Origin of the sequence: Jatrophihabitans sp., from assembly GCF_036000465.1 — a bacterium.
In the GTDB taxonomy this organism is placed as follows: Bacteria; Actinomycetota; Actinomycetes; order Mycobacteriales; family Jatrophihabitantaceae; genus Jatrophihabitans.
The window spans coordinates 1-47,453 of the sequence record NZ_DASYFV010000020.1; the positions used below are offsets into that span (position 1 = coordinate 1).

Annotated in this window: 46 protein-coding genes; 30 read left to right on the forward strand and 16 right to left on the reverse strand. The window is 71.1% G+C overall.

Going from position 1 to position 47,453, the window contains the following annotated elements; all coding sequences use genetic code 11:
- Nucleotides 1-29: 29 nt before the first annotated feature.
- A complete protein-coding gene (locus VGN18_RS07985; protein WP_327539140.1) occupies nt 30-770 on the forward strand; it encodes a hypothetical protein in 741 nt (246 codons plus the stop codon).
- Nucleotides 771-929: 159 nt separating this feature from the next.
- Here VGN18_RS07985 and VGN18_RS07990 read toward each other — a convergent pair whose 3' ends face one another.
- From VGN18_RS07990 to VGN18_RS08005, 4 genes are all read right to left on the reverse strand, one after another.
- Nucleotides 930-3,182 carry a metallophosphoesterase family protein gene (locus VGN18_RS07990; protein ID WP_327539141.1) on the reverse strand — a complete coding sequence of 751 codons (2,253 nt, stop codon included), beginning with the start codon at nt 3,180-3,182 and terminating at the stop codon, nt 930-932.
- Between the two features lie 119 nt (nt 3,183-3,301).
- Nucleotides 3,302-3,691, reverse strand: a complete 390-nt coding sequence (locus VGN18_RS07995; RefSeq protein WP_327539142.1) for a DUF1003 domain-containing protein — start codon at nt 3,689-3,691, stop codon at nt 3,302-3,304.
- Nucleotides 3,688-5,208: a HAMP domain-containing sensor histidine kinase gene (locus VGN18_RS08000; protein ID WP_327539143.1), complete on the reverse strand. Its 1,521-nt coding sequence runs from the start codon at nt 5,206-5,208 to the stop codon at nt 3,688-3,690. The genes VGN18_RS07995 and VGN18_RS08000 overlap by 4 nt, the downstream gene beginning before the upstream one ends.
- Before the next feature lie 100 nt (nt 5,209-5,308).
- A complete protein-coding gene (locus tag VGN18_RS08005; protein ID WP_327539144.1) occupies nt 5,309-6,034 on the reverse strand; it encodes a response regulator transcription factor in 726 nt (241 codons plus the stop codon).
- Between the two features lie 133 nt (nt 6,035-6,167).
- On the opposite strand from VGN18_RS08005, the gene VGN18_RS08010 reads away from it, so the two are divergent.
- The 4 genes from VGN18_RS08010 to VGN18_RS08025 are packed head-to-tail and all read left to right on the forward strand — an operon-like array spanning nt 6,168 to nt 9,468.
- Complete coding sequence (locus VGN18_RS08010) at nt 6,168-7,553, forward strand: ferredoxin reductase family protein (protein WP_327539145.1); 1,386 nt, start codon at nt 6,168-6,170, stop codon at nt 7,551-7,553.
- A gap of 8 nt (nt 7,554-7,561) precedes the next feature.
- On the forward strand, nt 7,562-8,053 hold the full coding sequence (locus tag VGN18_RS08015; RefSeq protein WP_327539146.1) for an FMN-binding protein: 492 nt from the start codon (nt 7,562-7,564) through the stop codon (nt 8,051-8,053).
- Nucleotides 8,054-8,102: 49 nt separating this feature from the next.
- Nucleotides 8,103-8,813 (forward strand): FAD:protein FMN transferase, encoded by a 711-nt coding sequence (locus VGN18_RS08020; RefSeq protein ID WP_327539147.1) that lies wholly within the window; start codon nt 8,103-8,105, stop codon nt 8,811-8,813.
- A 7-nt stretch (nt 8,814-8,820) separates the two neighbouring features.
- Nucleotides 8,821-9,468 carry a nitroreductase family protein gene (locus tag VGN18_RS08025; protein WP_327539148.1) on the forward strand — a complete coding sequence of 216 codons (648 nt, stop codon included), beginning with the start codon at nt 8,821-8,823 and terminating at the stop codon, nt 9,466-9,468.
- Here VGN18_RS08025 and VGN18_RS08030 read toward each other — a convergent pair whose 3' ends face one another.
- Nucleotides 9,469-10,953: an MFS transporter gene (locus VGN18_RS08030; RefSeq protein WP_327539149.1), complete on the reverse strand. Its 1,485-nt coding sequence runs from the start codon at nt 10,951-10,953 to the stop codon at nt 9,469-9,471.
- Nucleotides 10,954-11,044: 91 nt separating this feature from the next.
- On the opposite strand from VGN18_RS08030, the gene VGN18_RS08035 reads away from it, so the two are divergent.
- Nucleotides 11,045-12,007 (forward strand): YafY family protein, encoded by a 963-nt coding sequence (locus tag VGN18_RS08035; RefSeq protein WP_327539150.1) that lies wholly within the window; start codon nt 11,045-11,047, stop codon nt 12,005-12,007.
- A 163-nt stretch (nt 12,008-12,170) separates the two neighbouring features.
- Nucleotides 12,171-12,563 carry a hypothetical protein gene (locus VGN18_RS08040; RefSeq protein ID WP_327539151.1) on the forward strand — a complete coding sequence of 131 codons (393 nt, stop codon included), beginning with the start codon at nt 12,171-12,173 and terminating at the stop codon, nt 12,561-12,563.
- Between the two features lie 4 nt (nt 12,564-12,567).
- Here VGN18_RS08040 and VGN18_RS08045 read toward each other — a convergent pair whose 3' ends face one another.
- Together VGN18_RS08045 and VGN18_RS08050 are read right to left on the reverse strand one after the other, a co-directional pair.
- Nucleotides 12,568-13,359: an ABC transporter permease subunit gene (locus VGN18_RS08045; RefSeq protein ID WP_327539152.1), complete on the reverse strand. Its 792-nt coding sequence runs from the start codon at nt 13,357-13,359 to the stop codon at nt 12,568-12,570.
- A gap of 1 nt (nt 13,360) precedes the next feature.
- Complete coding sequence (locus VGN18_RS08050; protein ID WP_327539153.1) at nt 13,361-14,284, reverse strand: ABC transporter ATP-binding protein; 924 nt, start codon at nt 14,282-14,284, stop codon at nt 13,361-13,363.
- A gap of 189 nt (nt 14,285-14,473) precedes the next feature.
- Here VGN18_RS08050 and VGN18_RS08055 point away from each other — a divergent pair, with 189 nt between their 5' ends.
- The 6 genes from VGN18_RS08055 (at nt 14,474) to VGN18_RS08080 (ending at nt 20,985) form a co-directional block, all read left to right on the forward strand.
- Nucleotides 14,474-15,781: a hemolysin family protein gene (locus VGN18_RS08055; RefSeq protein ID WP_327539154.1), complete on the forward strand. Its 1,308-nt coding sequence runs from the start codon at nt 14,474-14,476 to the stop codon at nt 15,779-15,781.
- Complete coding sequence (locus VGN18_RS08060) at nt 15,778-16,794, forward strand: hemolysin family protein (RefSeq protein WP_327539155.1); 1,017 nt, start codon at nt 15,778-15,780, stop codon at nt 16,792-16,794. Before VGN18_RS08055 ends, VGN18_RS08060 begins: the two co-directional genes overlap by 4 nt.
- Complete coding sequence (locus tag VGN18_RS08065) at nt 16,791-17,966, forward strand: PucR family transcriptional regulator (RefSeq protein ID WP_327539156.1); 1,176 nt, start codon at nt 16,791-16,793, stop codon at nt 17,964-17,966. Before VGN18_RS08060 ends, VGN18_RS08065 begins: the two co-directional genes overlap by 4 nt.
- A gap of 175 nt (nt 17,967-18,141) precedes the next feature.
- Nucleotides 18,142-19,128 carry a TerC family protein gene (locus VGN18_RS08070; RefSeq protein WP_327539157.1) on the forward strand — a complete coding sequence of 329 codons (987 nt, stop codon included), beginning with the start codon at nt 18,142-18,144 and terminating at the stop codon, nt 19,126-19,128.
- A 25-nt stretch (nt 19,129-19,153) separates the two neighbouring features.
- Nucleotides 19,154-19,729 carry a TerD family protein gene (locus tag VGN18_RS08075; RefSeq protein WP_327539158.1) on the forward strand — a complete coding sequence of 192 codons (576 nt, stop codon included), beginning with the start codon at nt 19,154-19,156 and terminating at the stop codon, nt 19,727-19,729.
- 101 nt (nt 19,730-19,830) lie between these two features.
- Nucleotides 19,831-20,985: a HoxN/HupN/NixA family nickel/cobalt transporter gene (locus VGN18_RS08080; RefSeq protein ID WP_327539159.1), complete on the forward strand. Its 1,155-nt coding sequence runs from the start codon at nt 19,831-19,833 to the stop codon at nt 20,983-20,985.
- A gap of 77 nt (nt 20,986-21,062) precedes the next feature.
- Here VGN18_RS08080 and phaZ read toward each other — a convergent pair whose 3' ends face one another.
- The 6 genes from phaZ to VGN18_RS08110 all read right to left on the reverse strand — a co-directional run bounded on the left by phaZ (nt 21,063) and on the right by VGN18_RS08110 (nt 27,493).
- A complete protein-coding gene (phaZ, locus tag VGN18_RS08085; RefSeq protein ID WP_327539160.1) occupies nt 21,063-21,878 on the reverse strand; it encodes a poly(3-hydroxyalkanoate) depolymerase in 816 nt (271 codons plus the stop codon).
- On the reverse strand, nt 21,875-23,359 hold the full coding sequence (locus VGN18_RS08090) for a long-chain fatty acid--CoA ligase (RefSeq protein ID WP_327539161.1): 1,485 nt from the start codon (nt 23,357-23,359) through the stop codon (nt 21,875-21,877). The genes phaZ and VGN18_RS08090 overlap by 4 nt, the downstream gene beginning before the upstream one ends.
- A 43-nt stretch (nt 23,360-23,402) precedes the next feature.
- Entirely contained in the window at nt 23,403-25,130 is a 1,728-nt protein-coding gene (locus VGN18_RS08095; RefSeq protein ID WP_327539162.1) for a PHA/PHB synthase family protein, read from the reverse strand.
- 42 nt (nt 25,131-25,172) lie between these two features.
- A complete protein-coding gene (locus VGN18_RS08100; protein WP_327539163.1) occupies nt 25,173-25,862 on the reverse strand; it encodes a hypothetical protein in 690 nt (229 codons plus the stop codon).
- The gene (locus VGN18_RS08105) at nt 25,862-26,491 is read right to left on the reverse strand and encodes an ABC transporter ATP-binding protein (RefSeq protein ID WP_327539164.1); all 630 of its coding nucleotides are present in this window, start codon (nt 26,489-26,491) and stop codon (nt 25,862-25,864) included. Before VGN18_RS08105 ends, VGN18_RS08100 begins: the two co-directional genes overlap by 1 nt.
- Before the next feature lie 84 nt (nt 26,492-26,575).
- Nucleotides 26,576-27,493, reverse strand: a complete 918-nt coding sequence (locus VGN18_RS08110; protein WP_327539165.1) for an aminoglycoside phosphotransferase family protein — start codon at nt 27,491-27,493, stop codon at nt 26,576-26,578.
- A 75-nt stretch (nt 27,494-27,568) separates the two neighbouring features.
- Here VGN18_RS08110 and VGN18_RS08115 point away from each other — a divergent pair, with 75 nt between their 5' ends.
- The gene (locus VGN18_RS08115) at nt 27,569-28,030 is read left to right on the forward strand and encodes a VOC family protein (protein ID WP_327539166.1); all 462 of its coding nucleotides are present in this window, start codon (nt 27,569-27,571) and stop codon (nt 28,028-28,030) included.
- Nucleotides 28,031-28,036: 6 nt separating this feature from the next.
- On the opposite strand, the gene VGN18_RS08120 is transcribed toward VGN18_RS08115, so the two are convergent.
- Nucleotides 28,037-28,723, reverse strand: a complete 687-nt coding sequence (locus VGN18_RS08120) for a trimeric intracellular cation channel family protein (protein WP_327539167.1) — start codon at nt 28,721-28,723, stop codon at nt 28,037-28,039.
- A 157-nt stretch (nt 28,724-28,880) separates the two neighbouring features.
- On the opposite strand from VGN18_RS08120, the gene VGN18_RS08125 reads away from it, so the two are divergent.
- Genes VGN18_RS08125 through VGN18_RS08135 form a run of 3 tightly spaced genes read left to right on the forward strand, consistent with a single transcriptional unit; the run spans nt 28,881 to nt 32,169 of the window.
- Nucleotides 28,881-29,729, forward strand: a complete 849-nt coding sequence (locus VGN18_RS08125) for a nitrilase-related carbon-nitrogen hydrolase (protein ID WP_327539168.1) — start codon at nt 28,881-28,883, stop codon at nt 29,727-29,729.
- A complete protein-coding gene (gene hydA, locus VGN18_RS08130; protein WP_327539169.1) occupies nt 29,726-31,135 on the forward strand; it encodes a dihydropyrimidinase in 1,410 nt (469 codons plus the stop codon). The genes VGN18_RS08125 and hydA overlap by 4 nt, the downstream gene beginning before the upstream one ends.
- Before the next feature lie 2 nt (nt 31,136-31,137).
- Entirely contained in the window at nt 31,138-32,169 is a 1,032-nt protein-coding gene (locus VGN18_RS08135) for a TIGR03842 family LLM class F420-dependent oxidoreductase (protein ID WP_327539170.1), read from the forward strand.
- Between the two features lie 6 nt (nt 32,170-32,175).
- On the opposite strand, the gene VGN18_RS08140 is transcribed toward VGN18_RS08135, so the two are convergent.
- On the reverse strand, nt 32,176-32,859 hold the full coding sequence (locus VGN18_RS08140; RefSeq protein WP_327539171.1) for a lysophospholipid acyltransferase family protein: 684 nt from the start codon (nt 32,857-32,859) through the stop codon (nt 32,176-32,178).
- Between the two features lie 262 nt (nt 32,860-33,121).
- Between VGN18_RS08140 and VGN18_RS08145 the strand changes: the two genes are divergently transcribed.
- The 11 genes from VGN18_RS08145 to VGN18_RS08195 all read left to right on the forward strand — a co-directional run bounded on the left by VGN18_RS08145 (nt 33,122) and on the right by VGN18_RS08195 (nt 46,250).
- Nucleotides 33,122-34,645 (forward strand): DEAD/DEAH box helicase, encoded by a 1,524-nt coding sequence (locus tag VGN18_RS08145; RefSeq protein ID WP_327539172.1) that lies wholly within the window; start codon nt 33,122-33,124, stop codon nt 34,643-34,645.
- A 34-nt stretch (nt 34,646-34,679) separates the two neighbouring features.
- Nucleotides 34,680-36,548 (forward strand): translational GTPase TypA, encoded by a 1,869-nt coding sequence (typA, locus tag VGN18_RS08150; protein WP_327539173.1) that lies wholly within the window; start codon nt 34,680-34,682, stop codon nt 36,546-36,548.
- Nucleotides 36,549-36,572: 24 nt separating this feature from the next.
- Nucleotides 36,573-37,736, forward strand: coding sequence for a pyridoxal phosphate-dependent aminotransferase (locus tag VGN18_RS08155; RefSeq protein WP_327539174.1), 1,164 nt, complete (start codon nt 36,573-36,575; stop codon nt 37,734-37,736).
- A complete protein-coding gene (locus tag VGN18_RS08160) occupies nt 37,733-38,488 on the forward strand; it encodes a nitrilase-related carbon-nitrogen hydrolase (RefSeq protein WP_327539175.1) in 756 nt (251 codons plus the stop codon). Before VGN18_RS08155 ends, VGN18_RS08160 begins: the two co-directional genes overlap by 4 nt.
- Nucleotides 38,489-38,661: 173 nt before the next feature.
- A complete protein-coding gene (locus tag VGN18_RS08165; RefSeq protein ID WP_327539176.1) occupies nt 38,662-39,666 on the forward strand; it encodes an ABC transporter permease in 1,005 nt (334 codons plus the stop codon).
- A 111-nt stretch (nt 39,667-39,777) separates the two neighbouring features.
- Nucleotides 39,778-41,529 carry an ABC transporter substrate-binding protein gene (locus VGN18_RS08170; RefSeq protein ID WP_327539177.1) on the forward strand — a complete coding sequence of 584 codons (1,752 nt, stop codon included), beginning with the start codon at nt 39,778-39,780 and terminating at the stop codon, nt 41,527-41,529.
- Between the two features lie 120 nt (nt 41,530-41,649).
- The gene (locus VGN18_RS08175) at nt 41,650-42,660 is read left to right on the forward strand and encodes an ABC transporter permease (protein ID WP_327539178.1); all 1,011 of its coding nucleotides are present in this window, start codon (nt 41,650-41,652) and stop codon (nt 42,658-42,660) included.
- Between the two features lie 21 nt (nt 42,661-42,681).
- Complete coding sequence (locus VGN18_RS08180) at nt 42,682-43,746, forward strand: ABC transporter ATP-binding protein (protein WP_327539179.1); 1,065 nt, start codon at nt 42,682-42,684, stop codon at nt 43,744-43,746.
- Nucleotides 43,743-44,900, forward strand: coding sequence for an oligopeptide/dipeptide ABC transporter ATP-binding protein (locus VGN18_RS08185; protein WP_327539180.1), 1,158 nt, complete (start codon nt 43,743-43,745; stop codon nt 44,898-44,900). Before VGN18_RS08180 ends, VGN18_RS08185 begins: the two co-directional genes overlap by 4 nt.
- 37 nt (nt 44,901-44,937) lie before the next feature.
- Nucleotides 44,938-45,831, forward strand: coding sequence for an N-acetyl-1-D-myo-inositol-2-amino-2-deoxy-alpha-D-glucopyranoside deacetylase (mshB, locus tag VGN18_RS08190; RefSeq protein ID WP_327539181.1), 894 nt, complete (start codon nt 44,938-44,940; stop codon nt 45,829-45,831).
- Nucleotides 45,828-46,250, forward strand: a complete 423-nt coding sequence (locus VGN18_RS08195) for a hypothetical protein (RefSeq protein ID WP_327539182.1) — start codon at nt 45,828-45,830, stop codon at nt 46,248-46,250. Before mshB ends, VGN18_RS08195 begins: the two co-directional genes overlap by 4 nt.
- On the opposite strand, the gene VGN18_RS08200 is transcribed toward VGN18_RS08195, so the two are convergent.
- Entirely contained in the window at nt 46,240-46,782 is a 543-nt protein-coding gene (locus tag VGN18_RS08200) for a DUF1269 domain-containing protein (protein ID WP_327539183.1), read from the reverse strand. The two genes, VGN18_RS08195 and VGN18_RS08200, sit on opposite strands and share 11 nt — an antisense overlap.
- A gap of 100 nt (nt 46,783-46,882) precedes the next feature.
- On the opposite strand from VGN18_RS08200, the gene VGN18_RS08205 reads away from it, so the two are divergent.
- Nucleotides 46,883-47,176 carry a hypothetical protein gene (locus VGN18_RS08205; RefSeq protein ID WP_327539184.1) on the forward strand — a complete coding sequence of 98 codons (294 nt, stop codon included), beginning with the start codon at nt 46,883-46,885 and terminating at the stop codon, nt 47,174-47,176.
- A 71-nt stretch (nt 47,177-47,247) separates the two neighbouring features.
- Nucleotides 47,248-47,453: hypothetical protein (locus VGN18_RS08210; RefSeq protein WP_327539185.1), on the forward strand; the 206-nt coding region annotated here is incomplete at its 3' end.

Genomic DNA, 47,453 nt, shown 5'->3' on the forward strand with positions numbered 1-47,453 from the left:
GACGCCGCCCGGCGTGTCAGACTCGCCGCATGCACGAACCTCCGCGCGGTGACGGCCGAAACCGCGGTGAGCCCGGCGTGCCGTTCGTGCGACGCTGGGAGGAAGAGGTCCTCCCGGCCTGGCTGGTGCCGACGAGCGGGGAGAACCGGCTCCCGGTCGCCGCGGCCATCATCGTCGCGGCCGTGCTGCAACTGCTCCTCCCGCAGAAGTTCACGCTGGTGCATCCGCAGTGGCTGTTGCCCGCGGCCGAAGCCGCGCTCCTGGTGACGCTGACGATCATCAATCCGGTGCGGCTCACCCGGCACACCCCGGCGGGGCGGTATCTGAGCCTGCTCCTCGTCGCCGTCATATCGCTGGACAACGGCGCGAGCGCGGTCCTGCTCGACACCAGGTTGATCGGCGGCACGGCCGGCAGCCAGGCCGCTCCCCTACTGGCCTCGGCGGCAGCGATCTACCTGACCAACCTCATCGCTTTCGGTATCTGGTACTGGGAGCTCGACCGTGGCGGCCCCTTCGCGCGCGCCGCCGCCCACAGCCCGTACCCCGACTTCCTCTTCCCGCAGATGACCCAGCACCACCTGGCCCGCAAGGACTGGGAACCCCTGTTCGCCGACTACCTCTACGTCAGCTTCACCAACGCCACGGCGTTCTCACCCACGGACACGCTGCCACTGACCCGCTGGGCCAAACTGCTCATGGCCCTCCAGAGCGCCATCGCGCTGTCCACCACGGCCCTCGTGATCGCGCGGGCGGTCAACATCCTGAAGTAACGACGGGCCGCAGCCGACCTGACAAGCAACCGGTCCCGCACGCGCCGGCCCCGCACCGGCACCACCATCCGGTCACCCCCTGCGCACCGACGAGCACTCGGCCCTCCCGGGCATCGACGGCCAAGCCGGAACCGCCGAGCCTCGAACCGAGCACCGTGGTCAGCCGGTCGCGGCGCGGAACGCGGCGACGCCCGCGGTCCAGTACATGGCGCCGGCGAACCGTCCCGTGATCGAGACCGGCCCGGCGATGCCGGGGACGAGGTAGCCGCCGAGCACGCTCGTCGTCGAGCCGGCGACGCTCGTCTGCTGCCCCGACGCGGTGACGCCGACCGTGGTCATCGTCATCGCCTGTGCGCTGGCGTGTCCCGCGATCAGGCCGACCATGAGTTCGCCGGAGGTCGCCGGGGTCACCGGACCGGATGCCGGCGCGGTGCCGGTGTTCGCCGCGCCGGAGACGGCGTCCAGTGGGCCGGCGGTCGCGACGCCGGAGAAGTCCATGACGTCGAGGGCGACCACCGCGGCCGAGGCCGTGTGCGTGACGATTGTGCTGGCCGACCTCGCGTTCGCGGCGAACCAGATCTCTCCGTCGGAGTTGTGGCCGGACACGGCCCACGTGCCGGCCCGGGTCCAGACGTTGCCGGCCGAGTCGGTGACGGAGGTGATGCGGTTACTGGTGCCCGTGTAGACGCCGGCCAGTGCCACCAGCAGGTGGCCGGCCGCGCTGGCCGCGGGCAGCCGGGCGGTGAGGGCCGTGGCCGCGGCCGTCTCGGTGGCGCCCGCCGACTGCACGAGCAGCGGACGGGTCGGTGTCCCGGATGTCACCACCAGTGTCAGCGCGGCGGTGTGCGTGATGGACGGGCCGGTGCCGGTGACGGTCAGGGTCACGGTGCCGGTCGGGGTGGCGGCGATGGTGGTGATCGTCATCGTGGCGGTGCTGCCGGTGGTGATGGTGGTCGGGTTGAACGTGACGGTGGTGCCGGCGGGTTGGCCGCTCGCGGTGAGGGTGATGTCCTGGGCGGAGCCGCCGGTGAGGGTGGTGCTGATCGTCGAGGTCGTGGTCTGCCCCGGCTGCACCGAGACCGTCGACGGATTCGCGTTCACCGCGAAGTTGTCGGCCGGCGGCGGCGGCGTGACGCTCAGGGTGACCGCAGTGGTGTGCGTGATGGACGGGCCGGTGCCGGTGACCGTGAGGGTCTGGGTGCCGGTCGGGGTGGTGGCGGAGGTGGTGATCGTCATCGTGGAGGTGCTGCCGGTGGTGATGGTGGTCGGGTTGAACGAGACGGTGGTGCCGGCGGGTAGGCCGCTCGCGCTGAGGGTGATGTCCTGGGCGGAGCCGCCGGTGAGGGTGGTGCTGATCGTCGAGGTCGTGGTCTGCCCCGGCTGCACCGAGACCGTCGACGGATTCGCGCTCACCGCGAAGTCGTCGGCCGGCGGCGGCGCGGACGCGTGACAGCTGCGGGTACCGGTGTCGGTCCAGGTCTTGCCCGCCTCGGGGACGAACCGCCAGTCGTAGCTGCTCGAGTGCAGGCTCAACGCCAGCACGCCGAACGTCGAGTTCTGGCTCGCCGCGCTGTTCGCGTGCCGCGTGCCCAGCCCGGTGAAGAAGGCGCCACCGGTCCCGACGACGAACTGCGTGATGCCGTTGGCCGTATCGAGACGGGAGGCGTTGTCCTGCGGCAGGAACCGTTCGTAGTCGTGGCTGTGCCCGCTCAGCAGGACGTCGGCGTGCGCGTCCAGCAGGTCCTGGTAGAGGGCGGTCATGACCGTGTTGTCGCCGTCGTGGCCGCTCGAGTAGCGCGCGTGGTGATCGACGGCGAGCAGGCAGCGGCCGGCATGGCTTGCGAGGTCGGCGCGCAACCAGACGTCCTGCGCCCCGCCCGAAGCGCACCCGCCGACGATCTTGGTGCAGTTCGAGTTGAGCGCAACGACGTGCCAGGCGCCGATGTCATAGCTGTAGTAGCCCTTCGTCGGGTCACCGGCCGCGGCACCGAAGTACCCGTAATACCCCTTCGCGCCGGAGTAGCCGTAGTCGTGGTTACCGGCCTCCGGGTGGATCAGCCCCTTGACCCGGCCCCACGTCGAGTTGAAGACCGTGGCGAAACCGGTCGGTGACGGGTCGCTCTGCATGTTGTCGCCCAGGGTCAGGACGTCGCTGTACCCGCCGTCGACGAGCAGGTTCGACGTGTACTTCTGCCGGCAGGCCGTCGCGGTCCCGTTGCCGCCGTTGTAGTTCGCGTCCCCGGCGCCGCAGGCGATGTCGCCCGCGGCGGCGATCACCGGATCGGTGCCCGCGGCCGCGGCCGGCGGGGCCGGCTCACCCCCGCCGAGCGGTGACGCGACCGCGCTGCCGACGGCCGGAACCACCAGGACGAACCCGCTGAAGAGCGCAACAAGAAGTTGACGACGGAACATGGCGATGACCCTTCCCCCCGTGCCGAGAAACACCGGCGAGGTCGAGTTTCAGCGCAAGATCCGGTAAGGGGTAGGAGCGAACGTCCCAGGGTGATCAGCCCGGACGGCACGGTCGCCGATCAGCCGGCGTTCTCGATCACCCGGCGGTGCAGCTCGGTCGTCAGGGCGTGGATCTCGCGGGTCAGCTGGGTGTTGGTCTTGAGCTCGGTCTCCTGCTCGACGAAGTCGTGGTTCGCCTTCTCCTGCTGGAACGTCGCGGCCCGGTTCTGCCCGATCATCACGAACGTCGAGAGGAAGATCGCCTCCAGCGAGACGACGAGGGTGAGCGTCGGCCACGGGCTCTTCTCGACGAACAGCATCCAGCCGGCGAAGACGACGATGTGCAGGTAGACGAAGGTCATCGACCCGGCGAACTTGGTGATCGCGTCGGCGGTCTTGAGCTGGAGGTCCTCCGCGCGGCGCCGGCGCAGCCGGGTCACGACCGGATGTTCGACGGCGGCTGCAGTCATCGGGGGAACTCCTCGTCCTCGGCGGAATCGGCGTCCGTGGTGTCGGTGTCGTCGTCGAGATCTTCCTCCGAAGATCGGCTCGCGCCCAGGGTGACGGTGAACCGCGTGTCGCCCGGCCGGCTGGTGACCGTGATGGTGCCGCCGTGCGCCCGCACGATCGCGTCGACGATGGCGAGCCCCAGACCGCTGCTGCCGGTGCTGGCCGAGCGCGCCTGATCGGCCCGCACGAAGCGTTCGAAGATGCCGGGCAGCACGGGGGCGGGCACGCCCGGGCCGTCGTCGGCCACCTCGATGCGGGCCTGGCCCGTGTCGGTGCGCTGCAGCGAGACGAGCACCGTCGTGCCGTCGGGCGTGTGCGTGCGCGCGTTGGCCAGCAGGTTGGCCAGTACCTGGTGCAGCGCGTGCTCGTCGCCGTCGACGGCGATCGGCTCGCGGGGGAGGTCGAGCTGCCAGCGGTGCTGCGGCCCGGCGACCCGCGCGTCACTCGTGGCGTCGAGCACGAGCCGGGTGAGGTCGACCTCGTCGTGCGCGAGCGGGCGGCCGGTGTCGAGCCGCGCGAGCAGCAGCAGGTCGTCGACGAGGTGGCCCATCCGTTCGGACTCCGCGCCGATGCGGGTCAGCGAGCGCTCGACCTCGGGCGTCAACGGCCCGCCGGTGCGGCGCGCCAGCTCGGCGTGGCTGCGCACGACGGCGACGGGCGTGCGCAGCTCGTGGCTGGCGTCGGCGATGAAGCGGCGCAGCCGCTCCTCGCTCGCCTGCCGCTGGTGCAGCGACGACTCGACGTGTTCGAGCATGTGGTTGAACGCCGTCGACAGCGTGCCGACCTCGGTGTGCGGGTCGCCCTCGGGGGCCCGTTCGGGCAGCGACACCGTGCCGCTCGACAGCGGCAGGTCCGATACCCGCGACGCCGTCTCGGCGACCCGGTTCAGCGGGCGCAGCGCGAGCCGCACGAAGAACGCGCCGCTGATGCCGGCGAGGGCGAGCGCGCCAGCGAACACGACCGCCTCGATGCCGACCAGCCGGCCGATCGTCTCGTCGACCGGATGCTCGGGCAGCCCGGTGATGAGCAGGTCCTGGTCCTGGCCGCGGTTGACGATGATGCGGTACTCACCGAGGTGCTCGAGTCTGATCGTCCGCGGATGGCTGCTGGCCGTCAGCGTGGCCAGCTGGGCCCGCGCCCTCGACCCCGGTGCCGTGCTGCGGTCGTCGGGGTCGCGGCCGACGACCGCTGCCGCGGTCACCGTGCCGTTCAGCACCCGGGCGCCGAGCGTGCCGGTCGCCTGGCCGGCGACGTCGCTGAACCGGTTGTTGTCGGCGTCGCCGTCGGGGTGCTCGAGGCTGAGCGAGAAACGGTCGCCCGCGGCGGCGAGCTGCTGGTCGAGCCGCTCGATCAGGAAGCCGCGCAAGGCGATGCTGGTGACGAGCGCGACCAGCACGAACGCCACGACGAGCAGCGCCAGCAGCAGCGCGACCAGCTGGGTGCGGAGCCGCGGGGTCTGAAATCTGCGCTCGCTCATGCGGCCTCCTCGGGGCCGCTCATTGCGTTCGGGCCCGTCGTCGCCGCATCTCTCGCCTGGCGGCTCGAACGATCCTCATTGTTCGCACCGCTTGCGTCGCTCACGCCACCGGCTTGAGCACGTAACCCACTCCGCGCACGGTGTGGATCATCGGCTCGCGGCCGCGATCGATCTTCTTGCGCAGGTAGCTGATGTAGAGCTCGACGACGTGGGCGCGCCCGCCGAAGTCGTAGCTCCACACCCGGTCGAGGATCTGCGCCTTCGACAGCACCCGGCGCGGGTTGAGCATCAGGTAGCGCAGCAGCTCGAACTCGGTGGCGGTGAGGTCGATGGGGTCGCCGCCGCGGAACACCTCGCGGGCGTCCTCGTCGAGGGTCAGGTCGCCGACGACGATGGCCGAACCGGCGTCGGCCGAGCCGACGCCCGCGCGGCGCACGAGCCCGCGCAGCCGGGCGAGCACCTCTTCCATACTGAACGGTTTGGTGACGTAGTCGTCGCCGCCGGCGGTGATGCCGGCGATGCGGTCCTCGACGGCGTCGCGGGCGGTCAGGAAGAGAACGCAGACGCCGGGGTTCGTCGCGCGCAGCGAGCGCAGCACCTCGAGGCCGTTGGTGTCGGGCAAACCGATGTCGAGGATCACCGCATCGGGTCGGAACTCCTCGGCGATGCGCCGGGCCGAGGCGCCGTCGTGCGCGCTGCGGGCCGACCAGCCCTCGTAGCTGAGCATCGTCGTCAGCACGTCGGCGAGGTCGCGCTCGTCGTCGACGACGAGCGCGCGCAGCGGGGTGCCGTCGGGCCGGTGCAGGGGTGGTGCTTGCTGGGTCACCCGCCCAGCATGACGACTGCCCGCTGACGGTTCCCTCTGCGCCACCTCTGAGAACCGTCTGAATTGCCTCATCCCGGGCCGCGAACCGGGCGATCCATAGCGATTAGAGAGCGGCGGGCGAGAAGGTGCAGGCATGGTCGCGCCCTCGTCCGCCCGCCTCGCCCCGAGCGAGACGTCCGGCGCGCCGCGGATGACGATCTCGGCCGACCGGACGGCGTCGGGCCTCGCGCTCGCGGTGATCGGTGTCGGCGGCCTCGCGGTGATCGGGCTGTGGTGGTCGGACACCGTGTTCATCGACGGATTCGGCAGCTGGTTGACCAACGCCGGTCGCATCACCGGGCTGCTCGCCGGCTACGTGATCGTCGTGCTGCTCGCGCTGATGGCGCGCGTGCCCGCGCTCGAACACACCATCGGCACCGACCGGCTCGCCCGCTGGCACGCGATGGGCGGCCGGTACACGGTCAGCCTGGCCGTGGCCCACACGCTGCTGATCATCTGGGGCTACGCCGTCACCGCGAACACCGGCCTGGTGCACGAGACCTCGTCGCTGCTGCTCACCTACCCCGACGTGCTGATGGCCACCGTTGCGCTGCTGCTCCTCGTCGCGGTCGGCGTCGTCTCGGCCCGGGCGGCCCGGCGGCGGCTGAGCTACGAGACGTGGCACTTCATCCACCTCTACACCTACCTCGCCGTCGCGCTGATGTTCGCGCACCAGTTCTCGACCGGCGCCGACTTCATCACCAACCGGCCGGCCCGCGTGCTGTGGTCGGCGATGTACGTGGCGGTCGGGGCGGCGCTCGTCTGGTACCGGCTCGTCGTGCCGATCAACGGCGCGTTCCGGCACCGGCTGCATGTCGTAGAGGTGCGCCCCGAGAGTCGCGATGTCGTGTCGGTCTACGTGTCGGGCCGCTACGTCGACGAGTTGCACGCGCAGCCGGGGCAGTTCTTCCGCTGGCGCTTCCTGACCCGCGATCTCTGGTGGGCGGCCAACCCGTACTCGCTGTCGGCCGCGCCGCGACCCGGGCTGCTGCGATTCACGGTGAAGATCGCCGGCCGGCACAGCGCGGCGCTGCGGCAGCTGCAGCCGGGCACCGCCGTCCTCGCCGAGGGGCCGTACGGGTCGTTCACCGCGGCCCGGCGGCGGCGTCGCAACGTGCTGCTGATCGGCGCCGGGGTCGGCATCACGCCGATGCGGGCACTGCTCGAGTCGATGCCGGGGGACCCCGGCGACATCACTCTGGTCTATCGCGCCAGCTCGCCCGACGACCTGGTGCTGCGCAACGAGATCGACCAGATCGCCGCCGCCCGCGGCGCGCGGGTGCATTACGCCGTCGGCTCGCGCCGGCGCGGCCGGCCGGATCCGCTCGCGGTCGGTCGGCTGCAACGCCTGGTCCCGGGGCTCAGCCACCACGACGTGTTCATCTGCGGGCCGGACGACCTCGCCGCCCGGCTGCGCAAGGGACTGCGCGAGGCCGGCGTCCCGGCCTGGAACATCCACCACGAATCCTTCACGTTCTAGGGCCGATCATGAAACGCGTCCTCGTCACCATCACCGGCACCGTGTTCGGCGTCGTCGCGCTGCTCAGCTTCAAGACGCAGGGCCATCCGCGGGCGTTCGCGGGCGCGCTGCCGAGTGCCGCCGCGCCAACCTCGCCCGCCGGCGCGCCGGCCACGACCTCGGGCGGGGGCGGCAGCACCCCGCCCGACCCCAGGTCGTCGTCGGCCGCGGCGACGGGTGCGAAGAAGCGCTACGTCGGTTCGGCCATCGAGACGCCGTACGGCGTCGTGCAGGTCGCGGTGACGACGAAGGGGTCGCGCATCGCGAACGTGTCCTTCGTCCAGCTGACCGCGTTCGACGGCCGCTCGCAGGAGATCAACTCCCAGGCCGCACCGATCCTGCTGCAGGAGACCGTCGCGGCGCAGAGCGCCCAGATCGACACCGTCTCGGGCGCGACCTACACGACCGACGGCTATCTGCAGTCCCTGCAGAGCGCGTTGGACCAGGCCGGCATCAAGTAGCTCCGTGACGTCGGCAACTGGCATTCCGCTACGCATCGTGGAGCCGTGCATGGGCACGGTGTTCTCCTTCGATCTCCGTGCCCCGGGCGTCGAACGGGCCGCCCTCGACGACGCAATCGCCTGGCTGCACCGCATGGACGCGATGTTCTCGACGTATCGCACCGACAGCGTCATCAGCCGGCTCGGTCGGGGCGAGCTCGAGCTCGCCGACTGCCCGCCCGAAGTGAGCGAGGTGCTCGACGCGTGCGCCGCCCTGACGGCCGCCACCGACGGCTACTTCGACGCCCACGCCGGCGGCCGCCTCGACCCCTCGGGCTACGTCAAGGGCTGGGCGATCGAGCGGGTGTCCGACCGGCTCGCCGCCGCGGGGTCGGCCAACCACTGCGTGAACGGTGGCGGCGACGTGCAGTGCCGCGGAACCGCGGCGCCGGGCCGCGACTGGCAGGTCGGCATCGCGCACTCGCTGCGTCCGGGCGAGCTCGTCGCGACCGTCGCCGGGCGCACGCTGGCCGTCGCGACGTCGGGCTCGGCCGAGCGCGGCGCCCATGTGCTCGACCCGCACACCGGACGCTCGCCCGCCGCGCTCGCGAGCGTGACCGTCGTCGGTACCCGGCTGGCCGAGGTCGACGCCCTGGCGACCGCGCTCTTCGCCATGGGCGAGCGGGCCGAGCGGTTCGCGACCGATCGGGGCCTGCGGGCGCTGGTCGTGCACGCCGACGGCCGCAGCACCACGATCGGGGCGCCGGCCGCGCTGGCATAGTCGAGGCATGCCGACCCTCCCCCTCTCGCCCGACGAGCTGCTGACCACCACCCGCACCGTGCGCAAGCGCCTGGACCTCACCCGTCCGGTGCCGATGGAGCTCGTCCGCGAGTCGATCGAGGTCGCCCTGCAGGCGCCGTCGGGCTCGAACCGGCAGGGCTGGCACTGGCTGGTGATCACCGATGTGGAGCGCCGCCGCCGCATCGGCGAGATCTACGGTGAGGTGACCCGCCGCTACCTCGCGTCGAAGGCGTCGGCCGCGAGCCTGTTCCCCGACGACCCGCAGCGCGCCTCGGTGCAGGTGCGGGTGGGCGACAGCGCGGCCTGGCTCGGCGAGCACATGGGCGACGTGCCCGTGCTCGTCATCCCGTGCATCGAGTCGACGCCCGAGCTGCCGACCGGTAACCAGGCCGGCCTGTGGGGGTCGCTGCTGCCGGCCGCGTGGAGCTATGCCCTCGCCGCCCGCGCCCGCGGGCTCGGGACGGCGTGGACGACGTTGCACCTGGCCCGGGAGGCCGAGGTCGCCGAGCTCCTCGACCTCCCGCCGCACGTCCACCAGGGTGCGCTGCTGCCGACGGCGTACTTCACCGGTGAGACGTTCAAGCCCGCCTCGCGCCAGCCGCTGGACGAGGTGCTGCACGTCGACGGCTGGTGATCACGCCCCGGTCCGGGCCCGGCGGGGCAGCAACCAGCCGAGGGCGAAGGAGATCCCGAGCATCACCAGCGTGGCCCACAGCGTGGCCTCGACCGCGCCGAGGTGACGCCCGGCCGCCAGGGCCGCTCGCGGACCGCCGTGTTCGAGCGCGAGGCGGCTGAAGAACAGCGTGGCCAGCACAGCGACGCCGAGCGACGAGCCGAGCTGCTGCAGCGATTCGAGCACGGCCGACGCGGAACCGACCTCGTGGTCCTCGATCTCGCCGGTGATGATGCTGAACAGCGGCACGAAGATCATGCCCATCCCGGTGCCGACGACCGCCAACCCGGGCAGCAGCGCACCGGCCCCCGGCATCGCGCCGGAGTGCGCGAGCGAGACGAGCAGGACCTCTACGCCCACGGCCATGATCGACAGGCCGACGTGCAGGATCGGGCGCCCGACGGCCGTCGCCGCCCACGCCCCGACGCCGGAGCCGACGACCGCACCCACCGACATCGCGACCAGGTAGAGCGCGGCGTGCATCGCGGTGAAGCCGAGCCCGACCTGCAGGAACAGTCCGAGCGTCAGGGAGAAGCCGGTGATCGCACCGAAGAACGACAGCGTGAACGCCACGCCCGACACGTACGACCGCTTGGCCAGCACGCTGAACTCGACGAGCGGGGTGGTTCCCCGGCGGGTGCGGCGCCGCTGCTGGGCGACGAACACCGCGAGCAGCGGGACGGCGGCGGCCATGGCCGCGAACAGCCAGACCGGCCAGCCCAGGCTGCGGCCGTCGACGAGCGGGAACACGAGCAGGAAGCTGGCCGCGCCGATCAGCCCGGTGCCGACGAGGTCGAGCCGGATGCTGGGCTTCGACACCCCGGCGGGCAGCACGCGGTGCCCGACCGCGAGGGCGAAGAGGCCGAACGGCACGTTGATCAGGAACAGCGAGCGCCAGTCGGCGCCGAACGGGTCGAGCTGGATGAGGGAGCCGGCGACGATCGGACCAGCCACTGTCGACAGCCCGATGATCGGGCCGAAGGCGGCGAACGCCTTGCCGATCTGGTCGGGCGGGAAGAGGTCGCGGATGAGCCCGAAGGTCTGCGGGGTCAGCAGCGCCGCCGACAGCCCCTGCACGACACGGGCGGCGATGAGGGATCCCGGCGACCACGCGGAGGCGCACGCGACCGAGGCGACCAGGAACCCGGTGAGCCCGAGCAGCAACATCGTGCGCCGGCCGTAGCGGTCACCGAGCCGCCCGCCGGTGAGCAGTCCGACGGCGATGGCCAGCGTGTACGACGCCGCGATCCACTCGATCGCCGAGGCCGAGGCGCCGAGATCACGCTGGATGGACGGCGCCGCGACGTTGAGGATCGTGGAGTCGAGGATGTTCAGGATCATGGCGGTGATCACGACGGCGAAGCCGGTCCAGCGGCGGCGCACGACGGCGCTCGCCTCCGACGCGGCGAGGTCGGGTGGGGCGGTTCGATCGACGGTGGCGGTCACGGCGGGCTCCCTGGTTCGCTTCGGATGTCGCGGCCGACGCTAGGCGGGCAATAGGAACGTTCCGTTCCGCATTCGGGCCTAGTCTCGAACCATGACCGAGACGTCCGGACGGCTGCTCCGGCTGCTGTCGCTGCTGCAGACCCCGCGCGAGTGGCCCGGCCCCGAGCTGGCCCGCCGCCTCGAGGTGAGCACCCGCACGGTGCGCAACGACGTCGAGCGCCTGCGCGGCCTGGGGTACCCGGTCGAGGCCACCCGCGGCGCGATCGGCGGCTACCGCCTCTCGGCCGGCACGGCCATGCCACCGCTGCTGCTCGACGACGAGGAGGCCGTCGCCGTGGCGGTCAGCCTGCGCACGTCGGCCGGCGGTGGCGTGGGCGGCATCGAGGAGACGTCGCTCCGCGCGCTCACCAAGCTGCAGCAGGTGCTGCCGAAACGGCTCGCCGGTCGGGTCGACGCGCTGCAGTCCTACACCGTGCGCCTCGCCGGCACGCGCGGTCCGCGGGTCGACGGTGCCGTGCTCGGCACGATGGCCGCCGCCGCGCGCGATCGCGAGGTGCTGCGCTTCGCCTACTCCGACCACGCCGGCTCGTCGTCCGAGCGCCGGGTCGAGCCGTACCGCCTGGTCAACCTCGGCCGCCGCTGGTACCTCGTCGCCTTCGACGTCGAGCGGGACGACTGGCGCACGTTTCGCGTCGACCGGATGGACGACGTGCGTTCGGTCGGGCACCGCTTCACCAGGCGGGCCCTGCCCGCCGACGACGTCGCGGGCTGGGTGGCGACGAAGACCCGCTCGGTGCAGATGCGCTTCCGGGCCCGGTTGCGCGTCCACGCCTCGGCCGACGACGTCGCGACGAAGATGGGCGCGTGGCACGAGGGCAGCATCGAGCCGCTCGACGCGCACACCTGCGTGATCACGATGGGCGGGCGGTCAGCCGCCGAACTGGCCGTCTGGCTCGGCTTCCTCGACGCCGACTTCGAGGTGCTCGACTCACCCGAGCTCGCCGGCGCCGTCCGGGCGCTGGGCCAGCGCTTCGTCCGGGCCGCCGCCGACTGAGCGGCACGTGGTGCCTGGACTTCTCGCGCTGAGTCCACCGCACCGCCGGGGCGGCCACCACGAACATCACCCACCTCGCCCACTCAACGAAGAACTACCCGACCTACCGGACGTACGCCGGTGGTCGCCTGACGTCGCAGCCGGGGCTGGATAGCCTTCGGGCGTGAGCACTGCAGGCGCCAGCTTCCCGTTCCGGTTCGAGCCGCGCTACGCCCGGGCCGCCCGCCTGTTCGGCATCACCGAGGCGCGCACCGCGATCGTCGTCGACGATCAGCGGTTGCGGGCCCGGTTCGGTCCGTGGCACATCGACACCCTGCTGGCCAACATCACCTCGGTGTCGCTCACCGGGCCGTACCTGTTCGTCAAGACGGCCGGCCCGGCCCGGCTCGGGATCACCGACCGCGGCCTGACCTTCGCGACCAACTCGCAGGCCGGCGTGTGCCTCGAGTTCGCCGAGCCGATCACCGGCATGGACCCGCTCGGGGTGATCCGGCACCCGAACCTGACGCTCACCCCGGTCGACTGCGCCGGGCTGGCCGCCGCGTTACGTCGCTGACCGGTCAGGCGTCGCGGCGCTCGATGAGCGCGGCCGCCAGGCCGAGGGTCGCGACGGCGTACAGGCAGAGCGCGCCCAGCCCGGCGTACGGGCCCAGTGCGTCGCCCTGCCGGCGCATCGTGAACACCTGCATCCCGGCGTTGACCGGCAGGTACGGGCGCACGGTGTGCGACCACGACTCGGGCAGCAGGTTGACGACGGCGCTCGTGGCGAACAGCAGCCCGAACAGCGCCGACAGCGCGCCGGCGGTGTGCCGGATCAGCGCGCCGAGGCCGAAGCCGAGCAGGGCGACCGCGGTCAGGAACAGCCCGCCGCCGGACACCGCCCGGAGGACCCCGGGGTCGCCGAGCGAGCTGCCGGCGTCGGCGTCGGAGAGGATCGCCTGCCCGACGCCGTAGGACGCGAACGACAGGACCTCGCCGACAACGAGCGCCGCACCACCGACCACGACGGCCTTGGCGGCGAGCAGGGGCCGGCGTTGCGGCACCGCGCCGAGCGTCGCCCGGATCATGCCGGTGCCGTACTCGGAGCTGATGGACAGCACGCCGAGCGCGCCGAAGGCCACCTGGGCCAGCAGGATGCCGCTCAGGCTCAGCTCGGTCGGTTCGAACCCGCCACCGTCCTTCCCGCGGTGCAGCAGCCACACGAAGCGCGAGCAGATCGCGATACCGAGGCCGAGCGTGCCGGCGACGGCGGCGAGGGCGGTCCAGTACGTCGAGCGGACCGAGCGGAGCTTCGTCCACTCCGAGCGGAGGACGTTCGCGAATCCGAGCGTGGGCAGTGTCGGTGCGGTCATGTCAGGCCACCTCTCCGGCCGGGTGGGCCCGGAAGTCGAGCCGGTCGCGGGTGAGTTCGAGGAACGCGGCCTCGAGGGAGGCCTGGCGCGGTCCGAGTTCGTGCACCGTGACCCGGTGCGCCGCCGCGATGTCGCCGATGGCGGCGCTGGTCAACCCGCTGACGTGCAGCTCGGCGGGGTCGTCGCCGTCGCGCACCGTTCCGCCGGCTTCGGCGAGCAGCCGGTGCAGCCGGCCGGCCTGCGGCGACCGCACCAGCACGTGGTCGAGGCCGCTGCGCCGGATCACCTCCGCCGTACTCGCCTCCACGACGAGCCGACCCTGCGCGATGACGATCAGGTGGTCGGCCGTCAGCGCCATCTCGCTCATCAGGTGGCTCGACAAGAGCACAGTGCGACCCTCCGCGGCGCGGGCGCGCAGGAACTGCCGCACCCAGACGATGCCCTCGGGGTCGAGGCCGTTGACCGGCTCGTCGAGCAGCAGCACCGGCGGGTCGCCCAGCATGGCGGCCGCGATCCCGAGGCGCTGGCTCATCCCGAGCGAGAACCCCTTCGTCCGGCGCCGGGCGACCGACTCCAGGCCGACCAGCTCGAGCACCTCGTGGACGCGCCGCGACGGCAGCCCGTTGCTCTGGGCCAGGCACAGCAGGTGGTTGTAAGCGCTGCGGCCGCCGTGCATGGCCCGCACCTCGAGCACTGCACCGACCTCGTGCAGCGGCCGCCGCCACCGGGCGTACGGGCGTCCGTTGATCGAGACCGAGCCGGCGCTCGGCCGGTCCAGACCGAGCATCATCCGCATCGTCGTGGACTTCCCGGCGCCGTTGGGCCCGAGGAAGCCGGTCACCCGCCCGGGGCGCACGTCGAAGTCCAGGCCGTCGACGACCAGGTGCTGGCCGTACCGCTTGCTGAGCTGCCGTACCTCGATCATCGGTGATCCCCATTCGTCTCTGTGACGAGCGAAGTCTGCGAGGCCACGGGACGCGGCGCATCGGGAAGCACCCCGAATCCGACCCTGAACCGACCCGGGAACCACCGACCCGCCGCGGGTCGTTGCCCGGGGACAGGGCGCACCGGGCAGGCTGGTCCGGACGACGGCGTGGCGGAAGGACGGACCGGGATGACCGAGTGGCTGCTGCTCGCGCTCAGCCTCGTCCTCATCGCCGTGTGCGGGGTCTTCGTCGCCGGCGAGTTCGCGCTTATGACCACCGACCGGGCGACGGTCGAGCGGGTGGCCGCGACCGGCGACAAGCGGGCCGGGGGCGTGCTGGCGGCGATGCGGTCACTGTCGACCCAGCTGTCCGGCGTCCAGGTCGCCATCACGCTCACCAACCTGGCCATCGGGTTCCTGTCCGAACCGGCGATCGCGCAGCTGCTGCACGCGCCGCTCGCCGCGGTCGGCGTGCACGGCAGCACGGCCGTCGCCGTCGCCGTCGCCGTCGCGCTGGTCACGTCGACGGTCCTGACCATGGTGTTCGGTGAACTCGTGCCGAAGAACCTCGCCCTAGCCCTGCCGCTGGCGGTCGCGCGCGCCGTGCAGGGACCGGTGCGGGCGTTCACCCGCGTCATGCGCACGCCGATCCGCGCCCTCAACCGGGTAGCCGACGGCGTGCTGCACCTGTTCGGGCTCGAGGCCCGCGAGGAGCTCGCGTCGGCCCGCACCCCCGACGAGCTGCTCTCCCTCGTCCGCCACTCGGCCAGCGAGGGCACGCTGGCGGTCGGCACCGCGACGCTGCTCGTCCGATCCCTGGCGTTCGGCGACAAGCACGCTCGTGACGTGCTCACCGCCCGACCGCAGATGGTCGCCGTCGCGGCCCGCGATACCGTCGCCGCGATGCTCGACGTCGTGCGGGCGAGCGGGCACTCGCGCCTGCCCGTGCTCGGCCCGCACGGCCTGGACGACGTCACCGGGGTCGTCGAGCTCGACCAGGCCGTCGCCGTGCCGGTCGAGCGCCGCGAGAGCGTGCTGGTGCGCGACGTCATGCGGGCACCGGTCGAGGTGCCCGAGTCGCTACCGCTCGACGCCGTGCTGCAGGCGCTGCAGGCCGGTCGCTCGCAGCTCGCCCTCGTCGTCGACGAGTACGGCGGCACCGCCGGGGTGGTGACCGGCGAGGACCTGCTCGAGGAACTCGTCGGCGAGGTCGAGGACGAACACGACGCGCCGATGGCCCCGGCGCGGCGCGTGGGCGACGGGTTCGACGTGTCCGGGCTGCTGCGCCCGGACGAGGTGCGGGCCGCCACCGGCCTGACGCTGCCCGAGCACGGCGTCTACGAGACGGTCGGCGGGCTGGTCATGCGCGAGCTCGGACGCCTGCCGGTCACGGGTGACAGGGTTGCCGTCGCCGACGTTGAGCTCACCGTGCTGCGCATGGACGGCCGCCGCGTCGACCGGCTGCTCGTGACGGCGCGGACCGAGGCAGGGGCATGAGCGCCGGGGTGGGCATCGCCGTCACGGTGGCGCTGCTGCTGGCCAACGGATTCTTCGTCGGGGCCGAGTTCGCGCTGGTGTCGGCCCGGCGGGCCGGTATCGAGCCGCGGGCCGAAGCGGGCTCGCGGGCGGCGCAGACGACGCTGCGGGCGATGGAGAACGTGTCGCTGATGATGGCCGGCGCGCAGCTCGGCATCACGCTGTGCTCGGTGGCTCTCGGCGCGGTCAGCGAACCGGTGATCGCCCACGAGCTCGAGCCGCTGTTCGACCTCGTCGGGCTACCGACGAGCGTGCTGCACCCGGCGGCGTTCGTCGTCGCTCTGCTGCTGATCACCGTGCTGCACGTGGTGATCGGCGAGATGGTGCCCAAGAACATGGCGCTGGCCGGGCCCGAGAACGCGGCCCTGCGCCTGGCCCCGATGCTGGCCGCCCTCGTGCGGGTGGCCCGGCCGCTGATCGCGCTGCTCAACCTGCTGGCCAACGCGGTGCTGCGCGCGGTCGGGGTGCGCCCGCGCGACGAGGTGGTCAGCGCCTTCACCCGCGACGAGGTCGCGGCGATGGTCGACGAGTCGCACCGCGGCGGCCTGCTCGACCGGGCCGACCGCGACCTGCTCGACGGCGCCCTCGCCTTCGACGCGGCCACCGTCGCCGCGCTCACCCTGCCGATGGCGCGCGTCCACACGCTCGGTGCGGCCGCGACCCCGGAAGACGTGGAGGAGCTCGCCGCCCGCACCGGCGTCACCCGGTTCCCGCTGCACTCGGCGCACCGCCTGACCCACTACGTCCACGTCAAGGACACTCTCGGCATCGCGGCGGCCGACCGCCGGCGACCGGTGCCGATCGGCCGTCTGCGGGCGCTGCCCGACGTCGCGAGCACCGCCTCGCTCGCGACCGCGATCGACGTCATGCGCACGCATCGCGCGCACCTCGCCCGGGTGGTGGGCGACGGCGGCGCGACGCTCGGCATCATCACCCTCGACGACATCCTGGCCAGCCTGGTGCGCGCCCGGTGAGCCGCGTCGACGCCGAGACGCTGGCCGAGGTCGCCGCGGGCGGGTCGAGCGACGCCGGCGCGGTGCCGGTCGCGCTGCTGGGCGACTTCCTCGAGGTCGTCGTCGCGGCGGTCGAGGACGGGCGCCCGGTGAGCGCGGCCCGGCTGCGGGCCTACCGCGCCCTCGGCGATCGCGCCGCCGGGCAGGGGGTGGCGCTGCGGGCGCTGCTCGACCTCTACCTGTCGGCCACCTGGCGGCTGTGGCGGCACCTGCCGTCGGTGCGGGGCGCGGCGGCCGATCCCGATGGGGTGGTGGTCGCCGGCGAGGTCATGCTGCACGCCGTCGACGACGTCGTCGCCGCGCTGACCGAGGGCTACCAGCTCGCCCGCCGCTCGCTGATCCGCAGCCAGGAGGCGGCCCGGCGCGAGTTCGTCGAGGACCTGCTCGGCGGGGCCAGCGACGTCGTCGGGGTGGTGCATCGCGCCGCCGGGTTCGGCCTCGACCTCACCGGGCCGCACGCGGTGGTGACGATCCGGGCCGAGCGCGGCTTCGACGGGAGCGGGCCGCTCGTCGCCGCGCTCGAACGCTCGATCCTGGGGTCGAAGGGCGATGCCGATGCGCTGCTGGCGAGCAAGGACGGCCGGCTCGTCGTGGTCTTCGCCGCCCCCGATCGCGCGGCGGTCGCCGAGGTCACTGAGCGGCTCAGCCGCGCGTTGCGCAAGGCCGGCCGCGGGCGGGAGTCGGTCGGCTCGTGGCAGCTCGGCGTCGGGCGGCCGCGCCCCGGCGCCGACGGTGTGGTCGCCTCCTACCGCGAGGCCGGGGACGCCCTCGACCTGGCCGCCCGGCTCGGGCTCGATGCGCCGGTCGTGGATGCCGCCGACCTGCTCGTACACCGGATGCTGCTGCGCGACCGGAACGCGCTCGGCGACCTCGTCGAGACGACCCTCGCGCCGTTGCGCGAGGCGCGCGGGGGAGCGCAGCCACTGCTCGACACCCTGATCGTGTACTTCCGCGCCGGCGGCAACGGCGCGGCCGCGGCGCGCGCACTGCACCTCTCGGCCCGCGCGCTGACCTACCGGCTCGTGCGCATCGCCACGCTTACCGGCCTCGACCCGGACTCGGCCGACGACCGCTTCACCCTGCAGGTCGCGGTGTTCGGCGCCCAACTGCTCGGCTGGGCCGGGGCGGACTGAACCGGCGCCCGGCCCGCTCACAGGTGGTTCTCGGCTGAGCCAGGCGGGTTGCCGCTATCCGGCAATCTGTCGCGCAGTTCTTGGGTCCTTGACGCCGCGGAACTGCCTCTTCCGGCAAGCAGACTACTAAGTAGTGCGCCGCAGACCGCGGGGCCGGTCTGCCGGAGGAGCCGCCGTGAACGTCCCGCTCTGGGCCTGGATCGCCTTCGCGGCCGTGGTCGTCGTGATGCTGGCCGTCGATCTGCTCGCCCATCGCGGCGCGCACGTGATCGGCTTCAAGGAGGCCGCGCGCTGGAGCGCGGTCTGGGTCGGCGTCTCGCTGATCTTCGCCGGGGTCGTCGCGCTGACGCTCGGCGGTACCGCAGGTGTCGACTTCACCACCGCCTGGCTGCTCGAGAAGAGCCTGTCGGTCGACAACCTGTTCGTCTTCGCGCTGATCTTCGGCTACTTCAAGGTGCCGCGCGAGTACCAGCACCGCGTGCTGTTCTTCGGCGTCATCGGCGCGCTCGTCTTCCGCGGCATCTTCCTCGCCGCCGGTGTCGCGATCGTCAGTCGGTTCACCGCGATCCTGTTCGCCTTCGCCGCTGTCCTGCTCTACAGCGCCTACAAGCTGACCAAGGACGAGGACGAGAGCTATGACCCGAGCACCAGCCTCGCGCTGCGGGTCATGCGCAGGATCGTGCCCGTCCGTGACGAGTACGCCGGCACGAAGTTGGTCGTCAAGGAGGCGGGCAAGCGCATCGCCACGCCTCTGCTCGCGGTGGTCGTGGCCATCGAGGCCGCCGACCTGGTGTTCGCCGTCGACAGCGTGCCGGCCGTGCTCGCGGTCAGCGACGACGCGTTCATCGTCTATACGAGCAACGCCTTCGCGATCCTCGGCCTGCGGGCGCTGTACTTCCTGCTCTCGGGCCTGCTCGAGAGGTTCCACCTGCTGTCCAAGGGCCTCGCGATCATCCTCGGCTTCATCGGCGTGAAGCTGATCCTGCAGGCCTCGCACAAGGTGATCAGCACCTCCGTCCCGGAGATCCCGTCGCTCGTCAGCCTCGGCGTCATCGTCACCGTGCTGACCGCCTCGATCGTCCTCAGCCTGCGGCGCCCGTTGCCGCCGGCCGAGGAGGGCGCCACCCCACAGCCGGCCGTCGCCGGCGCAACCAACCAGTGACGCACCACCGACGAAAGGAAGCATCATGAGTGTCAGCCTCGCCAAGGGCGGCAACGTCTCGCTCACCAAGGAGGCCCCCGGCATGACCGACGTGCTCGTCGGCCTCGGCTGGGACGCCCGCACCACCACCGGCACCGACTTCGACCTCGACGCCTCGGCGATCATGCTCGACAGCACGGGCAAGGTGCTCTCGGACCAGCACTTCATCTTCTTCAACAACACCGCGTCGCCCGACGGCGCCGTCCAGCACACCGGGGACAACCTGACCGGCGAGGGCGACGGCGACGACGAGTCGATCAAGGTGAACCTGACGAAGATGCCGGCCGAGGTGCAGAAGATCGTCTTCCCGGTGAGCATCTACGAGGGCCAGTCGCGCGGGCAGGGCTTCGGCCAGGTGCGCAACGCGTTCATCCGGATCGTCGACCAGTCCGGCGGCACCGAGATTGCCCGCTACGACCTCACCGAGGACGCCTCGACCGAGACCGCGATGCTGTTCGGCGAGCTCTACCGCAACGGGGCGGAGTGGAAGTTCCGCGCGGTCGGGCAGGGCTACTCGTCCGGCCTCGTGAGCATCGCGCAGGACTTCGGCGTCAACGTCTGACGTGCCGCCAACCGGCCGATCGGGCAGGCCCGTCCTGCTCGATCGGCCCGGTTATTGCCAGTCAGTTGCAATAAGCGGGCGCGCCCCCTAGCGTCGTTCGGGTGAGCAATCCGCCCGGCCACATCGCGCGTTTCCGGGCCACCCTCTCGCCGCACGACCGCCGCTCCCTGGTCGGGATGGGCGCCTTCATCGTCCTGCTCCACGTGATCGGCCTCGGCACGCTGTTCCTGCTGGTCGTGCCGGCCAACCTGAAGCTGGGCGGCGAGCACCCCGTCTTCAACGTCGGCGTCGGCGTGCTCGCGTACACCTTCGGCATGCGGCACGCGTTCGACGCCGACCACATCGCCGCCGTCGACAACACCACCCGCAAGCTGCTCGCCGACAACCAACGAACGGGGAACACCCGCAAACCGCTGTCGGTCGGCTTCTGGTTCTCCCTCGGCCACTCGACGATCGTCTTCCTGCTGACCTTCCTGCTGGCCCTCGGCATCAAGGCCCTGGCCGACCCGCTCGAGAACAGCGGCTCGACGCTGCACTCGGCCACCGGCATCATCGGCGCCTCGGTGTCCGGCGTCTTCCTCTGGATCCTCGGCATCCTGAACCTCGCCGTGCTGGTCGGCATCATCAAGGTGTTCCGCCGCATGCGCCAGGGCGAGTTCGACGAGGCCGAGCTCGAGGAGCACCTCAACAAGCGCGGCTTCATGAACCGCTTCCTCGGCGGCCTCACCAAGTCGGTCCGCAAGGCCTGGCACATCTACCCGATCGGCGTGCTGTTCGGCCTCGGCTTCGACACCGCCACCGAGGTGGGGCTGCTGGTGCTGGCCGGCGGCGCCGCGGCGTTCAACCTGCCGTTCTACGCGATCCTCGTGCTGCCGGTGCTCTTCGCCGCCGGCATGTGCCTGCTCGACACCGTCGACGGCGTGTTCATGAACGCGGCCTACGGCTGGGCGTTCATGAAGCCGGTGCGCAAGGTCTTCTACAACATCACCATCACCGCGGTGTCGGTCGCGGTCGCGCTCATCATCGGCACCATCGAGCTCGTCGGTGTGTTGGCCGACCGGGCGAACATCACCTCGGGCCCGATCGCCGCCATCGGAGCCATCCCGCTCGACTACGCCGGCTACGGCATCGTCGGGTTGTTCGTGCTCTCCTGGGTCATCGCCCTCGCGGTCTGGCGCTTCGGCCACATCGAGGACAAGTGGAGCGCCGACCTGCTGCCGTCGACCCAGCACCGGGTGCTGGCCGAGGCCGACTGACGCGTACCTCCCGGCCTACTCGTTGCTGCTGAGCCGCGCCCGCCGCTGACGCGGAACTACTCGGGTGGGGCGGGCCGTCACGCCTCGGCGAGGAACGTGGCCACCGACGCGGCGAGCTCGGGAGCGCGGGTGAGCAGGCCGAGATGGCCGTCGGGGTAGATCTCGACGCGGGCGTTCGGCAGCAGGCAGCCCATGATGCGGGCGTTCACGACCGGCACGATCGGGTCGTCGTCGCCGGCCAGTATCAGCGTGCGCTGCCGGATGAACGGCAGCCAGGGCAGGCTCGTCCAGCCCGCGGTGCCGAGCAGCTGGTACAGGTAGCCGCGGCTGCTGCCGCCCTGCGCCCGCGCCTGCAGCGGCGACCCGGTGGCGTCGAGGCGCAGCGCGCCGCCGTAGATGTCGCCGGCCACCCGTCGCGCGTAGACGGGGTCGCGGTGACGACGCGGCGTCAGCATGTGTCGCAGCACGGCCGGACGTCCCGGCACCATCAGCGATCCGGTCGCGGTCGCGACGAGCACGAGCCGGCGGCAGCGGCGCGGGTTCTGGAACGCGAACTGCTGGACCAGCCCACCGCCCCACGAGATGCCGAGCACGTCGACGCGATCGTGGCCGAGCTCGTCGAGCACCCGGCCCAGCAGTTGGGCGACGAGCTGGTAGGGGTGCGGCACGGCCGGCGTCGGCGAGCCACCCACCCCGGGCACGTCGAACCGCACGACCTCGATCGACGGATCGAGCGCCGCGACGAACGGGTCGAGCACCTCGAGCGGCACGCCGATACCGTTGGCCAGCACCAGCGGCGGACCGTCGCCGGTACCCGGACGCACGCGCACCCGGACCGAGCGGCGTCCGACGTAGACGACCCGCTCGTGGTCCAGGAGCGCCGCGTCGCTCACTCGGACGGCGCCTCGACCTCACGGCGCAGGATCTTGCCGGTCGGGCCCTTCGGCAGCTCGTCGACGATCCAGACCTTGCGCGGGTACTTGTAGGCCGCGACGCGTTCCTTGACGTGCTCCCTCAGCTCGTCGGGGTCGACGCTCTTGCCCGACTTCAGCGCGACGGCGGCGCCGACCTCCTCGCCGAGCTCGGGGTGCTTCATGCCGATGACGGCGGCCTCGGCGACGGCCGGGTGCTCGTACAGCGCCTCCTCGATCTCGCGCGGGTAGACGTTGTAGCCGCCACGGATGATCATCTCCTTCTTGCGGTCGACGATCGTGTAGTAGCCGTCCTCGTCGCGGGTGGCGAGATCGCCCGAGCGGAACCAGCCGTCGGGGATGGCCTCCTTCGTCGCGTCCTCGCGCTGCCAGTAGCCCTTCATGACGCCCTCGCCGCGGATCGCGATCTCCCCGACCTCGCCGTCCTCGACGTCATTGCCGTCGTCGTTCACCAGACGCAGTTCCATGCCCCGCACCGGCGTGCCGATGGTGCCCGGCTTGCGCTCGGCGTCGGGGTGGTTGAAACAGGCGACGGGAGCGGTCTCGGAGAGCCCGTAGCCCTCGAGGATGATGCAGCCGAACTCCTCCTCGAAGGCCTTCATGATCTCGACCGGCATCGCCGAACCTCCGGAGATGCAGGCCCGCAGCGACGACAGGTCGGCGGTGTCCTTCGAGTCGTGGTGCAGCATGCCGGCGTACATCGTCGGGACGCCCTCGAAGACCGTCACCTTGTCCCGGCCGATGACCTCGAGCGCCTTGCCACCGTCGAAGCGGGGAATGAGGGTCAGGCAGGAGCCGATCAGCACCGACGCGTTGAGCCCGCAGGTCAGCCCGAACACGTGGAACAGCGGGAGGCAGCCCATGATCACGTCGTCGGGGCCGATGTCGAGGAGGGTCTCGGCCGTCGTCGCCGCGTTCGTGATCATGTTCGCGTGGGTGAGCTCGGCGCCCTTCGGCTTGCCGGTGGTGCCCGAGGTGTAGAGGACGACGGCGGTGTCGGAGTCGTCGCGATCGACCAGCTCGGTCCTCTCGTCGGGCAACCCGTCCGGGCCGAGCGCGCCGCTGATGATGCATTCGATGCCGGTGGACTGAGCCGCCTCCTTCGCGGCATCGGCCATCTGCTCGCCGGCGACGATCACCTTCGCGCCCGAGTCGGACACGTAGAACTCGACTTCGCGCCCCTTGAGCAGCGGGTTCATCGGCACGACGGTGGCCCCGGCGATCAGTGCCCCGTAGAACGCGACCGGGTAGGCAGGCACGTTGGCCATCTGCAGGCCGACGCGATCGCCGACCTCGACGCCCTTCGAACGCAGCAGCGTCGCCATCCGCTGGGCCGAGTCGAGCAGTTCGGCGTAGGTCAGCTCCGCGTCGTCCAGACGCAGCGCGCACCGGGCGCCGTGCTTCTCGGCCGTGCGGACGAGATTCTGCGCGAGGTTGGGCATCAATTCCTCCTGAGCCGCCGGGGCGGCGTCGATGGTCGGGCGGTCAGCGTTCGAGGACGTAGGTGCCGGGCGCGTCGGCGAGCGGCTCGAACCCATTCAAGCCGGGTTCGGCGGGCGCGTCGCGCCGAGCGCCGGTGCGCGCGGCGAGCCAGTCGGTGTAGTCGGTCCACCAACTGCCCTTCTGCTTCTCGGCGTTCTCGAGCCACTTCTCGGCATCGTCGGGCGCGAACTCGCCGGCGTGGAAGGAGGCCTTCTCGTTGCCGGGCGGGTTGACGATCGCGGCGATGTGCCCGCTCGTCGACAGCACGAATCGCGTCGTGCCGCCGAGCAGCCGGGTGGTCTGGTAGCAGTTCTGCCAGGGGCAGAGGTGGTCGGCGACCCCGGCGACGACGTAGGAGTCGACGTCGATCTGCGACAGGTCGACGGGCGACCCGCACAGCGTGGCCGCCCCCGGCTTGGTCAGCAGGTTGTCCTGCGCGAGCGCGATGAAGTCGTGGTGCAGCTTGGCCGGCATGCGGGTGGTGTCGGCGTTCCACGACAGGATGTCGAAGGCCGGCGGCGGCTTGCCCAACAGGTAGTTGTTGACCCAGTAGTTCCAGACGAGGTCGCGCGGGCGCAGCCACGCGAACACCTCGGCCAGCGCGGCGCCGTCCAGGTAGCCCTTGCGTTCGGAGCGGGCGGTCGACGCCTCCGACGCGCGCCGGTCCGACAGCGCGCCCGGCGTGCCGGCGTGGTGCTGGTCGAGGACGGTGACCAGCAGCGACAGCGCGGCGATGCGGTGCTGCTGGCCCGTCGCCGCGAGGTGGGCCACGAGCATCGAGGTGAGCATGCCGCCCGAGCAGAGCGCGAGCAGCGCCGTCTTGGGCGAGCCGCTGATCTTCTCGACCGCGTCGAGCGCCTCGACGATCGCCTCGGCGTACGCGTCGGCGCCCCACTCGGCGCCCTCGGATCTCGGGTTGCGCCACGACACCATGAACACGTGCTGGCCGGCCTGCACCAGGTGCTCGACGAGACTGCGTCCGGGGGAGAGGTCGACGACGTAGAACTTGTTGATCGTCGGCGGGACGATGAGCAGGGGGACCTCGCGCACCTGCTCGGTCTGCGGCGCGTACTCGATCAGCTCGATCAGCGGGTTGCGGAAGACCACCGAACCCGGGGTCATCGCGAGGTCGCGGCCGACGGCGAAGGCGTCGGGCTCGACCATCCGCGGCACCCGCGGCGCCTTGGCGAGGTCGCGCACCATGGCCGCCGCCCCGCGGGTCAGAGTGGTGCCGCCGCTGTCGATCGCCGCCTTCCACGCCGCCGGGTTGAGCAGGGCGGTGTTGGTCGGCGCCAGGGCCTCGACCACGTTCTCGGTCAGGAACCTGATGCGCTGCTCGGTGCGCCAGTCGAGCGGCAGTTCCTCGACCAGGCGCTCGGCCGCACCCCCGGCGGCGAGGTAGGCCTGGGCGATCCGGTGCAGCACCGGGTTGCCCGTCCACGCCTCGTCGGCGAAGCGTTTGTCCCGCCGGTCCCAGGTGATCTCGGAGCGGCCGACCGCGATGCGGGCCAGCTCGGCCACGGTGTCACCGGCGAGGCGGGCGGCCGGGGCCGGCGTCCGGGCGAGGGCCGCGGCGAAGCGCAGCCCGGCGCGACCGGGCAGCCAGCGGCCGAGCGTCGTGCCCGCCTCGGCGAGCATCGTGTCCATCGGGGCCGCGGCGCCGACGGCATCGGCCCCGCTCCGGTCGGAGGAGTTCGCGGTGTCGGTCGGGTCGCTGCTCGTGGCGTCCACCCCATTCGGTCGGTCCCCTCCCTCTACCCAATTCGCGGCGGTTCAATCGCCGTCCGTCGGACCGTGGCGCCGGACGGACAGCCGCGCCCCCACGAACACCCGGGCGATCACGAACAGGCCGATCGCGTACAGCGCGGTCTGCCCGAGGGGACCCCAGACGGAGCCGTGCCCGCTGACCCCGATGTCGATGATCCGGCGCGGTCCGTAGAACGGCAGCAGCTTCGCCACGACCGCCTCCGGTCCGACGGCGAGCTGCACCCCGACGACGCCGATGAGCAGCAGGGTGCCCTCGAGCTCGCGCGGCACCAGGGCGGCGACGGCGAGGCCGAACGGGACGGCCTGCACCGCCACGACGACGAGGCCGAGCAGCAGGGCCGCGGGACTGGCCGGGTCGGACAGCGCCGTCATCAGGGCGGTGAACAGGCCGGCGATGACGATCCCGAGCGGGCCGAGGAACATCAGGCGGCCGAGCAGCAGCTCGATCGGCCGGTACCCGGCGAGCACGAGTCGTTGGTCGACGGCGAGCGATGACAGGGCCGAGAACAGCGCCGCCCCGCCGACGGCGAAGGCCATGCCGACCCCGCCGGCCGGCAGCGACTGGCGCCCCTTGCCCGCCGACGCCAGGTAGAAGCTCAGCGGCAGCGCCACCAGCAGGCCGAGGGCGATGTGGCGGCGCACGAGGTCGCGGCCGTGCATCTCGGCCATGATCACGATCCGGCCGACGCCGGTCATCAGTGCCGCCCGCGGTGCGAGGGATGCGCCGGCAGCTCGACCACGCGATCGACCCGGGTCAGTTCGGCGAGCATGTGGGTGACGACGACGATCGCGCGGCCCTGCTCCCGCCAGCGTTGGCAGTGGTCCCAGAAGTTGGCGTAGGTGCCGCGGTCGAAGCCCTGGTACGGCTCGTCGAGCAGCAGCAGCCCCGGATCGTTCAGCATCGCCAGGGCCAGGTTCAGCTTCTGCCGCGTCCCGCCCGACATGTCGGCCGTCACCACCTGCCGGTCGATCGGGAAGTCGAACTCCGCGAGCAGCGCGTGACCGCGGTCGAGCGCCTCGCTCCGCGACAGCCCGACGCCGCGGCCGAACATCATCAGGTGCTCGTCGCAGGTGAGGAGTTCGAACAGGGCCGGCTCCTGCGGGCAGTACCCGATCCGGTTGCCGACGAGCACCCGGCCACGATCCGCGCGCAGCAACCCGGCGCAGATGCGCAGCAGGGTGCTCTTGCCGGCGCCGTTCTCGCCGGTCAGGGCGACGATCTCGCCGGCGTCGACGGTCAGGTCGACGTTGTCGAGGATCGGGGTCCGGCCGTAGGCCTTGCTCACGCCCGACACCACCAGCTCGCGGTGCGTGACGGCCGGCATGACGCCACGATCCGGCGCGGGTCGGAGGCGCAGCAAGAGGCAAACGTCCGGTCGTACAGCGACGTGCGCACCGCCCCGTCGCGATCAGCCGACGCGGGCGTCGGCCAGCACGGCGCGGGCCATGACCAGTCGGTCCGCGCACCGCGCCGGCATCGTGTGCCAGTAGTAGCCGAACGTCATGAGCGCGATGGCCAGGGCCCAGGCGCGGCCGCGGCGCCACTGCGCGTCGTCGACGGCGAGGTGGGCCCGGAAGATGTCGCGGCCCGACTCGTCGAGCAGTTCCCAGGCGACGACGAGGTCGACGGTCGGGTCGCCGACGGTGAGCGCGCCGAAGTCGAGGACGGCCCGGAGCCGGCCGTCGCGCACCAGGATGTTCTCGGCGAGCAGGTCGGCGTGCAGCCAGCGCGGTTCGGGTACCGCGGCCGGCTCGGACATCGCGTCGTCCCAGATCCGCCGGCAGGCGTCCAGGTCGAGGGCGAGGCCGGGCCGCGCGGCGCAGTCGGCGATCGCCTGCCGGGTTGCCCCGTCGAGCGCGGGCAACGGCTCGCCGCGGTACCAGCGCAGGGACGGGTCGGCGAGCGCCCCCGGCGGCACCGGCCGGTCGCGCAGGACGGCGACGAAGGCGGCCAGGTCGCGGGCCAGCGCGTCGGTGCTGCCGGGCGCGGGCGGCACCGGGGGCAGGTTGCCGTCGATCCAGCGCACCACCGACCAGTGCTCCGGGTAGCCGTGGCCGGGCGGCCCGACGGCGACGATCTCGGGCACGGCGACGGGCAGGGCCGGCGCCAGGAAGGGCAGCCAGCGCGACTCCTTCGCGATCGTCTCCGACCCGCCGGGTTGGCGCGGCAGGCGCACCAGCAGGTCGTCGCCGAGCCGGAACAGCGCGTTGCTGGAGCCGGACACCGCCAGCCGCGCGAGCGGCCGCCCGGCGAGGTCGGGCAGCGTGTCGTCGACGAGTGCGCGGACCAGCGCGTCGTCGATCGCGAGTTCGTCCTCGTGCAGCATGGCTCCAGCCGATCAGGTGGGCGCCGAGGTGTCGAACGGATTCCGGTTGTCGGTGCCGGGTGCCAGGGTTGGCCGATGACCGACCTCCGCTTCGCTCCGACGAGAGCCGTGCAGATCACCTTCGACTGTGCCGACCCGGCCGCGCTGGCCGCGTTCTGGGCCGAGGCGCTCGGTTACCAGGTGCAACCTCCGCCGCCGGGCTTCGACTCGTGGGACGCCGCGCTCGAATCGTTCGGCGTGCCGCGCGAGCAGTGGAACTCGCGCTCGGCGCTGGTCCCGCTCGACGGCCCGCACCCGCGCCTGTTCTTCCAGCGGGTACCCGAGGGGAAGACGGCCAAGAACCGGCTGCACCTCGACATCCGGGTCGCACCGGGGCTCGAGGGCGCCGAGCGGATGGCCGCCCTCGAGGCCGAGGCCGACCGGCTCGTCGCGCTCGGCGCCGTCCACGCCTACCGGGTCGAGCCCGACCCCGACGGCACGGAGGCCGGTTTCATCTCGCTGCGCGACCCCGAGGGCAACGAGTTCTGCCTGGACTGAGGGGGCTCATTCCCGCGGGGGCCGTGACCGGGGGCGCCGCCGCGTCAGCGGCCGTTGCGGCGGGCGCACCGTGTAGGCCTCGGGCAGCTGCCAGTTGCGTCGCCGCGCGATCACGGTCAGCGCGGCGCCGACGACCGTCGAGACGACGAGGCCGAGCGGCTCGTGGCCGGAGTCGTAGAAGGCGACCAGCACGGCGCTCGCGAGCACGGCCGACGTCGCGTAGAGCGTGGTGCCGCCGAAGATGCCGGGGATGCGGCCGAGCACGACGTCGCGCACCGCGCCGCCACCGACGGCGGTGATCGTGCCGAGCAGCACGGCCGGCAGCCAGCCGAGGCCGACGCCGAGCGTCTTCTGCGCGCCGGCCGCGGCCCAGGTGCCGAGCGCCAGGGCGTCGACGTAGGGGAAGACGCGGTCCCACAGCCGTCCGCCGATGGGCAGGAAGAACGCGATCGTCGCGCCGGCCAGCGCGGTGAGGATGTAGGCGTAGTCGGTCAGCGCCACCGGTGTGCCGCGCTGCAGCAGGGTGTCGCGGATCAGCCCGCCGCCGAGGCCGGACAGGATGGCGAGCACGCCGAAGCCGACCGGGTCGAAGCGCTCGGCCCGGGCCACCGCGCCGCCCAGGACGGCGTTGGCCAGCACGCCGGTCAGGTCGATGCCGCGCAGCAGATCGGTCAGGGCCGCACCCGAAGCCACCGCGCTCACCTCCCTCCGCCGTCACGGTCGCCGGCCCAGTCTGGCGCACGCGAGGAGCGCGGAACCAGCTTGCCGCAACCCCCTTCCGCACACGCGAATCCGCACTACGGTTGATGTTTCCCCCGAGGGGGCGCCGCCGCCGAGCGAAGGAGTTGCGATGACCGTCGTACGTGCCGCCATCACGCAGGTCGAGTGGACCGGCGACAAGGAGTCGATGATCGCCAAGCACGAGGCGCTGGCCCGCGACGCGGCGGCCGACGGCGTGCAGATCATCGGGTTCCAGGAACTCTTCTACGGTCCGTACTTCGGCGCGGTGCAGGAGCAGAAGTACTACGACTACGTCGAGCCGATCCCCGGCCCGACCACCGAGCGGTTCCAGGCGCTGGCGAAGGAGCTGAACCTCGTCGTCGTGCTGCCGATCTACGAGGTCGCGAACGCCGGCGAGTACTACAACACCGCTGCGGTGATCGATGCCGACGGCACCCTGCTCGGCACCTACCGCAAGCACCACATCCCGAACCTGCCGCAGTTCTGGGAGAAGTTCTACTTCCGCCCGGGCAACCAGGGGTACCCGGTCTTCGACACCGCGGTCGGCCGAGTCGGTGTCTACATCTGCTACGACCGGCACTTCCCCGAGGGCTGGCGCGAGCTCGGTCTGAACAACGCGCAGATCGTGTTCAACCCGTCGGCGACGAAGCCCGGGCTGTCGAACCGGCTGTGGCAGCTCGAGCAGCCGGCGGCGGCCGCGGCGAACCAGTACTACATCGCGGCCAACAACCGCATCGGTCAGGAGGTCGGCGAGTTCGGCCCGGACGCGCCGCACTTCTACGGCTCGAGCTACTTCGTCGACCCGCGGGGCAACTTCGTCGGTGATATCGCGTCCGAGGACCAGGAGGAGACGCTCACCCGCGACCTCGACCTCGACCTGATCACCACCGTGCGCAACGACTGGCAGTTCTACCGCGATCGCCGACCGGAGTCCTACGCGAAGGTCACCGCACCGTGAGCACGCTGATCAAGGGCGGCACCGTCGTCAGCTCGACCGGTTCGTCGTTGCAAGACGTCCTGATCGACGGCGACACGATCGCGGCGGTGCTGGCGCCCGGCGCGCTGCCCGACCTGCAGCCGGACACCACGATCGACGCGACCGGCAGGTACGTGATCCCCGGCGGCGTCGACGGGCACACGCACATGGAGATGCCGTTCGGCGGCACCCAGGCCAGCGACACGTTCGAGACCGGCACCCGCGCGGCGGCGTGGGGCGGCACGACCACGATCGTCGACTTCGTGGTGCAGGCGCACGGCCAGCGGGTTCAGGACCAGGTCGCGCTGTGGCACGAGAAGGCCGGCGGCAACTGTGCGATCGACTTCGCGTTCCACCAGATCATCGGCGAGGTGAACGCCGAGTCGCTCAAGGCGATGGACGAGCTGATCGGCGAGGGCATCACAAGCTTCAAGCTGTTCATGGCCTACCCCGGGGTCTTCCTGTCGAGCGACGGGCAGATCGTGCAGGCGATGCAGACGGCGGCCGGCAACGGTGGGCTGATCATGATGCACGCCGAGAACGGTTCGGCCATCGACGTGCTGGTCAAGCAGGCGCTCGAGCGCGGCGACACCGCGCCGTACTTCCACGGCACCTCGCGGCCGTGGCAGACCGAGCAGGAGGCGACGCACCGTGCGGTGATGCTCGCCGACCTCACCGGCGCGCCGCTCTACGTCGTCCACGTGTCGGCCAAGCAGGCCCTCGCCCGCATCGCCGAGGCCCGCAACGCCGGCCAGAACGTCTTCGGCGAGACCTGCCCGCAGTACCTCTACCTCTCGCTCGAGGACAACCTCGGCGCCCCGGGCTTCGAGGGTGCGAAGTGGGTCTGCTCGACCCCGCTGCGCTCGCGCGCGGAGGGGCACCAGGACGAGCTCTGGCGCTACATCCGCACCGGCGACGTCACGAGCGTCTCGACCGACCACTGCCCCTTCTGCATGAAGGACCAGAAGGAGATGGGCATCGGCGACTTCTCCAAGATCCCCAACGGCATCGGCTCGGTCGAGCACCGCATGGACCTGCTGTACCAGGGCGTCGTCGACCAGCGGATCTCACTGGAGAAGTGGGTCGACGTCTGCTGCACGACGCCGGCGCGCATGTTCGGCCTCTACGGCCGCAAGGGCGTCATCGCTCCCGGCGCCGACGCCGACATCGTGATCTACGACCCGAACGGCCACACCTCGATCGGTATCGGCGAGGGCCGCAGCCACCACATGAACATGGACTACTCGGCCTGGGAGGGGTGGGAGATCGACGGCCACGTCGACGTCGTCCTCTCGCGCGGCACCGTCATCAAGGACGAGACCGGCTACGTCGGCTCGAAGTCGCACGGGCAGTTCGTGAAGCGCTCGCTCTCGCAGAACCTCGTCTGACGATGGACTTCGGGCTCGTCCTGCAGACCGACCCACCCGCCGCCCGGGTCGTCGAGCTCGCCCGCCAGGCCGAGATCTACGGCTTCAGTCACGTCTGGACGTTCGACTCGCACCTGCTGTGGCAGGAGCCGTTCGTCATCTACAGCCAGATCCTGGCCCAGACGCGACGCGTGATCGTCGGGCCGATGGTCACCAACCCGGCCACCCGCGACTGGACGGTCACCGCGTCGCTGTTTGCGACGCTGAACGACATGTTCGGCAACCGGACGATCTGCGGCATCGGCCGCGGCGACTCGGCGGTGCGTGTCATCAACGGCAAGCCGGTGACCCTCGCCGACCTGCGGGCCAGCATCGAGGTGATCCGGCCACTGGCCAACGGCGGGCAGGCCGACTACCGCGGCAACCTGCTGCGCTTCCCGTGGAGCCACGGCTCGCAGCTGCCGATCTGGATCGCTGCCTACGGCCCGAAGGCGCTCGCGCTCACCGGCGAGATCGGCGACGGCTTCATCCTGCAACTCGCCGACCCGGCGATCACCGAGTGGTCGGTCAAGGCGGTGCGCACCGCGGCCGAGGCAGCCGGTCGTGACCCGGCGTCGGTGACGATCTGCGTCGCGGCGCCGGCCTACGTCACCGACGGCACCGAGGCGGGGCTGGCCCACGGGCGCGACCAGTGCCGCTGGTTCGGCGGGATGGTCGGCAATCACGTCGCCGACATCGTCGGCCGCTACGGCACCGATGGTTCGGCGATCCCGAAGGCGCTGAGTGACTACATCGCCGGGCGGCAGGGCTACGACTACAACTCGCACGGCAAGGCCGGCAACGAGCACACCGACTTCGTCCCGGACGAGGTCATCGACCGGTTCTGCCTGATCGGGCCACCGGCCGCGCAGGTGGCGCGCCTGCAGGAGTTGCGCGAGCTCGGCGTCGACCAGTTCGCGCTCTACCTCCAGCACGACGCGAAGGACGCGACGCTGGCCTCGTACGGCGAGAAGGTCATTCCCGCGGTGAACGTGCGCGGAGCGGCGAAGGTCTGACGCCGGTCAGGTGGTCGACTTCTGCTCGGCGTCGATCTCGGACCGGTACTTGGCCGCCTTCTTCGCCCGGCCGGCGATCTCGGGCGGGGCCTCCTCGCGCAGCTCGGCGAGCAGCCGGCGGGAGAACGCGAGCGGCGACTCGTCCGGCTGGAGCTGACCGCCCCGCGGTAGGTAGAACTCCAGCGTCACCGACGGCCGCTTCGGCACGCGGACGACATCGGTCGTGCCGTTCGTGCGCACGCACACCACGGTCGCGTCGGGCACGGCCTTGGCCAGCCAGCCGACGCCGCTGCGGGCGCGCAGTTCGCGGCCGAGCGAGCGGGTGCCCTCGGGGAACATGCCGATGCAGGCGCCCTTGGCGAGCTCCTCGACCGCCACCGCCATGGCGTCGGTGTTGCTCGTCCCGCGGATCACCGGGATGTGGCCCATCCGGTCCATGAACGCCGCCACGATCTTCGTCTTCCACAGCGTCGACTTCGCGAGGGCCCGGATCGGGCGCACCCGGCGGGCCGCGACGCCGATGGCGATGGGGTCCCAGTAGCTGTCGTGATCGGCCACGATGATCACCGGTCCGGTGGCGGGCAGGCACTCCATCCCGGTCACCTTCATCCGGGACCACCGATGCATGATCGGCGCGCCGACACCCATGACGATGCGATAGGCGAGGGGCAGCTCTGGTCGGGGGGGCATCGGGTCATCATGGCCTACGCACCGGGCCGCTGTGGAGTGCCGTTCGGCCGGTGCCGTCCGGCCCGAAATGCGGCCGCTGGGGGTGGTTCGGCGACGTGGTCAGCGCCGCGCCGTCGCGCCGGTACAGTAGAGGACAGTTGGCGGGCACCGATTGCCCGCGTCTGCAGCTTCATCATCGACGCGCTCACAGCGTCGGGCTCGTGCCAGAACCGCGTCATCGAACGCGGATTGCCGGGACGTGCCACTGTCCCGAAGGATAATTTTGCCCAGCTCAACCTCGCGCGGCTCTGCCGCGCCCCGTTCGGGCGCGCGCCGCCGCCCGTCCACCCGTTCCTCCTCCGCCGGCTCGGCCCCGCGCCGTCCGGCCGCCTCCCGCACTCTGTGGGACCGCCTGCCGGTCAGCATCGTCCCGACCGAGAACCTGCCCGGCTTCGCCGAGCTCGGCCTGCCGGCCACCATCGTCAAGGCGCTGGCCCGCCACGGCATCCCCTCGCCGTTCCCGATCCAGGCAGCGACGATCCCGGACGTCCTCGCCGGGCGCGACCTGCTCGGCCGGGCCGCCACCGGTTCGGGCAAGACCCTCGCCTTCGGCCTGCCGCTGATCGGCCGCCTCTCCGGCCCGCCGTCGGCGCCGCGCCGCCCGCGCGGGCTGGTGCTCGTGCCGACCCGCGAGCTGGCGATGCAGGTCACCGACGCGCTCGCGCCGCTCGCCTCGGCCTGCGGCGTCTCGGTGCGCCTGGTCGCCGGCGGTCTCGCCATCAACAAGCAGATCCAGTCGCTCGAGCGGGGCGTCGACATCCTCGTCGCCACGCCGGGCCGGCTGGAGGACCTCATCGACCGGCGCGCCTGCTACCTCGACTCGGTCGAGACGACCGTGCTGGACGAGGCCGACCACATGGCCGACCTGGGCTTCCTGCCGGTCGTGCGCCGCCTGCTGAACCAGACCCCGAGCGACGGTCAGCGACTGCTCTTCTCGGCCACGCTCGACGGTGACGTCGCGACCCTGATCGAGGAGTACCTGACCGACCCGTCGGTGCACGCGCTCAGCACGGCCGAGGCCTCGGTCGACACCATGACCCACCACGTCTTCCGGGTCTCGCACGAGTCGAAGTTCGACGTCCTGGCCGAGATCGTCGCCCGCGAGGGCCGCACGATCGGGTTCGTGCGGACGAAGCACGGCGCCGACCGCGTCGCCAAGAACCTGGGCCGCATCGGCGTGCGGGCCGGCGTCCTGCACGGCGGCCGCAGCCAGTCACAGCGCAACCGCGCCCTCGAGGCGTTCCGGGACGGCTCGGTGCCGGTGCTCATCGCCACCGACGTCGCCGCCCGCGGCATCCACGTCGACGACGTGTCGCTGGTCCTGCACGTCGACCCGCCGGCCGACCCGAAGGACTACCTGCACCGCTCCGGACGCACCGCGCGGGCGGGGGAGAGCGGCGTCGTCGTGGTGCTCAGCACGCCGGCCGACGAGCGTGACGTCCGCAAGATGCTCGGTGCCGCCGGTGTGCGGCCCGAGGAGCGCACCGCCACCGTCGGCGATGCCGATGTCGCCCGGGTGACCGGCGCCCGCACCCCGAGCGGGGTGGCCCTCGTCGAGGCGCGCCCCGCGAAGCCGGTGCGTCCGCGCGCCGACGGCAGCGCCCCGCACCCGCCCCGTTCCGGCGGCCGCCGCGGCGGACCCGGTCGCTCCGGCGGAGCGACCCGCAGCGGCAGCACCGGTGGCGCCGCCGCGTTCAGTGCCCAGCGGGGAGACGGCCGCCCGCGCCGCACCCGCCGCCCCAGCTAAGCCCGACTCCGGCCGTACTCGAAAGGACCACCCCATGGGACAGCGCAACGATCTGCGCAACGTGGCGATCGTCGCCCACGTGGACCACGGCAAGACCACGCTCGTCGACGCGATGCTCTGGCAGTCCGGCGCCTTCACCGCCCACCAGGCCGACACCGGTGACGTGAACGAGCGCGTCATGGACTCCAACGACCTGGAGCGCGAGAAGGGCATCACGATCCTGGCCAAGAACACGGCCGTCGATCACGTGATGCCGAGCGGTGAGCGCCTCACCATCAACATCATCGACACCCCCGGCCACGCCGACTTCGGTGGCGAGGTCGAGCGCGGCCTGTCCATGGTCGACGGCGTGATCCTGCTCGTCGACGCGTCGGAGGGCCCGCTGCCGCAAACCCGCTTCGTGCTGCGCAAGGCGCTGCAGGCCGGCATGCCGGTCGTGCTGGTCATCAACAAGGTCGACCGGCCGGACTCCCGCATCGCCGAGGTCGTCGACGAGACCTACGAGCTCTTCCTCGACCTCGACGCCGACGAGCACCAGATCGAGTTCCCGATCGTGTACGCCTCGGCCAAGGCCGGCCGCGCGTCGCTGAAGCGGCCCGAGGACGGCGGCATGCCCGAGGAGCAGGATCTGCAGCCGCTGTTCGAGACCATCCTCGAGTCGATCCCGGCGCCGACCTTCGTCGACGGCGCGCCGTTGCAGGCCCACGTCACCAACCTCGACGCCTCGCCCTACCTCGGCCGCCTGGCCCTGTGCCGCGTGCACAACGGCACGATCCGCAAGGGTCAGCAGGCCGCCTGGTGCCGCGCCGACGGCACGATCGAGCGGGTCAAGATCACCGAGCTGCTGCTCACGAAGGCGCTCGACCGGTTCCCGGCCGAGTCGGCCGGCCCCGGCGACATCATCGCGATCGCCGGCATCCCGGACATCACCATCGGTGAGACCCTCGCCGACCCGGACGACCCGCGTCCGCTCCCGGTGATCACCATCGACGAGCCGTCCATCTCGATGACCATCGGCATCAACACGTCACCGCTCGCCGGCCAGTCCGGCAAGAAGCTGACCGCCCGACAGGTCATCAACCGGCTCGACGCCGAACTCATCGGCAACGTGTCCATCCGGGTGCTGCCGACCGAGCGTCCCGACACCTGGGAGGTGCAGGGTCGCGGCGAGCTGCAGCTCGCCATCCTCGTCGAGATCATGCGTCGCGAGGGTTTCGAGATCACCGTCGGCAAGCCGCAGGTCGTCACCCGCATGGTCGACGGCAAGCTGTTCGAGCCGATGGAGCGCATGACCATCGACATCCCGTCCGAGTACCAGGGCGTCGTCATCCAGCTGCTCGCGCTGCGCAAGGGCCGCCTGGAGCAGATGGTCGACCACGGCACGGGCTGGATCCGGATGGAGTACCTCGTCCCCGCGCGCGGCCTGATCGGTTTCCGCACCGAGTTCCTGACCGAGACCCGCGGCACCGGCCTGCTGCACCACATCCACGAGGGCTACGAGCCGTGGGCGGGCGACATCCGCACCCGTCCGAGCGGCTCCCTCGTCGCCGACCGCAAGGGCGCCACGACCGGGTTCGCGCTGGCCAACCTGCAGGAGCGCGGCGTCATGTTCGTCGGCCCCGGCACCGACGTCTACGAGGGCATGATCGTCGGCGAGAACTCCCGCTCGGACGACATGGACGTCAACCCGACCAAGGAGAAGAAGCTCACCAACATGCGCCAGTCCTCCGGCGACGTGCTGGTGCCGCTGATCCCGCACCGGGTGCTGTCCCTGGAGCAGGCGCTGGAGTTCTGCCGCGACGACGAGTGCGTCGAGGTCACGCCGGCGACGGTGCGGCTGCGCAAGGTGGCGCTGGCCGCCCAGGACCGGGAGAAGCTGCGCTCGCGCAACAAGAACCGGTGATCCCGCCCGGTTAGGCTCGGGTGCGTGACGCACCCCGAGCGGCTGGTCGAGCGCATGCGTGGATTCGGGACGACGGTGTTCGCCGAGATGTCGGCGCTCGCCGTCGCCACCGACAGCATCAACCTGGGCCAGGGCTTCCCCGACACGGACGGGCCGGCCGAGCTGCTCGAGGGCGCGGTCGACGCGATCCGCGGCGGGCACAACCAGTACCCGCCCGGCATCGGCGTCCCGGCGCTGCGTCAGGCCGTGGCCGAGCACCAGCAGCGGCTGTACGGGCTGGGTTACGACCCCGACTCCGAGGTGCTGGTCACCGCGGGCGCCACCGAGGCCATCGCGGCGTCCGTGATCGCGTTCGCCGGCCCGGGCGACGAGGTCGTGCTCTTCGAGCCCTACTACGACTCCTACGCCGCGTGCGTCGCGTTGGGCGGCGCGACCCGGCGCACGGTCACGCTCGAGCGCACGGGCGACTCGTGGGGCTTCGACCCGGCCGCGCTCGAACGCGCCGTCACGACGCGCACCAAGGTGCTGGTGCTCAACTCGCCGCACAACCCCACCGGCACGGTGTTCGGACCCGCCGAACTCGCGCTGATCGCCGAGATCGCGATCCGCAACGACCTGATCGTCGTGTCCGACGAGGTCTACGAGCACCTGATCTTCGACGGCCGGGCGCACGTTCCGATCGCCACCCTGCCCGGCATGCGCGAACGGACCGTCACCATCAGCAGTGCGGGCAAGACGTTCAGCGTGACGGGCTGGAAGATCGGCTGGGCCGGCGCGCCCGCGCCGCTGCTCGCCGCCGTGCGCACCGTCAAGCAGTTCCTGACCTACGTCAACGGCGCCCCGTTCCAGCCGGCGGTGGCGGCCGCGCTCGCGACCGCGGAGAAGGTCGCGCCGGCCGCCGCGCTGCAGCACCAGCGGGACCTGCTGTGCGACGGGTTGACCCGGCTCGGGTTCGACGTCGTGCGCCCGCAGGCCACCTACTTCGCGACGGTCGACGTCGGGTCCGACGCGGTCGGCTTCTGCCGCGAGCTGCCGCGCCGGGCCCGCGTGGTGGCCATACCGAGCAGCGTGTTCTACGACAGCTCGGCCGGCGACGGTTACGTACGGTTCGCATTCTGCAAGCGTCCCGCGCTGCTCGAGCAGGCCCTCGCGCGCCTCGCCGGCGCCGGCTACGGGAGCGGGTCGTGAGGGTCGCGGCGATCCAGCACGACATCGTCTGGGAGGACGCCGGGGCCACCCGTGCGCTTGTGACGCCCATGATCCGGGAGGCCGCCGCGGCCGGAGCCCGGCTGATCGTGCTCAGCGAGATGTTCGCGACGGGCTTCTCGATGCGTCCCGACCGCATCGCCGAGGACGAGGGCGGCCCCTCGGAGCGGCTCCTCCTCGACCAGGCCGCCGAACACGGAGCGTGGCTGATCGCGTCGATCGCGCAACGTGGAGAGGACGGCCTGTTCCGCAACAACGCGATCGTCGCCGGGCCGGACGGATCGGTGCGCCGCTACGCGAAGATCCACCCGTTCAGCTACGCCGGCGAGCACGAGGTCTACGCCGCCGGCGACCGGTTCCTGACCCTCGACGTCGAGGGCCTGCGGGTCACCGTCTTCGTCTGCTACGACCTGCGTTTCGCCGACGAGTTCTGGGCGTGCGCGCTCGACACCGACGTCTACGTCGTACCGGCCAACTGGCCGGCCGCGCGGCGCGAGCACTGGTCGATCCTGCTGCGGGCGCGGGCGGTCGAGAACCAGGCGTACGTGATCGGCGTGAACCGGGTCGGGTCCGGTGGCGGGTTGGACTATGCGGGCGACACCGTCGTGATCGATCCGCTCGGCCGAACCTCAACCACGGACAGCGACGAGCCGTCCGTCCTGCTCGCCGATGTGGACGCATCGGTCGTCTCGGACACGCGCCGCGATTACAGGTTTCTGCCTGATCGCCGCTGAGTCACGGTTCGACAACAAAGGGACGCGCCACCCGGACGGGCGGATCAGGCTGTCTATGGTGTCGAGGCGCAGGTTCGAAACCGGCGCACGCATCCAGAACCGGCATAACCGGTCCTGGGCCAACCTGCTTGACTGCCGGTGGAGATCCCACTGAACAAAGGAGACAGGCTCGTATGTCCGTGCCGCTCAGCGACCTCGAAGCCGACGTCGCCTCTGTCAACGAGGTCGACGAGCCGAAGAAGGGCGCGATCGCCGGACGGTCGCCGACACAGCTGGCCATGGCCCGCCTGCGGCACGACAAGGTGTCCATGGTGGCGTTCGCGGTCATCGTCATCTCGATCCTGATGGCGATCGCCTCGCCCATCCTCGAGAACATGGGCATCCTCGACCCGTACACGCCGCACTACGACCTGGTCGGGGGGCTCGGCACCCTGCCCAACGGCCCGTTCGGCGGGATCGGCTGGCACCACATGCTGGGTGTCGAGCCCGGCATCGGCCGTGACGTCCTGTCCCGCGTGTTCCTCGGGGTCACGTTCTCGCTCATGATCTCGACCGCCGCCACGATCATCAGCGTCGTGTTCGGCATGGTCTTCGGCATCATCTCCGGCTACGCCGGCGGCGCGACCGACTTCTGGATCAGCCGCTGGATGGACCTGATCCTCGCCTTCCCGCAGCTGCTCATGCTGCTGGCGCTCTCGCCGGTGCTGAAGGACCGCATCACCTCGATGGGCGTGCCGGCCGGCACCGCCACGAGCGCGGTCTACCTGATCGTCGTCCTCGGTTTCTTCGGCTGGCCCTACCTCGCCCGCATCGTGCGCGGCCAGGTGCTGACGCTGCGCAACCGCGAGTTCGTCGAGGCGGCGCGCAGCCTCGGTGCCACCCGCCGGCGTATCTGGTTCCGCGAGCTGCTGCCGAACCTCTGGGCGCCGCTGCTGGTGTACGTCTCGCTGACCCTGCCGCTGTTCATCTCGGCCGAGGCCGCGCTGTCGTTCCTCGGGGTCGGGCTGCAGGCCCCGACGCCGAGCCTCGGCAACATCCTGAACGACTCGGTGTCCTACTTCGATCCGGACCCGACGTTCTTCTTCGTCCCGGGCATCGTGCTGGTGCTGATCGTGCTGGCCTTCAACATGCTCGGTGATGGCCTTCGGGACGCACTCGACCCGAAGTCGAGTCGCTAGACCTCTGCGGAACACCCGTCCCGCAGACTCAGGACCATCCCGTTCGGGATGGCGTACTGGAAGAGGAAAAGTTGAATGGCTAGAAATCGGAGGCAGTTGGCCGTCGCGTACGTGAGCGCGGCAGTTGCTCTGGCCACGGTCGCGGCCTGCTCCTCGAGCGGCGGCTCCAAGAGCAAGACGTCTGGAACCGCGGGCAACAGCAGCAGTGCATCCACCCCGGCGAAGAACACCAAGACCGGCGGGACGGTCTACTACCTGACCAAGCGCCCGACGGAGCACTGGGACCCGACGCGCATCTACGTCGGTCGTGACATCGCCGACTCGTCGCGGCTGTTCTACCGCACGCTCGTCCAGTACGGCACCGGTGCCGGCGCCGACAGCAACAAGCTGTACCCCGACCTCGCCACCGACCTCGGCACGGCTTCCAACGGCAACAAGACCTGGAAGTTCACGCTGAAGAGCGGCATCAAGTGGCAGGACGGTTCGCCGATCACGTGCGCCGATGTCGCGTACGGCATCTCGCGCTCGTTCGCCACCGACATCCTCACCGGTGGACCGAACTACTCGATCCAGTTCCTGAACATCCCGGCCGAGACCAAGGACACCAAGAACTGGACCTCGGCGTACCACGGCCCGTTCAACAAGGTCGGCCAGGCGCTCTACGACAAGGCCGTCAGCTGCACGGGCAACACCATCACCTTCAACCTGAAGAAGCCGGTCGGTGACTTCAACTTCGCCACCACGCTGCCGGCCTTCGCGCCGTACAAGCAGTCGCAGGACCAGGGTGCGAAGTCGAACTACTCGATCTTCTCCGACGGCCCGTACATGCTGCAGGGCACCTGGGTGAAGGACAAGGGCGCGACGTTCGTCCGCAACCCCAACTACGACCCGAAGACCGACAGCCCCGGCATCCGCAACGCCCTGCCGAACCAGTTCGTCTTCGTCGAGGGTCTGGCCACCGAGACGATCTTCGACCGTCTCCTCGCCAACTCCGGCAACGACCAGTTCGCCGTCACCGACCGCGCTGCCCCGCCGGCCTACCTGGCCCGCGTCGCCGCGCAGAAGGACCGCTACACCGACGTCAACTCGCCGTTCATCGACTACGTGGTCCCGAACTTCACCAAGATGACCAACCCGCTCGTTCGCCAGGCGCTCTACCTGTCGACCGACCGCGCCGGTTACATCGCGGCTGAGGGTGGCCCGTCGGTCGCCTCTGTCGCCAACGGCCTGGTTCTCCCGGCCCTCGGCGCCGCGGGTGGTTACAAGCAGTTCAAGGCCTACGACGCCCCGGACTCCGGTGACCCGACGAAGGCGGCCGCCCTGCTCAAGCAGGCCGGCGTGAAGCTCCCGTACCCGATCCACTTCACCTACTCGGGTGGTACCCCGACCTCCGACAAGCAGGCCTCCGCGCTTGCTGCCGGTTGGGAGAAGGCGGGCTTCAAGGTCACCCTCGAGGGCCTGACCGACACCTACTACGACATCGTGCAGAACCCGGCCAACGCCGCCAAGTACGACGTCACGTGGGGCGGTTGGGGTGCTGACTGGCCGAACGCCTCGACGGTCATCCCGCCGCTGTTCGACAGCCGGGTCAACCTGTCCTCGACCACCAACGGTCAGGACTACGGCCTGTACAAGTCGGACGCCGTCAACGCCGCGATCGACAAGGCGTACAACACCACCGACGCTGCCCAGCGCAACGCCATGTGGGGCGACATCGACGAGATGCTCGCCAAGGACGTCGCCTACGTCCCGCTCGACAACACCAAGTTCCCGCGCCTGCACGGGTCCAAGGTGACGAACTACGTCGAGTCGGCGTCGACGAACGGTTACCCGGACCTCGGTCAGGTCGGCGCAAGCAGCTGATCCAGGCCGGCGTCACCCACGAATGAGATCGTGGGCGGGGGCGAGTTCGTCTCGTCCCCGCCCACGATTCGCACGCAGCAGGCAACCGAGAAGGGATGAGCGTTCTACGCTCGAGCCGACATGTTCTTCTACACGATTCGTCGCCTGATCGGCGCCATCATGATGCTCGTAGTCATGAGCATCGCTGTGTTCCTGCTGTTCTACGCATCGCCGACCGACCCGGCGCGCCTGACCTGCGGCAAGAACTGCACCCCGCAGGGCATCGCCCAGAACCGCGCGTACCTCGGGCTCAACGAGCCCTTGCAGGTGCAGTACGGGCACTTCATGAAGGGCCTGTTCGCGGACCGCAAGTTCCCGGACAACCCGAAGCTCCAGAAGGAGCACCCCGAACTCATCACCAAGTGCGACGCGCCCTGCCTGGGTTACTCGCCGCTGCAGAACTCCACGGTGTGGGCCTACCTGAAGCCGCGGCTGCCGATCACCCTCGGACTCACCCTCGGTGCGTTCGTCATGTGGATCTTCGGTGGCGTCCTGCTGGGCATCCTCGCGGCCCTGCGACGAGGCAAGTTCGTCGACCGGTTGCTGGTGTCACTGGCGCTGATCTTCTACTCGTTCCCCACGTTCTTCATCTCGCTCCTGCTGTTGCAGACGGTCGTGTTCAAGTGGGGGTGGCTGCAGACACCGGGCTACGTCTCGCCCTCGGCGGGCATCGGCGACTACCTCTACAACATGTTCCTGCCGTGTCTCACGCTCGCCCTCGTCTACGCGGCGGCCTACATCCGGCTCACCCGCACCTACATGCTCGAGACGATGGGTGAGGACTACCTGCGCACCGCCCGGGCCAAGGGGCTCGGCAACCGCAGCATCATCTTCAAACACACGTTGCGCGCCGCGCTGACCCCGATCCTCACGATCGCCGGTCTCGACCTCGGCGCCCTGCTCGCCGGTGCGCCGATCACCGAGACCGTCTTCAACTACCCGGGTCTCGGCCAGGCCGCCGTCCAGTCGGCTGTTACGTTCGATCTGCCGAGCACCGTCGTCATCGTCCTGCTCTCGGCGACATTCGTCATCGTCGCCAACCTGATCGTCGACCTGTTGTACGCAGTGGTCGATCCGCGGGTTCGGTACTGAGCCGAGAAGAATAGGACTGACATGCCCAGCAACATCGAGGTTGTCGACGAGCCCGCAGACCACGGGTTCCTGGACGTACGCGATCTCAAGGTTCACTTCCCGACCGAGGACGGCCTGGTCAAGGCCGTCGACGGCGTCACCTTCACCGTCGAGCAGGGCAAGACCCTCGCGATCGTCGGCGAGTCCGGCTCCGGCAAGTCGGTGACGATGCAGGCCGTCATGGGTCTGCACCGCGGCACGCGCGCCAGGATGACCGGCGAGGTGTGGCTCGACGGCGTCGAACTGCTCGGTGCGTCGGATTCGGTCGTGCGCAAGAAGCGCGGCGCCGACATGGCGATGATCTTCCAGGATCCGCTGTCGGCGCTGCATCCCTATTACTCGATCGGCAACCAGATCGGCGAGGCATACCTCGTCCACAACAAGGCGAGCCGGAAGCAGGCGCGGGCCCGCACGATCGAGATGCTCGACCGCGTCGGCATCCCGAACGCCAAGCGTCGGGTCGACCAGTACCCGCACGAGTTCTCCGGCGGTATGCGGCAGCGCGCCATGATCGCGATGGCGCTGATCAACAACCCGAAGCTGCTCATCGCCGACGAGCCGACCACCGCGCTCGACGTCACCGTCCAGGCCCAGATCCTGGAGCTGATGAAGGACCTGCAGCGCGACTTCCAGGCCGCGATCGTGATGATCACGCACGACCTCGGCGTCGTCGCCGACATCGCCGACGACATGATGGTCATGTACGGCGGCAAGGGCGTCGAGACCGGCACGTCGTCCGAGGTGTTCTTCCAGGCCTCGCACCCCTACACGTGGGGCCTGCTGAACTCGATGCCGCGCCTCGACCGGGTGCGCGCCCAGCGCCTCGACCCGATCCCCGGCACGCCGCCGTCGCTGATCAACCTGCCGAGCGGGTGCTCGTTCCACCCCCGGTGTGCCTTCGTCGAGAAGGTCGGCCACGACGGTCGCTGCAAGAACGAACTGCCCGAGCTCTACCCCGTGTCAGCCGCTCACGAGGCCCGCTGCTTCCTCGTCGATCAGAACCAGCTCGAAGCGCTGCGCAACCAGACTGTCGAGGAGCCCGCATGAGCGACCACGCACCGGTAACGCCGTCGACGCCGAAGACGTCGTCGGCGCCGCTGCTCGAGGTCGAGAACCTCCAGAAGCATTTCAAGCAGTACTCGCAGACGCTGATCAAGCGGGCTGCCCCGCCGGTCAAGGCGGTCGACGGCATCTCCTTCGCCCTCGAGGCCGGCCAGACGCTCGGGCTCGTGGGCGAGTCGGGCTGCGGCAAGTCGACGGCCGGGCGCACGATGTTGCGCCTGATCGAGCCCACCGGTGGCGCGATCCGCTTCAACGGCGAGGACGTCACGAAGTTCGGCACCAGCCAGCTGCGGCGCATGCGGCGCGAGATGCAGATGGTCTTCCAGGACCCGATCGGCTCGCTGAACCCGCGGCACCCGGTCGGTTCGATAATCGGCGCGCCGTTCCGCATCCAGGGCGTCAAGCCGCCGAAGGGCGTGCGCTCCGAGGTGCAGTCGATCATGGAGCGGGTCGGGCTGAACCCCGAGCACTACAACCGCTACCCGCACGAGTTCTCCGGCGGCCAGCGCCAGCGCATCGGCATCGCCCGGGCCATCGCGCTGCAGCCGCAGTTGATCGTGTGCGACGAGCCGGTGTCGGCGCTCGACGTGTCGATCCAGGCGCAGGTCGTCAACCTCCTGGAGGACCTCCAGGAGGAGTACAAGATCGCGTACGTCTTCATCGCGCACGATCTTTCCGTGGTCCGGCACATCTCCGACCGCGTCGCCGTCATGTATCTCGGCAAGATGATGGAACTGACCGACCGCGACGTCCTCTACGCGACGCCGATGCACCCGTACACGCAGGCGCTCATGTCGGCCGTGCCGGTGCCCGACCCGGATCGCGCCGAGGCCCGCGAGCGCATCATGCTCAGCGGCGATCTCCCCAGCCCGAACGACCCGCCGCCGGGATGCGTGTTCCACACGCGCTGCCCCAAGTACCGCGAGCAGCTCAGCGACAACCAGCGCGAGGAGTGCCGCACCACGATCCCGCTCCTCGAGGAGAAGCAGCCCGGCCACTTCGCCGCCTGCCACTTCGCCGAGGTGCGCGTCGACAGTGCGGTCACGGTCGCGGCTCCGGTCGCGCCGGTGGCCGAGCCCCAGGCGGGCGGCGCCGCCGGCCCCGCCGAGGGTTCGGGTCCGTCGCTGACCAAGTCCTGACGACACGGCGCGGGGCCCGTTCGGTAGCGTCGCGGACGTGACGAACGGGCGCCGGCTGCTGCTGGTCCACGCGCACCCTGACGACGAGTCCATCACCACCGGCGCCACGATGGCGCACTACGCGGCGTCCGGCGCGGCCGTCACGCTGGTGACGTGCACGCTGGGCGAGGAGGGCGAGATCCTTCCGCCCGAACTCGCCCGGCTCGAATCGGCCCAGGCCGATCAGCTCGGCGGGTACCGCATCGGGGAGCTGTCGGCGGCGATGGCGGCGCTCGGCGTGCGCGATCACCGGTTCCTCGGCGGCGCCGGCCGCTTCCGGGACAGCGGCATGATCGGCACACCGCCGAACGAGCATCCCCGGGCGTTCTGGCGCGCGGCGGGTGACGAGGCGGTGTTCGCGGACGCGGTCGCCGAGCTGGTCGCGGTCGTGCGCGAGGTGCGTCCGCACGTGGTCGTCACCTACGACGACAACGGCGATTACGGCCACCCCGATCACATCATGGCGCACCGGGTGACCACCGCCGCGGTGGCTGCTGCGGCCGATCCGGCACACCCCGGGGACGAGCCGTGGTCGGTGCCGAAGAGCTACTGGACGGCCACCCCGCGCTCGTCGCTCGCGGCCGGGTTCGAGGCGGTGCGGGGTCGCCCGGAGCTGCCGTTCCGGGCCGCCGGCGCCGAGGAGCTGTCCTTCGGCGTGGCCGACGATGTCGTCACGACGACGATCGACGCGTCGGCGGCCCTCCCGGCGAAGACCGCCGCGCTCGAGGCGCACCGCACGCAACTCGCCGTCCAGGACGGCTTCTTCGCGCTCACCAACCTGATCGGACGCGTCATCGACGGGGTCGAGCACTTCCGGCTCGTGCTCGGGACGCTCGGCGAGGTGGGTCCGGACGGCCGGGAGCGCGACCTCTTCGCCGGGATCGTGCCGTGACCCCGCCCGACGACGAGCGACCGCCCGGGGCGCTGGAATGGGCCGGCGTCGTGCTGCTGTGCCTGTGCGCCGTGCTCGCGGCGGTGCTCGAGGCGCTGCTCGTGCCGCTCTACGCCGGCAGCGTCGTCGTGCCGATCGCGGTGGTCGCCGCGCTGGTGACGAACGTGGCGTTCCCCCGGATGGCTCGCGTGCTCGTGCCGTCGACGATCGCCGCGGCGCTGCCGCTCGTGGCCTGGCTCGTCGTCATCGTCGTGTTCGGCGTGGTCACCCGGCCGGAGGGCGACGTCATCCTGCCCGGCGGGTCCGGAGCGGTGCACTGGGTGTCGTACGGCGTCATGCTCGGTGGCGCGCTCGCCGGCACGATCACCGTGGTCGTCTCGACCCCGCCACCGGCGCCGCGCGGCCCGGTCAACCGCTGAACGGCTGCCGATTGGCCTCGTTGAGGGCCTCCCGAACGGCGTTGACCGCGGCCGGCATCATGTCGGTCTCGACGAGCTCGGCCCGCGGGAAGCGGGTGAGCTCGCGCTGCAGGTCGGCGACCGACACGTGGCTGACCAGGAGTGCGACGGCCGTGCGGCCGGGCGGCACCGCGCTGCGCAGCTCGTGGATCGTCTCGTCGCGGACGCCCGTGTCGCGCAGCTTGGCGTAGAGCGCGCCGCCGCCGGCCGTGGCCGCGCCGACGACGAGCCCGCCGATGGGGCCACCGAACAGCGTTCCGAGCAGCAGGCCCCACACCCCGGCCCCGAAGCCGGCCTGCTGCGGGCTGAGGTCGGTGGTCTCGGTGACGTGCGACGCGCCGTCGGCGTCGCGGCGGATGATGACGGCGTCGTGCAGGTGCAACTCGTCGTCGCGCTGGAGCCGAGCGACCGCGAGCAGGAACTCCTGCGCCCTGAGCGGATCGTCGAAGGAGATCACGAGCAGCTTGCTGTTGTCGGGCGGCTCCTGCGGCATGCCGCGAGTCTATGGCGCGCGTCATCGGCGGTTACGAGATGGCCTCACAGGGGCAATCTGGCGCCATTAGCGTCGGAATCCGAGCCGAAGGAGGACGCCGATGGCCACCGTCATTCAGCTGGGTCAGGGAACCGCCGCCCGCATCCGCGCGGCGATGCTGGGCCACCCCACCGAGGGCCTGCGCATCGCCCGCCAGGCCTACCGCATCCGCGAGGCCGACAGCGACGAGCTCGCACTCGTCAGCGTGAACGAGCAGTCGTGGTGGGTCGCCCAGCGGGTGTCGGACCGGCTGACGGTCTGGGCCCATCCGGGTGAGGACGAGGCGCACGAGGGGTTCGAGCGGCTGGCCGGCACGGGTGGCTGGCGCGAGGCCGGCGTCGAGCTTGCCGGTTGATGTTCGAATAGGTGTCCACAGATTCAGCGGGTTGTAGTGAAGTGACGTAGCTCGGTTCTATTATCGGAATCATGATCGACACGGCGGTTTCGGAGGCTTCGGCGCTGCTGCGCGCGGGTGTTGACGGGCTGCTGGCAGCCGACCTGACCGCGTTGTCCTCGGTCGAGGTGGCGGGGTTGTTGTCGGCGTTGGAGGTGCAGCGGCGCCGGTTGGATGCCATCGATGTGGCGGTGATCGCGCAGGTCGGGGCGCGGGGTGTGGCCGGGGAGTACGCCCG

What these genes read in the sequence shown, in the direction of transcription:
- VGN18_RS08055 (WP_327539154.1), top strand. Translation starts at nt 14,474, where the DNA reads ATGACCGAGTGGCTGCTGCTCGCGCTCAGCCTCGTCCTCATCGCCGTG.
- VGN18_RS08000 (WP_327539143.1), bottom strand. Translation starts at nt 5,208, where the DNA reads ATGAGCGAGCGCAGATTTCAGACCCCGCGGCTCCGCACCCAGCTGGTC.
- VGN18_RS08125 (WP_327539168.1), top strand. Translation starts at nt 28,881, where the DNA reads ATGACCGTCGTACGTGCCGCCATCACGCAGGTCGAGTGGACCGGCGAC.
- VGN18_RS08100 (WP_327539163.1), bottom strand. Translation starts at nt 25,862, where the DNA reads ATGACCGGCGTCGGCCGGATCGTGATCATGGCCGAGATGCACGGCCGC.
- VGN18_RS08165 (WP_327539176.1), top strand. Translation starts at nt 38,662, where the DNA reads ATGTCCGTGCCGCTCAGCGACCTCGAAGCCGACGTCGCCTCTGTCAAC.
- VGN18_RS08010 (WP_327539145.1), top strand. Translation starts at nt 6,168, where the DNA reads ATGGTCGCGCCCTCGTCCGCCCGCCTCGCCCCGAGCGAGACGTCCGGC.
- VGN18_RS07995 (WP_327539142.1), bottom strand. Translation starts at nt 3,691, where the DNA reads ATGACTGCAGCCGCCGTCGAACATCCGGTCGTGACCCGGCTGCGCCGG.
- VGN18_RS08045 (WP_327539152.1), bottom strand. Translation starts at nt 13,359, where the DNA reads ATGACCGCACCGACACTGCCCACGCTCGGATTCGCGAACGTCCTCCGC.
- VGN18_RS08135 (WP_327539170.1), top strand. Translation starts at nt 31,138, where the DNA reads ATGGACTTCGGGCTCGTCCTGCAGACCGACCCACCCGCCGCCCGGGTC.
- VGN18_RS08025 (WP_327539148.1), top strand. Translation starts at nt 8,821, where the DNA reads ATGCCGACCCTCCCCCTCTCGCCCGACGAGCTGCTGACCACCACCCGC.
- VGN18_RS07985 (WP_327539140.1), top strand. Translation starts at nt 30, where the DNA reads ATGCACGAACCTCCGCGCGGTGACGGCCGAAACCGCGGTGAGCCCGGC.
- VGN18_RS08060 (WP_327539155.1), top strand. Translation starts at nt 15,778, where the DNA reads ATGAGCGCCGGGGTGGGCATCGCCGTCACGGTGGCGCTGCTGCTGGCC.
- VGN18_RS08105 (WP_327539164.1), bottom strand. Translation starts at nt 26,491, where the DNA reads ATGCCGGCCGTCACGCACCGCGAGCTGGTGGTGTCGGGCGTGAGCAAG.
- VGN18_RS07990 (WP_327539141.1), bottom strand. Translation starts at nt 3,182, where the DNA reads ATGTTCCGTCGTCAACTTCTTGTTGCGCTCTTCAGCGGGTTCGTCCTG.
- VGN18_RS08015 (WP_327539146.1), top strand. Translation starts at nt 7,562, where the DNA reads ATGAAACGCGTCCTCGTCACCATCACCGGCACCGTGTTCGGCGTCGTC.
- VGN18_RS08180 (WP_327539179.1), top strand. Translation starts at nt 42,682, where the DNA reads ATGCCCAGCAACATCGAGGTTGTCGACGAGCCCGCAGACCACGGGTTC.
- VGN18_RS08205 (WP_327539184.1), top strand. Translation starts at nt 46,883, where the DNA reads ATGGCCACCGTCATTCAGCTGGGTCAGGGAACCGCCGCCCGCATCCGC.
- VGN18_RS08175 (WP_327539178.1), top strand. Translation starts at nt 41,650, where the DNA reads ATGTTCTTCTACACGATTCGTCGCCTGATCGGCGCCATCATGATGCTC.
- VGN18_RS08110 (WP_327539165.1), bottom strand. Translation starts at nt 27,493, where the DNA reads ATGCTGCACGAGGACGAACTCGCGATCGACGACGCGCTGGTCCGCGCA.
- VGN18_RS08140 (WP_327539171.1), bottom strand. Translation starts at nt 32,859, where the DNA reads ATGCCCCCCCGACCAGAGCTGCCCCTCGCCTATCGCATCGTCATGGGT.
- VGN18_RS08185 (WP_327539180.1), top strand. Translation starts at nt 43,743, where the DNA reads ATGAGCGACCACGCACCGGTAACGCCGTCGACGCCGAAGACGTCGTCG.
- VGN18_RS08020 (WP_327539147.1), top strand. Translation starts at nt 8,103, where the DNA reads ATGGGCACGGTGTTCTCCTTCGATCTCCGTGCCCCGGGCGTCGAACGG.
- VGN18_RS08200 (WP_327539183.1), bottom strand. Translation starts at nt 46,782, where the DNA reads ATGCCGCAGGAGCCGCCCGACAACAGCAAGCTGCTCGTGATCTCCTTC.
- VGN18_RS08115 (WP_327539166.1), top strand. Translation starts at nt 27,569, where the DNA reads ATGACCGACCTCCGCTTCGCTCCGACGAGAGCCGTGCAGATCACCTTC.
- VGN18_RS08050 (WP_327539153.1), bottom strand. Translation starts at nt 14,284, where the DNA reads ATGATCGAGGTACGGCAGCTCAGCAAGCGGTACGGCCAGCACCTGGTC.
- typA (WP_327539173.1), top strand. Translation starts at nt 34,680, where the DNA reads ATGGGACAGCGCAACGATCTGCGCAACGTGGCGATCGTCGCCCACGTG.
- VGN18_RS08035 (WP_327539150.1), top strand. Translation starts at nt 11,045, where the DNA reads ATGACCGAGACGTCCGGACGGCTGCTCCGGCTGCTGTCGCTGCTGCAG.
- VGN18_RS08090 (WP_327539161.1), bottom strand. Translation starts at nt 23,359, where the DNA reads ATGCCCAACCTCGCGCAGAATCTCGTCCGCACGGCCGAGAAGCACGGC.
- VGN18_RS08075 (WP_327539158.1), top strand. Translation starts at nt 19,154, where the DNA reads ATGAGTGTCAGCCTCGCCAAGGGCGGCAACGTCTCGCTCACCAAGGAG.